This is a genomic window from Lentilactobacillus rapi DSM 19907 = JCM 15042, from assembly GCF_001436255.1.
Lineage (GTDB): Bacteria > Bacillota > Bacilli > Lactobacillales > Lactobacillaceae > Lentilactobacillus > Lentilactobacillus rapi.
Map to the genome: position 1 here is coordinate 57,672 of NZ_AZEI01000003.1, position 56,547 is coordinate 114,218.

A 56,547-nucleotide genomic window follows, 5' to 3' on the forward strand; every position below is an offset into this window, starting at 1 on the left:
TCGTACAGTAGGCGCCAATCAATTTTTTTACCGGCATTTTCTTCAACATCACCCAAAAATTGGGCGATTTCGGTTACTTTGAATGAGTGAGCGGCAACTGAATGCTGCTCAAATTTAAAATATCCCGGCGCTCGATTGATCAATTCCAATTCTGCCAAGCTCTCCAAATATTGATGCATCCCCATCTTCAACAACTCCCTTAATAATTTCTCTGGATATATCAAAGAGGCTGGAAGCAATCCAACCTCTTTATTCTCACTATTCATATTACATCAACCGCTATTAAAAGCGAATGATTTGGTTTGGTAAAATTAAACTTGAGCTTTACTGCTTGAACGATGAGCCTCAATATACTTAAAGGCTTGTTGGCCGGCAATCCCGCCCTCACCGACAGCAGTTGCAATTTGGCGAAGTTCTTTTTCACGAACATCTCCAATCGCATAGACACCAGGGATTGAAGTCTCCATTTGGTCATCAGTTTTAATCCAGCCATCGGCGTCGGTAATCTTCAAACTCTTGAAAGGTTCAGTCATTGGCAGTAAGCCAACGTAGATGAACACTCCTGACGTTTCAATGGTAGAATCTTCATCAGTCTGATTGTTATGAACCTTGACAGCAGTGACTTTTGTATCATCACCAACCACCTCAGTCACGTTAGTGTTCCAAACAAAATCAATCTTGTCATTGGCAAATGCCCGATCCTGAATCACTTGCTGAGCACGCAATTGACCACGGCGATGGATCACAGTGACATGATCAACGATCCCTGCAAGATAGGAAGCTTCTTCGATTGCAGAATCGCCACCACCCACAACAACGACGTGCTTATTCTTAAAGAAGGCACCATCACATACGGCACAGTACGAAACACCCTTGCCGCCATATTCTTTTTCGCCAGGAATACCGAGTTTCTTGTACTCAGAGCCAGTCGCAATAATCACAACTTTAGCTTCCAATTCATCGCTCTCAGTTTTAATGACCTTGGTGTCACCATGGTCTTCAATTGACTGCACGGCACCATAAACATATTCAGCCCCAAAATTGATCGAACTGTCATACATATTTTGCGCAAGGTCAGGTCCCATGATTGATTTAAAGCCGGGATAGTTTTCGATTGAAGCAGTATTGTTCATTTGGCCACCGTAAATCCCACGATCAATCATCGCAACGGATAGATTAGCCCGGGATGCATAGAGGGCAGCCGTCATACCACCGGGGCCGGCGCCGATAATAACGACATCATATTGTTTTGCCATTTAAATCCTCCTTTGTTGAAACATTGATACTCACGAAGTTAAAGTTACTATGAATTAGTAAGTCTGTCCAGCAATTAGCTCTTACTTGGCTTATCTTCGTCAGCAAGTTGTTTACCAAGATCTTTGAGATAAGCTCGCAAGCCATCCGCAATTTCCGGATGCCTGAGGCCAAAGATAATGTTGGTTTTGAGCCAACTTAATTTGTTACCCGTGTCAAAGCGGCTACCCATAAATTCATGAGCAAAAACCCGCTGTGTCTGGTTCAATTCATCAATTGCTGAGGTCAGTTGGATTTCACCAGAGTCATCTGGTTTGGCGTGTTCCAAAATCCCAAAAATTTCAGGGGTCAGCAAGTACCGGCCAATGATGGCCAAGTCACTTGGGGCCTTTTCTGGAGATGGCTTTTCAACGAATTTCTTAACGTTAAATAATCCTGGCCGAACTTCTTCAGACGGATCAATCACCCCATATTTTGAAATATCTTTATGGGCAACCCGCTTAACTGCCAAAGTGGAAGCCCCGGTCTCTTGGAAACTGTTCATGAGCTGCTTTGTCAATGGGACTTTGTCTTCCATCACATCATCACCCAGCATGACCACAAACGGCTCATTGCTGATGAAGCTGCGGGCAGTGTAAATGGCATCCCCTAATCCTCTTGGATGAGACTGGCGGATGAAGTAAATATTCATATCGTTAGTCTTGCGAATAGTCTCCAAAATTTGGTTCTTATGGCGTTCTTCCAAATTCATTTCCAATTCGGGGTTGGAGTCAAAATGGTCTTCAATTGACCGTTTCCCTTTGCCAATCACGATGACAATATCTTTAATGCCTGATTTTTTGGCTTCCTCAACAATAAATTGAATGGTTGGGGTGTCCACAATTGGTAACATTTCTTTTGGTAGCGCCTTGGTTTCAGGTAAAAAACGGGTTCCAAGTCCTGCTGCCGGAATGACTGCTTTGGTTACTTTTCTCTGCATTTTGTCTGTCTCACTTTCCTTACCAATCAAAAACTATTCGATTTCTGAACGCCCTTCACGGGTCATTAACTGGTTAATGGTTTCTTTGATATCAGCACCATCGTATAACACATGGTAGATAGCACTTGTGATTGGCATGTCAACGCCCCGTTGCTTAGATAGTTCATAAGCAGCTCGGGTTGTGGCAATTCCTTCAATCACCATGCCCATGTTCTTAACTACTTCGTCAAGGGACTTACCTTGACCCAGTTCATTACCAGCCCGCCAATTTCGTGAATTACGACTGGTAGCCGTCACAATAATATCACCAACTCCGGATAGCCCAATGAAGGTCAATGGATTGGCTCCAAACGAAGTCCCAAGACGAGAAATTTCTGCCAAGCCTCGAGTCATCAGAGCCGCTTTGGCATTATCTTTATAACCGAGGCCATATAAGGCACCAGCGCCCAGCGCGATAATGTTCTTCAATGCAGCGCCGGTTTCAACACCGATTACGTCATCACTTGTGTAAATTCGGAAGTAATTGTTCATGAACAATCCCTGAATATCTTTAGCTGCCTTTTGATCATCACTGGCAACGGTCACTAAGGTGATGTCTTTTCTCACAACATCTTCAGCTTGACTTGGTCCTGAAATGACAGAAATTGATTTGCGATTTTTAGGGTCAATTTCTTGTGAAAGAACTTGTGATAATCGCAGATAGGTTTTCTCTTCAATCCCCTTAGAGGCATGAATGATGTTCACGTGTTGATCCCGATCGGCCAAAATTTTGGCAACCTGTTTGGCTACTGATCGGGTGACCTGAGTCGGCACAACAAACAGTATGTAATCAACCCCGTCAATTGCTTCTGCCAAATCGTTGTAAGCAATAATGGAATCAGAAAAGGTGAAGTCTTTAATATACTTGGAATTTGTGTGATCTGTGTTGAATTCCTTAACCTGATCAGGATTATACGACCATAGTTTGACATCCGAGCCATTTTCATCCAACAAGCTGGCCAACACGCTGCCCCATGATCCGGCACCGAGTACTGCAATTTTTTTAGACATTATTTTTCTCCTTTATTGGCATTGTTTTACTTCTGAGGTTTGTCCCATCTAAATACCAAGGATTCACCTGATTTCTCCGGCGATAAATAATTAACGCAATTGCCCCGAAGAAAAGAATAATTGATAAAATTTGTGACACCCGCAAATTAAACAGCATCAAGCTATCCGTCCGCATTCCTTCGACGAAGAACCTACCGAACGAATACCACATGACGTAGGTAAGAAAAACCTCTCCTTGTTTGAACAAATGAGGATTGTGCCGCAACGTCATCAAAACGCAAAATCCCAGCAGGCTCCAAATTGATTCATATAAAAAGGTTGGCTGACGGTACGCACCTCCAATATTCATCTGAGTAATAATGAAGTCTGGTAGATGTAATGCCTGCAAATAATGCAGGGTGGTCACCTTTCCGAACGCTTCTTGATTCATAAAATTGCCCCAGCGACCAATTGATTGCGCCAGAATCACGGTTGGAGCGGCAACATCAAGCATCAGCCAAACTGGAATAAAACGCTTGCGACAAAACCAGATAACGACAATCATCGCTCCAATCAGCGAGCCATAAATGGCAATTCCACCATCCCAGATCTTGATAATTTCACCGGGATTGGCTTGGTAATACGGCCACTGAAAGATGACGTAATATAACCTGGCACAGATCAAGGCAGCCGGCAGCGCCCATAAAATCATATCATAAATATCATCGGGATTAATTCCACGTTTTTTACCCTCGGTAACGGCGAGGTAAACCGCTAAAATGACACCACTGGCAATAATAATTCCATACCAGTGGACTTTAATTGGCCCTAAATTAAAAGCAATTGGGTTGAGAGCCAAAGCCTTAAAATTCAACACTACATCTATCTCCCACTATCGTCGCTTTTTTTTGGATCTTCGCCAATCAGGTCTTTATTCTTTTCGGCAAGATTTTTTTCTTCTTTTTTATGCGTGGCGTCAGCCTTGCTGTTGACTTTGATCAAGTTATTCAAATTGCGATCAAAGGTTTCAGTGGCATCATAGCCCATGCTTTGCGCTCTAAAGTTCATTGCCGCCGCTTCAATAATGATTGCAAGATTTCGACCAGTTCGAACAGGAATTGTAATCTTGGGCACGTCAACGTCAAAAATATGAACGTTTTGGGTTCCATTACCTAAGCGATCAAACTTTGCTTCCTTAGAGTAATTCGCCAAGTGAATGATCAACGAAACATTGGTCTGACTTCTAACCGCACCGGTTCCAAACAGGGTCATGACATCGATAATCCCAATCCCACGAATTTCAAGCAAATGCCGCAGAATGGCCGGCGCAGTTCCAACCAAGGTCTGTTCATTTTGCTGGTACACTTCAACTCGGTCATCGGCGATCAAACGATGTCCTCGTTTCACCAGCTCCAAGGCAGTTTCACTCTTACCAATCCCGCTGTCTCCAGTGATCATGATTCCTAATCCGTAAACGTCCACGAGAACGCCATGGATCGACTTACGTTCCGCCAACTTATCTTCCAAATAGTTGGTCATGTTACTCAAAACCCGAGAAGTCGTCAATTTGGAACCTAAGACTGGAATATGCTCTTTCTTAGCAGCTTCTAGTAATTCTTCAGGTGGATCCAATTGAGTCGACACAACAAATGCCGGGGTCTGTGGTTGACACATCTGCTGCATGACATCCAGCAGCGCTTCATGAGTCATCCCTTTTGAGTAAGAGATTTCAGTAATTCCAAGTAATTGAATTCGTTTTGCAGGATAATAATTAAAAAATCCGGTTAATTCCAAGCCTGGTCGAGAAATATCACTCGTTGAGATCGTTCGCTCATCCAAATATTCCTTGCCATAGTACACATCCAGCCTGGCATTTTCAACCAAATCGGCAACGCTCACACTATCGGCCAAATTTATCACTCCTTAATAATCACTATAATTTTAGCACGTAGACGCCATTTAGTCTTTAAGGCCGGCGAAAATATTGGGCAATAATGGTGCTGATCAAAGACATCAGGATTGCCACCAGCATTGCCATCCAAAATGACGAAAACCGAAAGCCGGCACCAACAATTGCCGAGGTCATTTCCAACATCAAACCATTGATCACGATGGAAAACAGTCCCAGGGTTAAAAAGTTAATTGGAAGTGACAAAATGGTAATAATTGGCCTTACCACCCAATTTAAGACTGCCAGGACAAGCGCGGCGATGACTGCTATCCCAACACTGGTAACATAAAAGTTAGCCGGAAAAAAACCACTCAAGGCGACAAACACTAATGTGTCTACCAAAACCGTTGTTAAAAATCTCACTGTCAACCTCTTTTCTGATGATCGTCAACATTTTTCTCTTCAACATCATGGATTACTTTTCGTGATTTGCGGGAGGTTCCATTAGTCGACACACCAGACTGAAACTGATTCATGAACGAGTTGCCGGTTCCATCGCTCGGGATAATCGCAATCATGACAATGTACGACAAGATTGTCAGCAGGTTGATGCCTGGTGTAAAAGCTAACACAATAAATAAAATTCTAACCAAGCTTGAGTTCCAGCCAAAATATTCCGAAATTCCGCCGAGCACACCCGAAATGACTCGGTCTGTTGATGAGCGGGTTAATTTTTTACCTGTCTTCATAAGGATACCTCCAGTCAAATAATTCTAACTTAAGACTATCTAAAAAAGGCACTGCAATCAAGTCTGCAGTGCAAAAAACAACCATTCTTAATTTAATTCAATAATTTTACCAGTTGCCAGATAAACCGTCCACTCGCAAATGTTTGTACTATAATCGCTGATTCGACCAAGGTCTTTAGCGACGTTTAAGTAAATGATCGCCGAATTCACAATATCAGGGTGCTTGGCCATTGCTTGATAGCTGGGAGCAGCGATATCGTTATACAATTGATCAATCTTTTTATCAAACAATTGAGCAGTCTGCTTGGCCTTCTTTTCGTCGGCCTCGCCATATGAATCTATCGACTCGTTGTATTGCTGGCTGACTTCTTTGGTCATCGTTGCAATAATTGATTCAACCTCAGGGATCCGTTCCTCGCCCTTAATATCGAGCGTTGATCTGGCGATATTTCGGGCATGGTCGCCAGCCCGCTCCAAATCGGTTACTGCCTTTAAGATCCCGACAACTTCTCTTAAATCACCGGTCACTGGTTGATACAAAGCAATCATTTCAAAGGAACGTTTTTCAATATGGATCTGGAGATGGTTAATCTCATGGTCATTGGTAACCACCGTTTCAGCGGCTTTGGTATCGTGATCAATAAATGACTGTCCAGCGTTGGCAACCGCCTGGCTCACCAATGCCCCCAATTTCATAAAATCTGCTTTTAAAGTAATAATCTCTTCGTCAAAAACTTTCCCCATGGGCGTCTCTCCTATCCAAATCGTCCGCTGACGTAATCTTCTGTTTGCTTGTCATCGGGATTCACAAACATTTTGGTTGTATCATCATATTCAACGACCCGCCCTTCCATGAAGAACGCAGTCTTGTCCGAAATTCGGGAAGCCTGCTGTAGGTTATGGGTCACAATAATAATAGTATAATCCTTTTTTAGTTCCAAAAGGGTATTTTCAATTTTGGCACTGGAAATTGGATCCAAAGCACTGGTTGGCTCATCCATCAAAATAACGGAAGGTGACACCGCCAAAACTCTTGCAATACAGATTCTCTGCTGTTGCCCACCAGAAAACGAGAGGGCATTGTCATACAAATTATCTTTAACTTCGTCCCAAACAGCTGCCTGCTTGAGGCTTCGTTCAACAATGGCGTCCAGCTTCTGCTTGTCACGAATACCGGCGATCCGCAGGCCATAAGTAATGTTATCGTACACCGAGAACGGGAACGGGTTGGGTTGTTGAAATACCATTCCAATCGACTTTCTCAATTCTACCAAATTAACTTGTGAAGAATAAATATCTTGATCGTGAAAAGTGACTTTGCCATCAATTTTAACCCCATCGATCATGTCATTCATTCGATTAAGACAGCGCAGAAAGGTCGATTTTCCACAACCTGATGGCCCAATTAACGCTGAGATCTTATGTTCATCAAAGTCAAGGCTAATCCCGTGGAGGGCTTGAAAGTCTCCATAGAATAAATCAAGATCAGTCGCTGAAAGAATTGGTTCTGTCATTACTGACCCTCCTATCCAAAGTTTCCTGATACATAATCATCGGTCAATTCAATCTTGGGTCTGGTAAAGATTTTCCGAGTTTTGTTATACTCGATTGCCTCACCTAAATTGAAGAATACCGTGTAATCGCTCAGCCGGGCAGCCTGCTGCATGTTATGGGTGACAATAATAATCGTGTAGTCTTTTTTCAACTCACGCAAGGTCTGTTCAAGTTGTTGAGTAGAAACGGGGTCAAGCGCGCTGGCCGGCTCATCCAACAATAAAACGTCCGGCTCAACCGCCAAAGCCCTCGCAATACAGACTCGCTGGGCTTGCCCACCTGAAAGTGATTGCGCACTTTTATGCAGGTTATCTTTTACCTGATCCCAAACAGCCGCCTGCTTCAACGTCTTTTCAACGACTTCATCAAGAACGCGTTTATCATGAACGCCACGGCGCTCTAACGCAAAGGTAATGTTGCCGTAAATTGATTTGGCAAACGGATTCGGCCGTTGAAATACCATCCCAATCCGTCGTCTGACTTCGTACACGTCAATTTTGGGTTGGTTAATGTCGACTCCCTGATAAAGAATTTGTCCCTTAACGGTCGCAATGTCATCGTTCATTCGATTCAACGATCGCAAATAGGTGGATTTCCCAGAACCGGACGGGCCAATCAGTGCGGTGATCGTATTTTTCTGAAACTGAATGTCCGCGTTATGCATGGCCAGACTTTTGCCATAATACACTTCCAGATTTTTCGTCTGCATTGTAATCTCAGTTTCTTCTGGATTGAAATGATAAATAAATCGGTCGGACTTGTTTTTCGTATTTAACATTGACTCATCTCCCGCCTTAATTCATGGATGTCATCTTTTCGAATATCTTTCGGCCGACATATCTGGCTGATAAGTTAAATATGAGGATTGCGAGTACCAGTACCGCCGCAGATCCAGATGACACTTTAGTAAGATCCGGCATGATCCCCTCAGAATTAATCTTCCAAATGTGAACGGCTAAAGTTTCGGCTGGCCTTAATGGGCTTAAGGGGCTATCGATGTTAAATGGATTCCAGTCACCAAAATTAAGAGCTGGAGCACTTTGACCGGCGGTATAAATCAAAGCAGCCGCTTCACCAAATACCCGTCCAGAACAAAGAATCACGCCACTAATAATCCCAGGAAGCGCTGCGGGAACAACAATATGCACAATTGTTTCGTACTTGGACAATCCTAGTCCCAAGCCGCCTTGACGTTGATCATCGGAAACACTGGCTAATGATTCCTCAATATTTCGAGTGAGTAGTGGCAAGTTGAAAATCGTAAGCGTCAGGGCTCCCGAGATAATCGAGAAACCATAATTGAATTGAACGACGAATAGTAAGAAACCGAACAGCCCCACTACTACAGATGGGAGCGAACTGAGAATTTCAATTGCGGTGCGAATCATTGAGGTAAACCAATTATCTTTGGCATATTCACTTAGATAAATCGAAGCGCCCAAAGCAATTGGCAGTGAAATGATCATCGCTAAGATTAACAGATAAATAGAGTTAAAGAGTTGAACCCCAATTCCCCCACCAGCGGTAAATGCTTTGGCGGGTGATGTCAAAAATTTCCAACTGACATTTGGCAAGCCGGTGATGAAGATATAGCCAATTAGGAACGCGAGGATTAACACCACAAAAGCGGCAATTAACCTCAATATCAAGATTGCAATCTGACTTTGTTTTTGAGTTTGATTCATTTCTTAAACGCTCCTCTCCGGCCGATAAAGTGAACCATCAGGTTAAACAACAGCGACATGATCAGCAATACCAACGCCAAGGACCACAACGCATCATTTTGAAGGGATCCCATGACGGTATTACCCATCCCTGCTGTTAGCACGGAAGTTAACGTTGACGCGGGTGATACCAAGTTATGTGGCATCAAAGCCGCATTTCCAATGACCATTTGAACAGCCAAAGCTTCACCGAACGCCCGGGCCATCCCAAAAACAATTGCCGTCAGGATGCCAGGGGTGGCCGCTCGAAGAACGACTTTCCAAATTGTTTGCCACTTGGTTGCTCCAAGGGCGAGTGATGCCTGCCGGTAGTACTTGGGCACGGCTTTGAGTGAATCAACTGTCATGGAGACAATTGTTGGCAGGATCATCACAAACAGGACGAAGGTTCCGGATAGGATCCCGAAGCCACTGCCGCCAAACGTATTTCTGACAAACGGCACAACGACGGATAGACCGATGAATCCATAAACAACGGAGGGAATCCCAACCAATAGTTCAGTCACTGGCTGAAGGATTTTAGCCCCACGCTTTGGTGAAATTTCAGTCATGTAAACCGCGGTCCCAATGGCAAAAGGAGTTGAAACAATTGCAGCCAAAATGGTTACGAGAAATGACCCTACAATCATTGGTAACGCCCCAACTGCTTGTTGACCACTGGGCGTTTTGGTTCCCGGATTCCAGATAACACCGGTAAAGAAGTCTTTGAAGCTGATATTATCTCTAAAAAATGTCGATAGCCCTTTGGTTGCAATGAAGATGATAATACCAAGGACAATGGCCATGATCAAAAGCAATGCCGAGAGGCTGAGCAAGTGGCCGAACCGTTCATAGCGCGCGGTTTTTGATTTTTTCATTAACTGCTTAGCTAATTTTTGATTTTGCATTGTCATTCCCCCGATCCCTTGGAAACTTTACCCTGCCAAGTTCGTTGGTACTGCATATCCTTAACAGAGATGTAGCCAAGCTTATTGAACAAGGTCGTTTGGATATGATTATTTTTAAGATACTGTAAGAATTTTTTAGTGAGTCCCGTTGGTGCTCCCCGGGTATAAATGTGCTCGTATGACCAAATCTTCCATCGATTATGCATGACGTTGGTTTCAGTTGGCCGAACGCCGTCAATGCTGACTGGTTGAACGGATTTGTTCACATAACCGAATGAAACATAGCTAATCGCACCTGGAGTTGACGAAACAATCTGGCGCACAGTCCCAGAAGAATCCTGTTCCTGAGCAACCGCGCTTTCATGACCCTTCAGACCATATTTTTCAAAAGTGACTCGGGTCCCACTTCCCTGCGAGCGATTAATGAGGGTAATCGGGATATGAGGGCCGCCCAATTGATGCCAGTTGGTAATCTTACCGGTGAAAATGGCGATAAGCTGACGTGTCGATAGGTTCTTAATATGCACATCGTCATTGACAATCGGTGTCACCCCAACGACAGCAATCTTATGGTCAACTAATCCTTTCGGGTTAATGCCTTCTTTTTCTTGCGCAAATAAATCCGAATTTCCCATCTGAACTGCCCCAGATTCGATTTGGCTGAGGCCGGTTCCAGACCCACCACCTTGGACATTAATAAAAATGCCCGCGTGTTCTGCAGAATATTCTTCACTGGCGGCCTCAACTAAGGGTTGAAGAGCAGTCGAACCAACTGCCGTGATTGATTGCTGATTGGTGGCCGTTTTACTTCTGGCTTCGTAAGCGCCAAATCCCGCAATCACCACGACAATCACAATGATCCATTTTACCAACGTTCGTCTTCGCATTCCAATACCTCCTGGTAAGATCTCCAAATATCATTGTATTAAATCAATGTAAATATTTGACCAGTCGAATGTAAAGATTGTGTAAAAGGAACATGGGGGTAACGGTTCTTTATCGAGAGAGACAAAAAGATTCAGCCTTCAGTAAGCTGAATCTCGGTAAATAGTTTGTAAAATTATTTAGTTGAGTCATCATCTTCAGTGACAATCGGAAACTCAATCGTAAAGGTCGAGCCAACCCCACGTTGACTTTTGACGTCAATCAGGCCACCGACGGCATCTACCAATTCTTTCACAATTGAAAGGCCCAGACCGGTCCCACTCACTCTCTGTTTCGTTCTGGAATCATCAGCCCGATAAAAGCGTTCAAACAACCTGGAAACATCTTTTTGGGCAATTCCAATCCCAGTATCAGCCACTTGAAGTTGCCAGAAACTATCGTTAGCCGAATAATCAATATTAATTTCCCCACCTGGCCGATTGTATTTAATCGCATTACTGACCAAATTGCGCAGGATCCTGGTTAACATGTTTGAATCAGCGGTTACCCGGACCCCATCGTCAACATTGTTTTTAATGGTGACGTGTTGCCCAGCAGCCATCGATTTGTAGGAAGTTAATTCTGAATCAATAAATGCCTGTAAATTGAGAACTTTATAATCGTAATTGTTTCCATTTTGAATATGGGAAATAGTCAGCACATCCTGAACCAGTGACGCTAGTTGTTCACTTTGCTGATCAATGATTTTTAAAAATTCAACCAGACTCTTTTTGTCATTCATTGCCCCATCGAGTAACGTCTTGGTAAATCCAGAAATTGCGGTAATCGGGGTCTTCAGTTCATGACTGGCATTTCGGAGAAAATCAATTTGCATCTGTTTAACGTTGATGAGGTCGGAAATGTCGTAAATAATGACTAAGACATGGAAGTCATTTTCCAGTTGGTTATACAAAACGCTGGTATCCCAAGTCACGGACGTGTCACTCACGTTCCGAACTTCAGTTTGACGAGACTTGTGGCTATCAAAGACGTCGTCAATCAAGGACAATAACTCGTAATTACGGATGTCCTGCGTGTATGGATGCACTTGAGTGAGCACATTTTTCCCAAGCATGGTCGCCATCTTATGATTCGAAAAAATCACGTCGTGGGTGGAATCGATCACCATGATCCCCACTGGCAGACTGGATAGGATGGTAATTAACTCAGTGTTACTGTTCTCGATACTTTTACTCTCATCCTGCTGGCGGGATTGAAGTTCATTTAATTGATCGGCCAAGCCTTTATAGGGATTGCTCGGTTCAACAAATAGTGGCGCAGCAGGTTGATGATTGACAATACTGGTTGTCATGGATTCAAGTTGCTGCAAGATTTTAACGTGCTGATGGTACCGAGTGGCAACCGATATCAAAATTCCGACTATCACAGCCATCACAATCAGGCTGAACACCACTAGATCACGATCATTCTTCGAAACAGCATAAAAGAGCATGACCAAAACGGCAATGCTCAAAATTAAAATCGTTAAAAGTTGGCGAAAAATCTTATTCAGCGTCATCATCCCCAGTTGAGAACTCATATCCAAAGCCGCGAACGGTCTTTAAATATTTAGGTGACTTGGGATCAGGCTCAATCTTTTCGCGCAAATGAGCAATTTGAATGTCCACCATCCGGCTCTGACCACTATAATCAAAGCCCCAGACACCTTGAAGCAATTGATCACGACTCAAAACTTGATTCTCATGACCAACCAAATATTGCATCAATTCAAATTCCTTGGGGGTTAATTTAAGATTCTTATCATTCACACTCACCCGATACTTTTTATGATCAATTGTAAATGGACCTGTGGTTTCAACATCCCCACTTGGTTTTCCGGCTGGTTGATTATCAGCAGGAGCAGCTTTCTCGTATCGACGGAGCACTGCATTAATTCGGGCAATGACCTCCCGTGGACTAAATGGTTTGGGGATGTAATCGTCGGCTCCCATTTCAAGGCCAAACACCTTGTCAAATTCGGTATCCTTGGCTGTTAATAAGATAACAGGCGTATCATTTCGATCCATTCGTAACTGCTTAAGCACTTGTTCGCCACTCATTTCCGGCAGCATCAAGTCAAGCAAAACAATGTCAAAAGTCCCATGTTCTGCCATCGAAAGGGCATCAACACCATTTGTAGCGCTCTCAACCTCAAAATTTGCCTGCTTCAAATTATATTCAAGCAAGGTTACGATTGCTGGCTCATCATCAACCACCAAAACTTTTTTCACGATAGTCCTCCTACTTTATGACCTGGGAATATGTTTTGACCCCAATTTCATGGGGTGAATTCTTGAAGATTGCTGATTCTGTAATTTTAAGCTGATCATTGCGGTCCCGGACTTTGAATCGGCAGTACGTCGAATTCGTGGACAAGGCCCGATAAAACTCATCCTCATTATTCACTGTGATATTATTAACCGATAAGATCACATCACCAAGCTTAAGATCCATTTTTGCAGCTGGAGTTCCTGGCTGGATGCCAATGACCCGAATACCATCCATCACTTCACTGTATTCAAAATTAACTTGATGATCCTGATGCTTTGCAATCCCAATTATAAGATAATAGCCTAGCAGCAAAATTGCAACAGCGGGTGCGATGACCACTTGGTAAAAAATCCCAGCAATGGTCAGAAGAATCCCCAACAAACTTAAAACGAGTATTCGCTTGCTTAACTTAACGAAGAATTCACGTGGGACACTCTTTCTAACGGTTAACTTTAACCCAATCAACATCGGTAAAATCAAAAATGCATATGAATGACCGTTGATTTGGAAGAATGGTAAGAATGAAAATCGACTGGTAAACCAATCTCCAGGGACTAGCAATAGGAAAGGAAAGATGGTTAATTCGTTGAATTTGTATATGGCAACTTTAGTATTCCGCTTATTCCGAGAGATGGTCGGCGAATCAAATTTACCAGCGTTCATCCCTATAAAGGCACTTGTCAATAACAAAGCCACAACCGTTAAAATCAGAAAATTAATGGAGTTTACAGGCCGCGTACTGAATCCAAAACGACTCATCATGTTTTCAAGGGGCTGCAGCTGAGAAATCATTGGGACATACGTCACGAGTAACCCAACTAAGGATACGATCGTGATTGAAAGGATCTGTCCAGGAATGAATAACAGACAAACCAGACTGATCAGTTCATACATCATGACCCAAGTGATCGAAACACTTAAAAAACCGCCAAACACAATCGATGCGAGAATTCCAAACAGAAGACCACTCCGAACAAAATGTCGCCCTTCATAGAAGTCTTCATAAATAGCAGAGCTAAACAGACTTCGTTCCTGCTTAACCCGCCTGTTATGTATCAAATAGGCACGGATCACCCCAATCCACAGTGCCGGTTGTAAAATGTAAAATGCAGTTGCAATTATTATTTTCATTATGTTTAGGCCCTCATCAATGTTATACAGCTAGTATATCATTGATCTATCCTTGAATAAAAGCCGTAATCAAAATAGACGGCTAGGAACCGACAAACAGTTAGATGATATTTGGAAAGAGGCGCTAACAGTAGTCGGCGAATTATTTATCGATACAAGTGAGGTTAGTCGTTTTGATATTGTGAGGGCTTGCTATCAACGGCTAATTCTAGCTATTAAGCAAAAACGGCACTACATTTCAAAATCAGAATGCACTGCCGTTCTTGCTTAAATTCTGGACTTAAATCGTCTTTCGACCTAATCTCCATCTATTCAATTTGATTAATCTGGATTTTTCTGGCTCAACTGCCACTGCAAATAGGCATTGATGAATGGATCCAGATCGCCGTCCATCACACCGTTGACGTTAGCCGTTTCATAATTTGTTCGATGATCTTTGACCATGGAATAAGGATGGAATACGTAGGAGCGAATTTGGGAGCCCCAACCGATGTCCTTTTGTTCACCTTCGATTTTGGCTTTTTCTTCCTGTTTCTTCTCTTGCTCTCGTTCATACAACTTGGATTTCAACATATTCATGGCCGTTTGCCGATTCTGCAGTTGAGACCGTTGAGCTTGGCTGGCTACCACAATTCCGGTTGGAAGATGGGTGATTCGGACCGCAGACGATGTCTTATTAATATGTTGCCCACCAGCACCACTAGAGCGATAAACATCAACTCTTAAATCATCGGGATTAATTTTGATATTGACATCATCATTCAGTTCGGGCATCACATCAACGGAAGCAAATGACGTGTGTCGCCGGCCGGCTGAATCAAATGGTGAAATTCGAACCAGCCGATGGACACCCTTTTCGGAACGCAAGTAACCATAGGCATCGGCCCCACTTATCAAAAGAGACACGCTATTGATCCCAGCAACATCCCCCACTTGGTAATCGAGGGTTTCAACGTTGAATCCATGTCCCTCTGCCCAGCGGGTGTACATCCGAAGCAACATCGATCCCCAATCTTGGGATTCAGTTCCACCAGCCCCAGGGTGAATTTCTAATATAGCATTATTATGGTCATATTGGCCATTCAGCAGCAATCCTAACTGATAACGTTGAAGTTTAGTTTGTAAGTCGCTTGCTTCAGTTTGAAACTCATCCTGCATCCCTGAATCAGGATCTTCAGAAATCAATTCCAAGGTGACCTTTAAATCATCAAGTTTATCGGACAACGCTTTGTAGCTGTCCCGTTTGGTTTTCATCTGATTGGTCTCATCGATGAGCTTTTGGGCACTTTCCTGATCATCCCAAAATCCAGGTTCGGCCATCTTGGCTTCGTTGATGGCAATGCTTTCACTCAAAGCATCAAAGTCAAAGAGACCCCCTAAAGCCGTCGATGGCTTTTTGCATGTCAGCGATTTGTTTTTTTGCGTCACTTAATTCAAATGTCATATTCAGTCTTCTTTCTTATAATCATTATAACTGCCTAATTCAAATAAAGAACCCAAACAAAGGTGTTCGGATTCTTCAATGATTTATTAACGTTGCATATTTTGACGAATTTCAGCTTTCATGAAGAGACGAGTTGCATCATAATCAATATCAGCAATCATTTCCTCAAACATCTTGTAACCTTCTCGTTGGTATTCAACTAGTGGGTTTTGTTGACCATAACCACGGAGGCCAATTGATTGACGCAATTGATCCATGATATCGATATGATCAGTCCAATGAGAATCAACAACCCGCAAAATAACAACCTTTTCAAATTCAAGCATTTGAGAAGCATCGTACAGTTGCTCTTGTTTTTCGTTGTAAACTTTATTCGCAATATCCATCAAGAACTTCTTGATTTCATCAGCGGATTTGTTTTGGAAATCTTCAAGAGAAACCTTGTCAGGGCTAACCATTGCGCTAATGGCAAAGTCTAAGATCGTTTGGAGATCCCAATCAGATTGGTCGCCTTGTGTATGCAAATCGACAATTCGGTTGACAGTCCGTTCGATCATTGGCATGATCACCCATTTGAGTGATTTGTTTTCTTCGATGACTTGTTGACGTTCACCGTAAATCACTTCACGTTGTTGTCTCATAACATCATCGTACTGGAGAACGTTCTTACGAGAATCATAGTTATTACCTTCAACTCGCTTCTGAGCTGATTCAACTTGATTAGTAATCATCCGAGAACGAATAACCGCATCTTCTCCTTGAACGTTCATGTGTTCCAAGAAGTTCTTGATCTTTTCAGAACCGAAACGGCGCATCAAGTCATCTTCGAGTGACAGGTAAAATTGTGACAAACCTGGATCACCTTGACGACCAGAACGGCCACGAAGCTGGTTATCGATTCGTCGAGACTCATGTCGTTCAGTCCCAATAACGGCTAACCCGCCTAACTCAACCACTCCGGGTCCTAATTTAATATCAGTTCCCCGGCCGGCCATGTTGGTCGCAATCGTAACAGCACCCTTTTGACCAGCGTTGGTGACAATTTCAGCTTCCTTTGCGTGGTTCTTAGCGTTCAAAACAACGTGCGGAATTTTTTCTTCATCCAACCGGTGTGACAGATACTCGGAAGTTTCAACCGCAACGGTACCAACCAACATTGGTTGACCCTTCTTGTGAAGTTCCTTAATCTTATTGATAACAGCATCGAATTTGGCTTCCAAACTTGGGTAAAGAATATCTGGATGGTCGACCCGGATCACTGGCTTGTTGGTTGGAACCGAAATAACCTCCATGTTATAAATCTCACGGAATTCTTCAGCTTCAGTCTTAGCCGTACCAGTCATTCCGGCAAGCTTCTTATACATCCGGAACATGTTCTGATAGGTGATTGTTGCCATGGTCTTACTTTCCTCTTGGATTGTAACCCCTTCTTTGGCTTCAATCGCCTGATGCAGGCCATCTGAGAATCGACGACCCTGCATAATCCGACCGGTAAATGAATCAACGATCATAACTTCATCATCTTGAACCACGTAATCCTTATCACGTAGCATGATAAAGTTAGCTCGCAAAGCCTGATCCAAATGGTGGGTCAAAGCAGTATTATCAGTATCATAAAGGTTCTTCAAATTGAAGTACTTTTCAGCCTTTTCAATTCCTTGGTCAGTCAGTGAAACTGTCTTAGTTTCAAGGTCAACCTTGAAGTCATCACCTTCATGTAAAGTCTTGGCAAAGCGATCAGTTCGTTGATATAATTCTGAAGTTCCAGTTGCTTGTCCTGAAATGATCAGAGGGGTTCTGGCTTCATCAATCAAGATGGAGTCAACTTCATCGACAATCGCAAAGTTAAGTGGTCGTTGAACCATTTCTTCCTTGTAAGCAACCATGTTATCCCGCAAATAATCGAAACCAATTTCAGCATTGGTTGAATAAGTAATATCGGCTGCATAGGCTTTCCGCTTTTCATCGGGGCCCATTTCTGTCAAGTTAACGCCAACAGAAAGTCCCAACCAATTGTACAACTCACCCATTTCAGTGGCATCCCGTTGTGATAGGTACTCGTTAACCGTAACAACGTGAACCCCTTCGCCTGCAAGGGCATTTAAATAAACTGGCATGGTGGCTGTCAAAGTTTTACCTTCACCAGTCTTCATTTCGGCAATATTACCTTCATGTAAAACGATCCCACCCATGATCTGGACGTGGAATGGATAAAGCCCTAAGACCCGCTTAGCACCCTCTCGAGCAACCGCAAAGGCTTCAGGAAGCAAATCATCGAGTGATTCGCCCTTTTTGTAACGCTCTTTGAATTCTGGCGTTTTAGCTTGTAATTCTTCATCACTGAGTTGACGATACTCTTCAGCGTAAGCACCCACCTTATCAGCAATCTTGCTGAGGCGCTTTTGCTCACGCTTATCACTTTCAACCCATTTCTTTAAAACGTTAGTTGCCATTAGTAAATTCCCTTCTAAAAACAAAGCATTATGATTAAACTTATTAGTAAAATGTGGACTACATACTTTTTAATTGTACCATTTCATTCTGTCAATGAAAACAATAAATCAAATCAAATGGCATTAATCCATGATAGTACATTTTGGCTGGGGTTAAAAGGAATAAATCTATTGATTTTAAAAAAGATCTTTAACTGAAAATCCGGAGCTTAGATATTGAGCCGAGGTACCTTTGAAAGACGCTCCGAAAAGCTGCCGCTCAACTATATAAGGACTCCCACCCGATAATCCAAAACCAGGATTATCGGGTGGGAGTCCTTATATAGACGCGGCAAAGCGCTTTTCTCCGCGCTCTGCTCTTTTTATTCTTCTCCCGTCTCAATCAAGCCGTAGCGGCCATCATTACGACGATAGACAATGTTAATACCCGATGTTTCTGCATCTTCATAGATGAAGAAATCATGGCCTAACATATCCATTTGGAGAATTGCCTCTTCATTGTCCATTGGCTTTAAAGCTAATTGCTTTGTACGAACAACTTGGAACTTCGATTCGTTATCTGAATCTGCGTCAGTTTGTTCTTGGGTAGGTGCAAACTCAAGGTTCTTGAAGCCCTTTTCACGGGACTTGCGGTTAACCTTGGTCTTGTACTTACGAATTTGACGCTCGAGCTTGTCCGTTACCAAATCAATGCTTGCGTACAAGTCATTAGACATTTCTTCGGCTCTCAAGGTTAAGTATGGCAAAGGAATAGTTACCTCAACTTTAGCTTGTTTATCTGAATAGACCTTCAAATTCACATGAGCTGTATTTTTCAAATCCTTTTCGAAGTATTTCTCCAGCTTACTGATTCGTTTCTCAACATAATCCCGAATCGCTTGAGTTACCTCAATATTTTCACCACGAATGTTAAACACTAGCATAACAATCTCTCCCTTCACCATTAAAGGCTTAATGGTCCAGTTATGAAATCACTTTCATTACTGGCTACACTTTAAGTATAATTGAAAGTTCGCGTTTTAACAATCATTGACTCTGGATTTCTTCACCTTGCGAGAGTTATTCCAATGACTGATGCCGCTCCTGCTTGATATAGCAGACTTGCTGCATGACGGATTGTTGTCCCCGTTGTGTATACATCATCAATAATTGTGACATTTTTTCCGCTAATTCGCTCGATTTGGGGTTCGACAAGTTCGAATGGCTGAATTAAACGTAATCGATCAGCCCGATCTTTTTCAGACTGTCGTTTATCTTTAACAGTTTGAGAGGTTTTCAATGCTTCAACCAATGAGCAACCTTTAAGTAATCCAGTCACTTGATTAAAGCCTCTAGTAGCCATTGTACCGGCATTGACAGGAATAGGAACCAATAATCGTTTTTGCCGTGTCACTGCTTTTTTGACCTCTTTTGCAAAAATAAAGCGCAGTTGGTAATCCCCTAAAAATTTATAGCGTTTCATATAGTCCTTCATTGCCGAATTGTATTCATATAGGGCCCTATTTTGAAAGTCAAAACTAATTTGTTGCTGCCATCGTTCACAGTCATAACACGGATTGCTCATCTCCGCTTTCAAACGTCTACCACACTGATCACAAGTTGCAACTGAATCTAATCTAAAAAATTTAGCGGCACATTCTTCACAAAGCTGGCGGGCTTGGGTTGGTGCCAATGACATAATCTCATCGAATGACGTTGTATTCCGCAATGATGACTGGCACAATAAACAATTGGTCATATTTCAGCCGCCTTTCGGTTCATTTTTCTGATTTGTCGTTGGCATGAACGGATATTTGCGGCCCGGGTTTCGGCGTAAAATAGGACCCTGCCAGTTGGGCGGTCACTGCTACGCCCCACTCTACCCGCAATTTGGATCAGCGCTGCCGCTGAAAAGATATCATCATCGGCTTTCAGCACCAAAACGTCAATCCCAGGAAAAGTGACGCCGCGTTCTAAAATCGTCGTTGTAATGATAAAATCCAGCTCATGATGACGCATTGCGCCTACTTTCTCGAGTCGTTCTGGATCGGCGGCGAAAACCGTGTCATACTTGGCAATAATGCCAGCATCTTTGATAGCAGTTGCCACGGTCGCCAAATCTTTGATGTGGGGAACAAAAAGTAAAAACCGCTGCTGTTGGCTCATTAGTTGTCGAATCATTTTTAAGATCCGTTTGTCTAATCGATTATTATCAATTCCCTGAGATAATCCTTTGATCTTGATAACCGTTGGCTCTGGCAATAAATGACCATGATAGCGAATGGGTAAATAACTAATGGAAAGGTGCCCTTTTCTCACCTGAGTTAGCAAATGTTTATCCGGGGTAGCCGTTAAATAAAGCATCGCACCAGCTGTCTTGATCGCATTATTAACCCCAAAGTGAAGCATCGGGTTACCAGAAAATGGGAAGACGTCCACTTCATCAATAATGAGGACATCAAAGGCGTGGTAAAATCGAAGCAGTTGATGGGTGGTACAAATTGTAATTTGACTATATTTGTACGGCTGGTCGCTTTTACCATGAAGCAGTACAATCGACGTTTTGGCAAAGGCCGCCTGAATTCGCGGAAACAATTCAATACAAACATCGACTCGCGGAGAGGCAATACAAATCCGTTTTCCATAACGAACTGCCCACTCAATCCCTTTAAACAACATCTCTGTTTTCCCTGCTCCGGTCACTGCCCACAAAAGGTGATGCTGACGCTTTTTAAAAATACGCACGACTTGTTCCGCACATTCTGCCTGCAAAGGCGTTAATTGGCCTTCCCAAGACAATGCATTGGAAACTTTGTTAAATTGATTCGGCTCATCAATAAACGCCAAATCATGCAACGTATCCATTCGCTTCATTTGGATGCAGACATAGCAATAATATTGACCGTTTGGCAGGTTAGCCTGACTTCGTTTGAGTCGGGAACCACACCTTGAGCACATCAAGCTAGGCTTTAATTGAATTGCAGGCCGTCGTTTGACTTCCGGTAATTCCAAGATTGCTGCCGGCAGTTCAGCAGAACTTATTTGGCGTCCGTACAAGTCTGATATATGATTGATCATAGAACTTCACCTCACTATATTAAATACGAATTATTCAGGAGGATTTTTTTGACAGCAACTTATTTAACAATTAAAACATCGGGATCTCATGAAATTGATATCAAAAAGTCTCGATTCATCTGCTCGATGGAACGGATTACGTCCGAAGACCAAGCCAAACACTTTATTCAAACGATCACCAAAGCAAACGAAAAAGCCAACCACAATTGCTTCGCCTACATGCTGGGTGATACCGATCAAACTCAGCGGGAAAGTGATAATGGCGAACCTTCCGGAACCGCTGGAGTGCCAATTTTAGAAGTGCTCAAAAAAAACGAGCTTCACAATGTGATTGCTGTGGTTACTCGCTATTTTGGTGGCATTAAATTGGGTGCCGGCGGTATAATTCGGGCATATAGTAACGCGACGTCAACCACAATTGATCAATTGGGCATCGTTAATTTAGTGACGAAAAAAGAACTATTCTTGACGATCGATTATAATCAATTTGATAAATTAAAGTATTTCCTTTCCACGCATGACGTTCCTATTGAAGACGTGGGCTACACAGATAAAATCAAGGTCACTATTGCGGTTGAAGAAGTAAACATACCACCCTTTATTCAAAAATTAAAAGACCTGTTAAGTGATCAATTTGATTATTCCAGCGGTCAAAATAAAATCTTTGAAGTACCATTCTCACGAGAAGAACGGCAACAAGAAGAAAATGAATCATGAATTGACAATAATCTGAGGCCTTAGCCGATTTGAGTCAAAGCGTAGGAATAAGGGCCGGGACAAAACTTACCGTTTTGCTCCGACCCTTTTGTGTTCTAAATATCATTTAATTGATTAGTGAACCCGTGGCGTTTTGCCGAATATGTAATGATCTTAACGATTATCCTTACTCGTCGTGTCCTTCACTAATTTCTTGATTCCATTCAATAACGGCTGACGGTCTTCACCCACCAAACCAATCGTTTCGACGAAAAGCTCCAGTCCAATCAACACGGCAATCGTCAAAAGAATTGATCCCCATAGTGGTGAGATTGGATAAAGTAATGAGATGAACGAAAAAATCAACGCAATCCCATAAATAACCAGAACCGTTTGTCGGTGCGTTAACCCGATTTGCATCAATCGATGGTGCAAGTGGCGTTTATCAGCGTGAGAAATGGGTTCCTTATTAAGCAGTCGTCTAAAGATCGCAAATACAGTATCGGTAATGGGGACTCCTAAAATCATTACAGGGATTAATAACGTGATAAAGGTGGCATTTTTCAACCCAAATAATGAGAAGACGGACATCATAAAACCAATAAATAAAGCCCCGGTATCACCAAGATAGATTCGAGCCGGGAAAAAGTTGTATGGCAAGAAGCCAACGCACGAAGCCACCAACGCAAAAATCATGATCGACACGAAAATGTTACCAACGTTCAAGAAGAACATCCCGGTAATTCCCATCGTTGTCAATGCAATGATTGCAACCCCAGTAGCCAAACCATCCAAGCCATCAATCAAATTGACAGCATTGGTAATTGCCAAAATCCAGATCCAAGTGATTGGCAAGCTCATCCAACCTAAATGAATCGTAAAGAATGGCAAAGTAATCGTTGTCATTTTGACTCCCGCAGCAAAATAAACCCACAGTGCCGCAAGCGAAATGCCCAAGACTTTTTGACGTGGCTTTAATTCAAAGATATCATCGATAATTCCGGTTAAAATAATAATCGTTTCGCCGCCATAAACTCCCCACAAGATTTTAGTTGGAAACTGATTTCTTAACAGAAACATCGTGCAAAATGTGTACGAAATAAAAATGGCCAACCCACCAATTGTTGGCATTGGAATTTTATTGACTCGGCGTTTGTTTGGTCGATCCTCAGCACCAACAGCAAACGCCAATTTGCGAATAAATGGGGTTAATATCGCAGAAAGAATCATGGTAGCGAACAATGACACAATGATTTCGAATTTCAAATTTGTAACCTCACTTAATTCCTAACATGGATTATTAAATCAATTATACAAACGCCAATTGATAAAAACAAGCCATCATTGCCTGTTCAGCCAATCACATTATAAAATCTGTTCATATTGAACATTGTTTCCGTTCACAAGTTAAACTACATTTAAATTGTAGATGTTAACGCTTTCACGAGCTTAAATTCACAAGTAAAGGAGACATTTCTATGAAAAGCAGAATCAGAAACACACAACCATCTCTTGGGCCTCAAAAAGACGCACCCCTTTTAGTTCAAATGGGCATTTTTGCGGCAATTTTGTTTGTTTCAAGCTTAATATCGCCACTTTTTCCACCTGAATTTCCCGTTCCGACACCAGTGATTGGTTTAATTATTTTATACACGTTACTCACGCTGCATATCATCAAATTGGAATGGGTAGAAAAATTTGCGACTTCAATGATTGGCTTTATCTCTTTTTTATTTGTCCCATCGGGTATTCAGCTAGCCGCATCATTAGATATCATGAAAGAACAGGGGCTGCAGTTAATCCTGGTAATTATCCTCTCAACCATCCTCCTATTAGTCGTCGTTGCTTACACCGCCTCTTTCTTCATTTGGCTCAAGCAAGTGATTTTTCATACCGACGTTTCCGTGGAAGAAATTTGATGGGTGGTGAGCAGGATGACGGCAGTTCAACTTAACATCATGGATTTTTTTGGAACTCCAGTTTTTGGCATTAGCTTATCCATTTTTGTGTATCTAATTGGCATGTGGTTATTCAAGATTACTAATGGTTTTTTCTTATTCCAGCCGTTATTTGTTGGGATGGTTCTCGGCATCTTCAGTCTGTGGCTGATGGCCAAAGTATTTTCAGTTGACGTCGCCTGGTTATACAGACATGCCTATAAACCAGGCGGCGACATCCTGTTTTGGTTTTTAACGCCGGCAACGATCGCGTTTGCGGTACCCTTATACAAACGAAATGATATTATTAAACGATTTTGGTTAGAAATTGGCCTTTCACTCACAATTGGCCTGGTCATTGCCCTCTTTGGCATTTATTGGGTCTGTAAGCTCTTCGGTTTAAACGATGCTGGAATTGCGTCACTCCTTCCCCAAGCGGCTACTACGGCTATTGCAATGCCGATTGCCGAAGCGATTGGCGGCAACTCCGCAATCACCGCGATGGCCTGCATCGTCAACGCAGTGATTATTTACGCTTTGGCTAACTTTCTCCTGAAAGCATTTCGACTGACCGAACCAATTAGTCAAGGCCTCAGCCTAGGTTCAGCCGGTCATGCCGTGGGTTCCGCCAAAGCGCTACAACTCGGATCCGTGACCGGATCAATGGCTTCAGTGGCGTTTGTGTTAATCTCAATTGTGGTGGATCTGATTGTTCCAGTGTTTACCAACTTGATGGGGATCACCCCATAATGAATTAAAAGGTTAACGAAAAAATGAGCACTTCTTCAATCACGGAGAGGCGCTCATTTTTAATTGGTACTAACTATTTTTATCGTGTCATGGTCAAAAGATGTTTCACCAAACAACCAGCTACCCACAAGACGATTCGCCACAGTCCCAAAATAAGGTTATGAGACAAATCGGCAATTTGTGTTTCGGCTGCCAACTGTTTGATTCCACCCTCTGACACTACTCACGCAAATGATAGTTATAGGTCGAAATAATAATATTTTGCCGTGAATTCAAAATGGTTCGCAGGCGCAGACTGGTTTGGTTATGCAAAATGTTTTCCCAGCGGTGACGGGGCACAAATTGTGGGACCAAAACAGTTGTCGAATAATTTCGATCTGCCGCCCGTTTAGCAATCACATCGCAAAATCGTAATGTTGGTTGGGCGATCGAACGGTAGGATGAATGGATATCAACGAACCGGACATCTGGGAATTCTTTCTTAAATTCCTCGGACGTCTTATGTTCCTTCTCAGGATTAGAATCAAAGGAAACATGCATAGCAATCACGTAGTCCCCGATTGACTGGGCATAGCTAATTGCATTGGCAGTTACTCGGGTAACGCCACCAACCAATACAACCACTGTTGAACCATCAAAGTGATGGGTTGCGGTAATTTCGGTATTATCCTCAATCACGCGCAACTGTTCGGCCACTCGTTTGTAATGCCGATTAATCTTGTAAAAAATGTGAATCAAAATCGGCATCACGATCAGATACGGCCAGACGTTTGGAAACCTTAATAAGAATAAACACGTTACTAAGGCTAATGAAATGAAGGCCCCAACAAAGTTAATGACCGACTTAAGTTGCCAATTTTTCCCGCGATTATGATACCAGTGAATAATCATTCCGGATTGAGATAACGTGAACGGAATGAACACACCGACAGCATACAGTGGAATCAATGAGTTGGTTCGGCCACCAAAGATTTGAATTAACACAATGGCACCAACGGCCAACGAAATGATCCCGTTGGAATAACCGAGCCGGTCCCCCTTATCCAGATATGCGTGGGGTAAAAACTTATCTTTAGCTAAATTATAAGCAAGAATTGGGAATGCTGAAAAACCAGTATTTGCGGCAACAGCCAAAATCATCGCAGTTGATAACTGTAGCAGGTAGTAGACAATGCCATGGCCGAAGACGTTAACGCCGATCTGGGAAAGCACCGTTTCATGGCTATTAGGAATAACGCCCATGTAGTAACTCATATAGGTAATACCGCCAAAGAAGCACGCCAAGATGGTTGCCATGATGGCTAATGTTGCGGAAGCATTTTTACTCTTTGGTGACTTGAAATTCGGAACAGCATTACTAATGGCTTCAACACCAGTCAAGGAAGATGAACCAGATGAGAAAGCTCTGAAAAACAGAATCAGGGTCATACCTTCAACCGGTGCGCCAATATGAGCAGCGGCATGATACTGGATGTTTCCAGTGGCAATATTGTAACCACCATAAATAACCATCCCGATAATCATCACAATGAAAAGATAAACGGGCAAAGTCAGAAATGAAGCTGATTCACGAATCCCTCTCAAATTAAGCAGCATAATTGCAACCACAATCAAGCAAGAAATCAATACTTGATGAGAATAAAGAGACGGGATTGCTGAAGTAATCGCTTCAGTCGCAGATGTTGTGGATACGGCCACAGTCAGCATGTAATCAACCAACAGTGAACCACCGGCAATGAGCCCTGCTCGTTCACCCCAGTTTGTGCTGGCAACAACGTACGCCCCACCACCAGACGGATATGCGTGAATAATCTGTTGGTAAGAAAGCGTAATGGCAGCTAAGAGTACCAAAACAAGTGCAGCAACCCAGATTTGATACATCAGGGCTGCAGCTGATAAAGTGATCAGAATTGTTGTGATCTGTTCGGTACCATAAGCCACTGACGAAAGGGCATCGGAAGATAATAATGCCAGTGCCTTAAACTTTGTCAGGGATTGACCACCCTCATCAGTGGTTTTTAGCGGTTTCCCAATTAAAAACCGTTTTAAATATCGCCACATAAATAGTTACTCCTTTTAATATAAATCTACCACTCGTAGTGAACCATAAAATAATAGTCCTTCTTGGTAGCAAAAACAAGTCTTGTTATGCAGTAGTAAGATAACACGTAAATACACCATACAACACAAAAATGACTGCGACAACCTCGTTAGTTAATGTTTTTCGAAACAACCGTTATATTAGGTTAACCGGGTATATTTTATAACCCTTGAAATGGTTAGCTTTCCAGTCACTTAACGACTAATCGTTAGCCATACAAAAAGCCGGCCGACAAACTGAATTCATTCGTCGTCCGACTCCGTTAAGTTATTTTTAATACTTAATCTGTCTGAATGCCTAAATTACATTCCCATTCCTGGAGTTGGCATTGGAGCAGCTGGTGCATCCTTCTTTGGTTCGTCAGCAACAACAGCTTCAGTCGTCAACAACAAGGCTGAAACAGATGCAGCGTTTTGAAGGGCTGAACGGGTAACTTTGGTAGGATCAACGATACCGTCTTTGATCATATCTTCAAATTTACCATTGGCAGCGTTGTAACCAATTCCGGATTTCTCATCTTTGAGTTGTTCAACGATTACTGAACCTTCAACACCGGCATTTTCAGCAATTTGACGAACAGGTTCTTCAAGTGCCCGGCGAACAATGTTAATACCAGTTTGCTCGTCACCATCGGCTGATTCGTCCAATTTTTCGATGTCTGGAATGACATTGATCAAAGCAGTTCCACCACCAGGGACGAAGCCTTCTTCAACAGCGGCACGAGTTGCATTCAAAGCATCTTCAATTCGGTACTTCTTTTCTTTCAATTCAGTTTCGGTAGCGGCACCAACCCGAACAACGGCAACCCCACCTGACAACTTAGCCAAACGTTCCTTTAACTTGTCACGGTCAAAGTCAGAAGTAGTCTTTTCAATCTGAGTCTTAATTTCTGAAACTCGTTGACTGATTGCATCCTTGGCACCTGAACCGTCAACGATCGTGGTTGAATCCTTCGTAACGTTAATCTTGTTTGCTTGGCCTAATTGTTCAAGCGTTGCATCCTTCAAGTTCAAGCCAAGATCGTCAGTGATAACCGTTGCACCAGTCAAAATGGCGATATCTTGGAGTTGTTCCTTACGACGATCACCAAATCCTGGGGCCTTAACGGCAACAACATTGAAGGTTCCCCGCATCTTGTTCAATACAAGTGTTGGTAATGCTTCACCACCAATATCATCGGCAATAATCAAAAGTGAACGACCTTGTTCAACAATCTTTTGCAACAATGGCAAAATATCTTGAATATTGGTAATCTTCTTGTCAGTAACCAAAATGTATGGATTGTCGAGATCGGCTTCCATCTTGTCGTTATCGGTTACCATGTATTGTGACATGTAGCCACGATCAAATTGCATTCCTTCAACAACATCCAAGCTGGTTTCAACACCACGCGATTCTTCAATGGTAATAACACCATCATGACCAACTTTTTCCATTGCGTCGGCAATCAAACTACCAACTTCGGTGTTAGCTGATGAAATTGAAGCAATCTGAGCAATATCATCTTTTGTCTTTACGTCATGTGACATCTTGTGAAGGCCATCAACGGCAGCCTTGGTTGCTTTTTCGATTCCACGGCGAATACCAACAGGGTTAGCTCCGGCAGTGACGTTCTTCATACCTTCATTCACAATTGCTTGTGTCAAAACAGTTGCAGTAGTGGTACCATCACCGGCAACATCATTGGTCTTTGAAGCAACTTCAGAAACTAATTTGGCACCCATGTTTTCAAAATGATCTGGTAATTCGATTGCCTTGGCAATTGTAACACCATCATTTGTGATCGTTGGATTGCCTGCTGATTGTTCCAAAACAACGTTGCGGCCTTTTGGTCCTAATGTTGCTTTAACTGTGTCTGCTAATTTATCAACACCCTTGAGCATTGCGCCACGGGCATCTTCAGAAAACTTAACTTGTTTAGCCATTACAAATTTCACCTCAAAAATGTATTTTTGATTTATTATATAAATTAATGATGCTGATTATTTCGCAAAAAGTTTATTCAACAATTGCGACAATATCTTTTTCATGTAAAACTAGATAGGATTTATCGTTGTCCTCGATCTCAGTACCTGCGTACTTATCGAACATTACCTTGTCGCCCTTTTTGACAACTGGCGCAACCTTTTGACCATTGTCCAAAACTCGGCCATCACCTACGGTAACAACTGTACCGGCTTGTGGCTTCTTCTTAGCATTATCTGCTAATACGATACCGCCTACCGACTTTTCTTCTTCTTTTTCTGTTTCGATAATTACACGATCGCCTAATGGTTTTAACACGTTAGTCCCTCCATTTACAACTATTTTTAGCATCATTAGCACTTGAATGACAGAAGTGCTAATCACTGTTTATAATATATTATTTTTTTGATCTAATTGCAAGGATTTCTTAGAAAATGTTCAGGATATCATGCCTGGATTGGGATTATACCAAGGTTTGTGGTGGGGATTTAAATCATCGCCTAATTGAACAAAGTGGAACAATTGTGGCTCTATGTTTGAATCATCCCCTACTTTAAATAAGCCAATGCCCATATTTAGACACACCTCGCACTCTTACATATCAAATAAAGCGCCTCGCCATGAACAAGAAACGTTCATCGCGAAGCGCTTTATTTAAATTCGACCTGAACTTTAACTTCAACTCTTCCACACATTAACGGTGTTTTCAATTGAGCTAAAGTCGCAGGCAACTACTTTCCAAAGTTATCGATAAAGTAAATCAACGTCTGGAGTTCATTAGTCAAATCGACATTTTGAACCAGTACATTATCAGGTACTGAGATTCGGATTGGGGTGAAATTCAAGATCCCCTTCACGCCCCCAGCTACCGCATCCGCTGCAACTTCTTGGGCTGCTGATGATGGCACTGTCAGGATCACAACCTGAATTTGTTGTTCATGTAGCTGATTGGCAAGTTCTGAGATTGGATAGACTGGCACGCCATCCTCAATGGTATTAATGATCGTTTCATTCGTATCAAATGCCGCAGAAATCCGTACGTTGCTATCTTTGTGGAAATTAAAGTTTAACAGCGCGTGACCCAAGTTACCAACACCAATCAAAGCAACGTTGGTCAGATGTTCCTGGTTCAAAATCTGCTTAAAGAAGTTCAGTAGGCTATCAACATCATAACCATAACCCCGTTTGCCCAACGCACCAAAATATGAAAAGTCTCGGCGAATGGTGGCAGAATCTACCTGAACCGCTTCTGCCAACTCGGTAGAAGAGATCCGTTGTTTTCCGGTATCGTGTAAAATATTTAAATATCGATAATAAATCGGCAATCGTTTTGCGGTCGCCTTTGGAATGTTTTCGGCTGTCAAAATTTCCTCCTGTAAAACCTATTTTAAAAATTCAAAACTTTGTGAACCCATCTTTATTTATTATTCTATCATAGAATGCCACCTTGTGAAATGTATTTCAAGTAATACTTACAAACTATTATTGTAAAATCAGATAATATGATAAAATTATATACTGTTAACTACAGAAAGGTGGCCGCTGAATTGATAATTTTACAAGCCCAGGATTTAACCAAACGATTTAACGGGGAAGAAATCTTTTCGAATGTGAATATGGCCGTCCAAGAAAAAAGTCGAATTGCTTTAGTGGGCCGAAACGGTGCCGGAAAATCCACCTTAGTCAAAATGATAATCGGTGAACAATCGCTCGATGGCGGCCAAATTGTGACCAAAAAGAATCTGAGCATTGGTTACTTGGCACAAGACACTGGCCTAGATTCCGATAAATCAATTTATGATGAAATGGCCGCCGTCTTCGCCAAACTTAAACAACAAGAACGAAAGATTCACGAATTAGAAGCGCAGATGAGTGATCCCTCGATTGACCCAGCGTCCGAAGAATATGCCCAAATTTCATCACAATATGATAATATTCGGGCGGATTTTGAACAGCACAACGGTTATGGTTACGATGCTGAAATCAGAGGCGTCCTTCACGGCTTTGGATTTGGCCAAGCTGATTATGATCGGCCAATCAACGAATTGTCCGGCGGTCAAAAGACCCAACTTGCCCTGGCAAAGCTCCTCTTGGAAAAGCCAGAATTACTGATACTCGATGAGCCGACCAACCATTTGGACGTTGAAACCATTACTTGGTTGGAAGGGTACATCCAGAATTATAGTGGCGCGCTCTTAATCATTTCACATGACCGTTACTTCCTGGATCGTATCGTCAATGAAGTCTATGAATTGGCTAATGGCACCTTATTGCACTTTACAGGCAATTACACAGATTATACAAAGAAGAAGGAAGAACGGGTTTCCCAACAGTGGAAAGAATATGAAAAGCAGCAGGCCCAAATTGAGAAGCTACAGACTTTCGTTGACAAAAATATCGTTCGGGCGTCAACCACCAAGCAAGCTCAAGCACGACGAAAACAATTGGAAAAAATGAAGCGGATTGACAAACCAACCGCTGATTCAAAAACGGCTCGGTTCCAATTCACTCCAAAATCCAAAAGTGGCAATAACGTTTTGAATGTCACAAACGCTGCGGTTGGATACACGACCATCCTGTCGGAACCCATTAATTTGGATATCAAACGCCACCAAGCAATTGCGATTGTTGGTCCAAACGGCGTTGGTAAATCTACCCTGCTCAAAAGTATTTTGGGAATCATTCCATTCATTAAAGGCCAAGCGTATTTTGGTACAGGTGTCGACACTGGGTATTATGACCAAGAGCAGGCATCCTTACATGGTAATAAAACAGTGTTAAGCGAGTTATGGGATGATCACCCAACGACCCCCGAAGGCGATATCAGAAGCATTTTAGGAAGCTTCTTGTTTTCCGGTGATGACGTTGCCAAGATGGTCCATGACCTTTCAGGTGGTGAAAAAGCCCGTCTTTTGCTCACAAAGTTGGCAATGCAACACAATAACTTTCTCATTTTAGATGAACCAACTAACCATTTGGATATCGATAGTCGAGAAGTATTGGAAAAGGCCCTCAACCAATTTGACGGCACAATTCTATTTGTTTCTCATGATCGTTATTTTATTAATAAAATTGCCACGTCTGTTGTTGAATTATCCAAAAAAGGCACCGAAACTTACTTGGGCAATTACGATTACTATGTCAACAAGAAGGATGAAATGATCGCCATTAAAGAGCACGAGGCTCAAAAACAGGCAGAAGAACATCCAACTGAGACACGAACCGCCCCTGTTACCAACGATAAAAAGAATTACCAAATTAATAAGGAAGAACAGAAGCAGCAACGCAAGCTATCAAGAGAAGTTGCTGATCTAGAAAATCACTTGGATAGCTTAACGCAACAAAAAGATCAAATTGAGGCCAAAATGACCGAACCAGATGTCTTTAATGATGTTGGCAAACTGCAAGATCTACAAAAAGAGCTTGAATCTGTTAACCACCAAATGGAAGTTACCGAAACAAGCTGGGAAGAAAAAAGTATTCAGTTAGAGGATATGAAATCATCATAGTCAGCCTTAGCTGATTGTCATTTGAAATACATGGTTACAATAAAAGAACACGAGATTCGAGACGACGCATTGCCGCTGTCTTTGACCCCGTGTTTTTTAGCCACAGAATTATTTGACCGGCTCTTTAATCCAATCAAACTCCAACCCCGGATCTGCATTCAGCGTTGCGTCTGCTCGGACACCATGCTGATACAGCATTTCTCCGGCAGCACCAATCATTGCGGCATTATCCCCACATAATGAAAGTGGTACCAGCTCCAACTTCGTATTCGGAAACTGCTCCATGTCAGCTGTCAGCCGATCACGAAGGCCGCGATTGGCCGCCACCCCACCTGCAAGAATCAACTGTTTGACGGGATATTCATGCAGCGCCCGGACAGTCTTATCTGATAATACATCGACGACAGCTTGTTGGAAACTAGCTGCCAGATCCGCTTTATTCAATTCTTCGTGAATTTGATCTGCATGATGAACGGTGTTAATAAACGCGCTTTTCAGCCCGCTAAAGCTAAAATCAAAATTGTCATCGGTATCCATTGCTCTTGGAAAGTCAAATGTATTGTGACCACGATGGGCCATTTCATCAACCGGTTTCCCGGCTGGATAATTAATGCCAAGAACCCGACCAATTTTGTCGTAAGCTTCGCCGGCCGCATCATCCCGAGTTTCACCTATGATTTCAAATTTATTTTCTTCGGGCATGTAAACCAGCTCTGTATGACCGCCTGAAACAACCAATGCCATGGCTGGAAATTCAATGGGTTCAACTAAATGAGCAGCATAAATATGGCCCGCCAAATGGTTAACGGGAATAAGTGGTAAGTGATGGGCCCAGGCAACTGCTTTAGCAGCAGTGACACCGATCAAAAGAGCGCCGACTAAACCCGGCCCATATGTAACAGCAACCGCAGTCAGATCATCATAGCTCACTTTAGCCTGCTTTAGGGCGTCTTTAATACAACCAGTAATTTGCTCAATGTGATGACGACTGGCAACTTCCGGCACCACTCCACCGAACCGCTGATGACTTTTTATTTGAGTGGCCACAATATTGGAAAGAATGGTGTCACCATTTTCAATTACCGCAACGGAGGTCTCATCGCAGCTGCTTTCAAAGGAGAGAATTAAATCTCGAGTCAATAAGTTCATCTCATTTCTTTATTCATTAACCAATTTTTGTAATATCCAAAATCATATTAAGGGCATCTTCTCGATCGTTATAATAGTAATCTTTCTTAAGCCCATTATCCACAAAACCGATGTCTCGGTACAGCTTCTGGGCACGCGTATTACTAACCCGTACTTCGAGAGTAACCTTATCATATTCCATCTGGCGGGCTTTTTTAATAATGGTTGTGACCAAAAAGTACCCCAATCCATGATTCTGAAAATTGGGGGCAACCGCCACGTTCGTGATATGACAATCTTTTGTGTGGTCATTTAGAGAACAACCGATAAATGCAACCAACCAGTCATTTCTGCGCAAAACCAAGTAAAGGCGATCGTTTTTTCGCATCAGTTCACTTCGAAAAGCCCGGTCGTCCCAAGGTGTTTGACCACCATACACAGATCGCTCAATTCCCAATATTTCCGGAATATCGGGAATCATTGCTTTGGCCAAAAAATACTTAATTCCGTTAATTTCAACATCGTGATTTTTAATGTCAAGATATCGTTCGCGGAGTTGAGCATCTTTATTATAAAAATTTTTGTTAAACCAATTTTTAAATTTTTTCAACATAATTGTGCGTATCCTCGTTGGGATGAAGCTTTTTCCAATCGGCTTCAGCTTTAGTTAATCGTAAATAGCGTGGTACGACAGCATCAACATTCGTAACAGGATCAACCTGTCTGCCATAAAGTCCCAAACGAGCTGCATCAGGAAGATCGGCCAACTTGTCTGCAACAATGAGTCGGTCTCCTAATGCCTGACGCATCCCCTCCTCGAAAGCATCGGTATCCCCAATAATCATAACCCTCTGATTATAAGGTTCAAGTAATTCTAACCACTGGTCCAAATTAATATGTTGATCCTCAATCAATTCGATTGGATTACCATCATCACCAATCTGATATAAGCCAGTGAACATATTCTGATTGCGCCCATCAAAAATTGGATTAACTAAAACATCTGGTTGAGACACATTGAGGCAAAGGGTTAACAAGCTGGAAACCATCGTTAACTGAATTCCCAAAGTCGCAGCGATCGTCTTGGCTGCCGTCACGGCCATTCGAATACCTGTATAAGATCCAGGACCAGCAGCAACGACGACCCGATCCAAATCGCTCGGCTTGAGATCAGATTTGTTGACTAAATCCTCAATAATTGGCATCAAAAATTCAGCATGTTTTCGATGAGTTGTAATGGTTGTTTGTGCTAATAAATGGTCATCATCCAAAACCGCCACCGAAAGTGGTCGATTGGACGTATCAATTGCTAAAATTTTCATTGTTTTTATTTACCCTTGCCTTACTATCTATCATTCCAAACAAACGTTGCACTTGCAGAAATGGCATCGTTTGAAGTCACTTCATGGATTGTTTTAATTTTATCATTATCTTCAGAATCGACAACTACTGAACTCGTGACAATATTGCCGTATTTGACTTCATTATCAAAGCGAATATCGATTTGGGCTGGCGTGTGACTGTCCAAGAATGCCATCGGTAAAGAATCCAACATCCACTCCAGATAATGGGCATTATTCACGTGACCGTTAAAATCAATATCACTGCAGCGAACCTGGTATTTTTTAGAATCCGCCTCGGCTAAATCCTTAATAATTTTTGGTCGAGGTAGTCGAGGCACTCGTTTAACTTTTTCAGATTGATATGGGGCAATAATTTCGGGGGTCATGGGCGTAATCTTCCGCTTTTCTTCGTCCATTAATACCCAAATGCTTTCAACCTTAACCAGTTCATTGCCTTGCTCATCATGTAGCCAGAATTCTCGATAGGCAAAGTAACGATTATAAGAAGTGCCCCGGGTGGTCATTTTGACCGTATCCCTATTTTTAGGTAACTGATTAATTTTAATCGAGTATGAAATCACGACCCAACCAATGCCATACTTAGAAATAAGTGCGGCTTGATCGACTCCCAACGACTCATTTTGATGCTCGGAAGCTAAAATTAGCACATTGATGAGCATGGGAATGGTAATGTTATTATTAACATCGCATTCATAGAATGGAATGGTATGGAACTCGCTAAATTGTTTGGCAGCCATGGGCACTTCTTCTTTCCGTTTACTTGATGTCGTGATATTCGTTATAAATTACTTGCTTTTTTAAGTTATGATCTTTGGCAACCCGTTTGATCGCCTCGTTAACCGATAAGCCATTTTTGATGTGGAAATCAACTTGCTGATTAACGCTCATTCCTTCAAGTGGATCATCATGTTCAATCTCAGGATTTGCATTACCCGCTACTATAATAACAAATTCCCCACGAATTTCAGTAGAATCTGCCCATTCGTACAAGGCAGCCAAATCACCACGAATAAATTCTTCGTGTTTCTTCGTCAATTCACGGCAAAGTGCAGCCTTCCGTTGTTCACCAAGTTGTGTTAATAACGACTTTAGCGTCTTTTTTAGTCGATGAGGCGCTTCGTAGAAAATCAGGGTTTCCGGTCGATTTTGTAATTCCATGAGTTCTTCTCGTTGTTCCTTGGGCTTGCGAGACAAAAAACCATAAAAGTAAAAGGGTTGCGGAGAAACGCCAGAGGCAATTAAAGCCGTTATTCCGGCATTGGCACCAGGTAATGGAACCACATTGATTGATTGTTTGATACATTCAACTACCAACTCATGACCTGGATCGCTGATCGAAGGCATCCCGGCATCACTCACTTGGGCAATCGTTATCCCCTGTTTTAACTTAGCGATCAATTCAGGAATTCTCTGGGCAGTATTGTGTTCATGAAAACTGATTTGCTTGGTTTCAATGTCAAAATGACTGAGTAACTTTTGGGTATTCCGAGTGTCTTCGGACGCAATCAAATCCGCCTCTTTGAGAATTTCAACTGCCCGGAAAGTCATATCAGACAAATTGCCAATTGGCGTTGGCACTAAATATAAGATGCCATATTGAGTTGACGTATCAAAACTTTTTTGTGTTTCCACGATTATCCCCTAATCTCTGCGGCCATAGATAATATCAGTACAAAAAATACAGTCTTCATCATTTTCGCGACGCTTACCATAGTACTCGTTGCAAACATGGAATCCTTCATTATATAACTTCTCAAGGTTTTTACGTGATTTCGATAATTGTGGAGAATTTTGCCCTACTTTTTCGGTAATCTCAGTTACTCGTTCCCTTAAATGTTGGTTTTCAATCTCCAATTCGGCATTTTTCTCCATCAATTCAATTAACGATTCATGCAAATGTGAGAAATTAACCGCTGTGGCGTTAAGTCGGGTATCCATCTCTTTTAATGCATCATATAAACTTTGAGATTCCACGATTTTATCACCTTTCAATAAACGACGACTTGGCAATTTTTAGGATATTCAAGGTAGTCGATTCAATAATATTCTGGAAATTCACGTTCACCATCATCTGGTCATTCATTGACAACAATTCATCCAGCATCTTCATGAGCTGCCCGGAAGTCCATTCGGTTGCGGCTTGATGCATCTGCTCGTTGACCGACGGAAATTTCGATTGATCGTCACTGAGCGTCCCGTACTTCATTTCCAAAACATCATCAAAAATGTTGATCATCATGGTTAGAACCACTCGCTGCCGATCCTTATTACCAACAATTGGCATGATCGACATTTGGATGAACGGCATTGCCATCAAATTTCCCTTCACCAAATAACCAAACCACTTTGAAATCAGCCGTTGCATCTCACCAAACCAATTATCTTTGAGTAAGTCATCAATTTCACGACGACTATTTGTAATCGCCATTAATAGATTAACCTGGCTAGGCAAAACGCCACTTTGTTTTAATTCCGTAACCATTTGCGGCTTGCTTAAACTCGGAAACTCAACCACTTGGGTTCGAGAAATGATCGTTGGTAAGACGAGATTGCGATTTTGACTGATCAAAAAGCTGACAACATTACCTGTCGGCTCTTCAATGAATTTTAACAAACTGTTTGCTGCTCCGGTTGTCATCTTTTCGGCGTCCGAAATAATGAAGACCTTTTTGGAGCCTTCCATCGCACTTTTGGTGAATTCGCTTTTAACGTGACGAATTTGGTCGACCTTAATACTCTGACCATCGGGCTTAGTCACGACAACATCCGGATGATCATAATGCATAATTCGGATACATTCAGGACATTTTCCACACGGAACGCCATTCGTGACGTTTGTGCAGAATAACCGCATAGCGACTCCCATCGCGACGGCAAACTGCCCCGCCCCCTCTTCGCCTGTGAAGAGATACGCGTGGGACAGCTCATCTTGATTAACTAAATTCATAAATTGCTTAAATAGTTGTGGCTGTTTTTCCTTGGCAGCCTGGACAATATTTTCTGCCATGAATTTCCCTTCTAGAACTGGTGAAATTGGTCAATCGGCAGCACCATCACGGTCGCCCCACCAACTTGAACCTCAATCGGAAATGTATGCTCTGCAGTATCGCCATTCAGGCTCACTGGTGGCGTCATAAATTGCTGACGGGCTGAGCATGTTTCCTTGATGAGCTCAAGTGTTAGGTCGACTTTGTCATCATCGATTGCAATCAAGTAGGTTGTGTTCCCTGAACGCAAGAAGCTTCCAGTGGTGGAGAAACGGGTAGCAATAATATCATGGGCAACAAAGACTGACCGTAGCTTGTTAGCATCTTTATCTTGAACGATCGCGATTACTAATTTCATAAATCAACTCTCCTTAAAATACTCGGCTGCAATTTGATGAATTGTCTTAATAGTGTCTGTCACAACTTGTTGAAATGGCTGGGTAGCGTCAATTGTTACAAACCGATTGGGATTAGCCTCCCTAATTGCTGTATAACCTTTATGAACCCGTTTATGAAAAGCAGTGGTTTCGACATCTAAGCGATCAATTTTACTACTGTCCCGGTGCTTCTCAATTCGTTTCAGCCCAACCTCTACAGGAATATCAAAATAAATTGTCTTATAAGGAAGTAATTGTTCAGTGGCGAATTCATTCATTTTGGCAACTTGCGCCATTCCAATTTGGCGACCAGATCCTTGATAGGCAACCGAGCTGTCCACGTAACGATCACAAAGGACTAATTTACCGGCAGCTAACGCCGGCAGAATTGTTTCAATTAAATGTTGCCTTCGAGCAGCAGCGTATAGTAACGCTTCGGTTCGATAATCCATTTCGGTGTTATCCCGATCTAGGATCACGCGTCGGATTTCCTCGGAGATCTTGTTGCCGCCAGGCTCTCTGGTCACTAACAATTGATCGCCAATCTCTTGATCAAATTGTTCAACCACCTTGTTCATAACGGAAGTTTTGCCAGCGCCATCGGGTCCTTCAAATGTTATAAACTTACCCTTCAAAACAATTCCCTCACTTCTTAATTTAATTCAATTGTACGATATGTTGTTTTACCTGTCTATTTCAAAAGAAAAGAGCGATCCTTCATTTAACTGTGCATTTCATTCTTGGTCGCTCAATCCACGATTAAATATCAGTCACTCCTTGATATTGAAGACCCAAGCTCAACGGGTTCTCCTAACCACATCCAGCTTACCCGCTAAGATTCAAAATCATTCCGGTCATAGCTAATAACGGACGGTTGAATTTGGTTGTTTTTAATTTTTCTGATTCGAGCCTCTTTATATATGAAGAAATATTTTTGTCTTGCTAACGCAGTTTCCTGCTCCATCTCAATATCGCTGTCAGCAACAGCATTTTGAGTCTGGGCAGCATGATCCCACTCTTCTTTGAGGTTGTTAATGAGTTCGAGAAGCCGTTGGTCGTATTCAGTTTTAACATCACGCCGCTTTAACCGGTTAAAAAACATCGTTTCGACCTCCTACTAAATTTCCGTTCGTCCTTCAACTGCCTTAAATAGTGTTACCTCGTCGGCATACTCAATGTCAGACCCAACCGACAATCCATGGGCGAGGCGGGTCACTTTGATGCCCGCCGGTTTGATTAATTTACTCAAATACATCGCGGTTGCTTCGCCTTCAGGAGTCGCATTAGTGGCAACGATCACTTCTTTAACGGCTTTATTTTTTTGTAGCCGTTTAATGAGTGAACTGATGTTAAGATCTTCTGGGCCTTTACCTTCAATCGGTGATAAAACGCCATGGAGCACGTGGTACAAGCCGTGATATTCTTGAACCCGTTCCATCACCATCACATCTTTAGGTTCCTCAACCACTAAAATGGTCGATTGATCGCGATTTTTATCACGACAAATTTCACATGGATCTTCATCGGTCAAATTCCCACAGATTGAACAGTAATGGAGATCTTTTTTGGTTGCCATGAGTGCTTTAGAAAAATCGGCAACGTCATCCTCATTCATATCAACGGTATAAAAGGCCAGTCGGGTAGCGGTTTTGCTTCCGATTCCCGGCAGTTTCATGTAACTCTCAATTAATTTTGCGATTGGTTCAGGATATTGCATAGTTTTCCCTTCTAAAACAGGATTACATTCCAGGAAGTCCCTTTGTGTATTTACCTAAAGTTTGCTGTGTCGTTTTTTCAACGGCAGCCAAGCCATCATTCACAGCTGCCAGCACTAGATCAGCGAGCATTTCCGGGTCATCCGGGTCAATTGCTTCTGGCTTGATTTGAATGTCAGTCATTTTTCGTTCGCCATTAAAGGTGACCTTAACCATATCATCTGGGGCAACCCCAGTGAATTCTTGCTCCTTTAAGTTTTCTTGTTCCTCCGCTAATTGTTTTTGCATTTTTTTCATTTGCTTCATCATTTTATTTCTGTTCATACCATTCATCATAAGTCATTTTCCTCCACTTTAATCGTTTTTAATATCTAAAATTTCTTTGCCAAACAACTCTTCAGCTTTCTTAACGACGGGTTTCTTGTTCTCATCATCGTTAGGATGGGCTTTGGGGTCTGGATCATCTACTTCCTGCTTGCCGCCACCGGCAATTTGATCCTTGTGATTCTTCAAATACTCACTTCGAATATCTGGCCATTGATTTTCAGGCACAAACACAATCTGAGGCGCTTTGCCGACGATCCGATCCAGGTTATTGCCCAGGGCATCCTTTAGCTCTGTATCCCCTTGAGCCTTTTGATACAAGAACGAATAGTCAAATGCCACAATCACCCCATCGGCACTCGCTGCAACCGGTTTGGAAACGTGCATGACAGCTCGTTGCGTAACTGATAGTGAGTTCATTAAATCTGGCCAAACTTCTTTGAATTGGTTTAATTGCTGACGGGTAGCCGATCCTAAGATAGGATAAATTTTGGCAATCTCAACATGCGCGTTAACCGGCTTAGCCTCAATCGACTTGGGAGCTGCCACAGCCGGAGCCGAAGGACTCTCTGATCCAGTTGTCGGTGCCTTTCGTAATTGCTCAATTTCCTGTTGCAACTGAGCAACCTGGCTGGTCAACTTTTCAATTCTGCTGTCAACTTCTGGTGAAGTCTGGACCGGCTGTGGCGCAGGTCGAGAAGCAACCGCTGTCTGCTCGTCTAAATGCGTAATCTTAACTGTCAACACTTCCAAATACACGTCCGGATGGGCTGTGTATCTGAGTGAATTGGAGATGTCATTGAGTTCATTAATCATTTGATAAATATCTTGATCACTGATTTCAGTACTCAGTGTCTTAAATTTCTCATCGACGACCCCCAGCTCCATTTGTTCGACCATTTGTGGATCCTGCTGGTAAAGAAGAATGTCTTGGCAGTAACTGGTCAAATCTTCAACAAACCGACTGGCATCCTTGCCGCCATCCAGGATCTTCTGAATGGTTATCAACGCGCTTTTGGTATCTTTTTGATGAACCTGATCCATGTAAGTTGTTAACAAACCATTAGTGACACTGCCAGTTACTAACAGGGCATTTTCGTAGGTAATTTGATTGTCCCCGTAAGACATTGCCTGATCCAAAATACTAAGGGCATCGCGCATCCCACCTTCAGCTGCTTTGGCAATCAACTTCAGTGCCTTGTCATCATAGTCAACTTTCTTCTGTTGCAGGATGTATTCCATTCGTTCCAGAATATCTTTGGGTTTGATTCGCTTAAAATCAAACTTCTGGGTTCGCGAAATAATGGTTGCCGGAATCTTGTGGGGCTCCGTCGTCGCCAAAATAAAAATTACATTAGCAGGCGGTTCTTCCAACGTTTTCAGCAGCGCATTAAACGCGCCTGTTGAAAGCATATGAACTTCATCAATAATGTAAACCTTGTAATCAGCCTGAGTGGGCGCATATTTTGCTTTATCTCTAATATCACGGATTTCTTCAACCCCATTGTTAGATGCCGCATCAATCTCAATAACATCGTTGAGACTTCCATCATTAATTGCCTTACAAGTTTCACACTCATTACAAGGCTCACCGTCCTTTAAATAATGGCAGTTCACAGCTTTGGAAAAAATTTTAGCTGCTGAAGTCTTCCCAGTTCCTCTCGGGCCGGTGAATAGATATGCATGACTAATTTGTTTAGTAATCAAGGCGTTTTTTAACGTACGTGTAATGATTGCCTGACCGACGATTTCATCGAATCGCTGTGGTCGCCATACCCGGTATAAAGCTTGATAGCTCATTACTAAACCCTCCAAAAAAGATAGCCAACTTTTAAAAACATCTAATAAAAACGTCTCAATAATTATATGATGAAATGAAGAATAATGCCAATACAAATGTGGCTGAAGAAGTTGATCATTCTGAACTCGGTTGCCTTCTCACCTAATTGTTGAAATTTAACAAATTAATTTGCTTGGCTTCACAAATTAACATTGCCCCTCCGGTTATTCCTGCTTGAATCGGCACACTTCACAAAAAAATCTCCCAGCATCTCTGCTGGGAGTCTAAAGTTCATAATCAAGAGACACAAGGTCGATGATACTTAGTGCTGCTTCCTTCCGGATCTGACACAGTTCGTAACCCGACCCTTGTCTCAGGGCCTTGCGGCAATATCTATCATAACTTACTATGAGAAAAATTTCCAGTCAGTTTTTCTTTTTTCTTTTTCGAGCTGCTTTAAAGAAGTCTTTCATGATCTGTGAACACTGCTTGCTGAGGATTCCTTCGGTCACGTTTACCTGATGATTCATTCGATTATCTTCTAACACCTGATATAAGCTTCGCACTGCACCGGCCTTAGGATCCCTTGAGCCAAAATAAACTGAACAGATACGTGAATTGACAATTGCCCCCGAACACATGAGACACGGCTCAATCGTTACATATAAATCACAATCGATTAATCGCCAGCTCTGGAGCATCCCACAAGCTTCCTGGATCGCCATAATTTCCGCATGGGCAACCCCATCGTTTAAATGCTCCCTCAAGTTGTGGCCACGGCCGATAATCACACCGTCGTGCACCACAACCGCCCCAATTGGAACCTCACCAATCACATATGCCTTTTGTGCTTCAACAAGTGCAGCCCGCATATATTGTTCATTAATCGAAGTTGTCATCAATCAACCTCACTGTTTGACGCTTTGCAAAATGTAGTAACCCTTATCCCGCTTTACAATTGTGCAGTTACCAAAGATTTGAGTCATCAATTTTTTGGCGGATGGGGCACCCTGTTTCTTTTGCAGTACAACGGTCAACGTCCCGTTTGGAACCAAGTGGTCACTGGCCCCTGTGATCATTGCATCAACAACTTTTTTACCGGCACGGACAGGTGGGTTGGTAACAACCGCGGCATACTGATCGGTCACCTGGTCATAAACATCACTGGTAAAAATATGAACGTTGTCGACTCGATTATCCCTGGCATTTTTCTGAGCCAACGATAAGGCTAGCTCGTTGACGTCAACCATATCAACTTCTCGTTTAGGAAAGGCTTTGGCAATTGCGATGCCGATTGGCCCGTAGCCGGTTCCCAGATCAAGGATTTTACCAGCGGGAATCAGATCATAGTTCACATTTTTAACAAGCACCCGACTTCCATAATCAACCGTGTGCTTAGAAAACACTCCGTTGTCTGAAGTGAACGTTAAGTTGTTCCCTAACAACGAAAAGTTCCATGTCAACGGATTTGAGACAACATCCGGATTCTTGGAATAATAAAATTGGTTATCACTCATAAAATAGCTCCTGTTCTCTTTTTTGGGAGAGATCCCATATTTGGTGGATACAAGTTTTAAAATCACAATATATTGTGTTCTTATCGTTGATTTTTCTCCCAGTTAGTGTAAACTGTAAGCATAAATCAAAAACGAGTTGAAGGGGAAGATGATTCAAATGTCAAAAATTACTTTATATTCAAAAAACAACTGTATGCAGTGCAAAATGACTAAGCGTTACCTGACTGAACACAATGTTGACTTCGAAGAACACAATATCAACGAACAACCACAATATGTCGACTACCTTAAAAAACGCGGCTTCATGGCCGTTCCCGTTGTCGATGTTGACGGCAAACAAGCATTCAGTGGGTTCCGACCAGATCAACTTCAATCAATCGCCGGATAAGAAGTCTTTATCCATTCTACCATATCCATTTAATCACTCACGGGCGAAACCACATTTGGTCTCGCTTATTTTATTCGCAAATTTAAGAAAGCGTGGTTCAAACTATGTCACTCCACAACTTAACTGACACATCCTATTTCGACTTAAATAACGAGATCAACATCCCAGTTAACGGCCAAATTCCACTGCAAAAAGATCAAGAGGCCCTGCAAGCCTTTTTAGACAAAAACGTTGGCCCAAACTTGGTTAAATTTGACAGCCTCAAGGATCGTTTTGATTACTTGATTAGTCACAATTATTATGAAAAAGACTTTATCAGCCAGTATGACTTCAGCTTTATTGAAAAATTGTACGCCTACCTTAAGGAACAGGGCTTTCATTTTAAATCATTCATGGCGGCTTACAAGTTTTATGCCCAATATGCTTTGAAGACAAATGATAATGATTCATATCTGGAAACATTTCTGGATCGGGTTGCAGTGAATGCCCTCTATTTCGCTGACGGCGATGAAAATTTGGCAATGAATTTAGCCGATGAAATTATTCATCAGCGATACCAGCCGGCGACCCCATCCTTCTTAAATGCTGGCCGGGAAAACCGGGGCGAATTTGTTTCGTGTTTCCTGATTCAAACAACCGACGATATGAACACAATCGGTCGAACGATTAATTCTGCCTTACAATTGTCCAGAATTGGCGGCGGAGTTGGCATCAACCTTTCAAATTTACGAGCTGCCGGCGATCCCATCAAGCACATCGAAGGCGCCGCATCAGGCGTTGTTCCGGTTATGAAATTATTGGAAGACAGTTTCTCCTATTCTAACCAATTAGGTCAGCGCCAAGGGGCCGGAGTCGTTTATTTATCAGTCTTTCACCCAGATATTATTTCGTTTTTGGGTGCTAAGAAAGAAAACGCGGACGAAAAAATTCGTTTGAAGACCCTATCACTTGGGGTGACGGTTCCAGATAAATTCTATGAGCTCATCAAGGCGGACGCCGACATGTATTTATTTAGCCCATACGACGTGGAACGTGAGTATGGTCAACCATTTTCATACGTTGACATCACAAAAGAGTATGACAACATGGTTGCTAATGACAATATCAAGAAAACAAAGATTAAAGCGCGGGACCTTGAAACTGAAATCAGCAAGCTCCAACAAGAATCCGGCTACCCATATATCATCAATATTGATACAGCCAACCGGGTTAACCCGATTGATGGGACAATCGTCATGAGCAATCTCTGTTCTGAAATTTTACAAGTTCAAACACCCTCAACCGTTGATAATGAGCAGCACTATATCAAACTGGGTAAAGACATTTCTTGTAATTTAGGTTCAACTAATATCAACAACATGATGAACGCCAGTGACTTTGGGCATTCAATCGAGACCATGGTTCGGGCGTTAACCTATGTCACTGATCATTCCAACATCGACGTTGTCCCTTCCATTCAAAAGGGCAACCATGAATCTCACTCAATCGGTTTAGGCGCAATGGGGCTTCACAGTTTCTTTGCCAAGCATCATATGCACTACGGTTCTCCAGAATCAATTGAATTCACCAGCACTTACTTTATGCTACTGAATTATTGGAGCTTGGTTGCCTCCAACAAAATTGCCAAAGAACGCGGCAAAACTTTTGACAACTTTGATAAGAGCAAATATGCTGACGGTAGCTATTTTGATAAATATTTTGCAAAATCTTTCGCCCCAACCTCTGACAAAGTAAAAGCATTGTTTGCCGATGATATGATCCCAACTAAAGAAGATTGGGAAGCCTTAAAGGAATCCGTCATGAAGTACGGCTTATATCATCAAAACCGTTTGGCAGTTGCCCCAAATGGTTCAATTTCATATATTAATGACACCACCGCGAGCCTACATCCCATTATTAACCGAATTGAGGAGCGGCAGGAATCTAAGATTGGCAAGATTTATTATCCAGCACCCTATCTCTCTAATGACACGATGCCCTACTACACCTCAGCTTATGATATGGATATGCGAAAAGTGATCGACATTTATGCCGCTGCTCAAGAACATATTGATCAGGGAATGGCGTTGACGTTATTTATGCGTTCAACTATCCCAGCCGGCTTGTATGAATGGAAGGAAGGCCGAACAGACAAGATGACGACTCGTGATCTTAACATTCTTCGTAACTATGCCCACAAAAAAGGTGTAAAATCAATTTATTACATCCGAACGTTCACAGATGACCAGCAAGAAGTTGGTTCCAATCAATGTGAAAGTTGTGTTATCTAGGGGGAAATTATGACTGAAAATTATAAAGCAATTAACTGGAACGCCATCGATGATCAAATCGACAAAGCAACTTGGGAAAAGCTGACCGAACAATTTTGGCTGGATACTCGAATTCCGCTATCCAATGATTTGTCTGACTGGCGAACATTAGATGAAGATCACCAATGGGTCGTTGGTCACGTTTTTGGCGGCCTGACGCTGCTGGATACGCTTCAATCTCAAGAAGGCATGGCATCTTTGCGAAAAGACGTCCAAACTCAGCATGAAACGGCCGTATTGAATAACATTCAATTCATGGAATCAGTTCATGCCAAGAGTTATTCATCAATTTTTTCAACATTGAACACGCCTGAACAAATTGATGAAATCTTCGACTGGAGTGATACTGAAGAATTTCTCCAGAATAAGGCACTCAAGATCCATGGCATTTACGTCAGCGAACCGGATCCACTTAAGAAGAAGATTGCCAGCGTCTTCCTAGAAACTTTCCTCTTCTATTCTGGTTTCTACACCCCACTCTGGTATCTTGGTCATAACAAGATTCCTAACGTTGCCGAAATCATCAAATTGATTTTACGGGACGAGTCTGTTCATGGAACCTACATTGGCTACAAGTTCCAAATTGGCTACAACCAATTGCCAAAGGACAAGCAGGAAGATTTGAAGAATTGGTTATATGATTTACTTTACAAGCTCTATGCCAACGAAGAGAAATACACGCACTTATTGTACGACCAGATCGGTTGGACTGAGGACGTGCTAACCTTTATCCGTTATAACGCTAACAAAGCCTTAATGAACTTGGGCCAAGATCCACTCTTCCCTGACACTGCTGAGGATGTGAATCCAATCGTGATGAACGGGATTTCAACTTCGACAGCGAACCACGATTTCTTCTCGCAAGTTGGAAATGGTTACCTGCTTGGAAACGTAGAATCAATGAATGATAGCGACTACGATATTTAACAAGGGTAATATTAAACCATCGTTAGAAATAGGAGGCTTCAAAATCAAGCAGCATGCTGCTTGATCTTGAAGCCTCCTATTTCTTGCTTGATTGGTCTTAAATCTTTCCACCGTGTCTACTAGTTACTTCACAATATCGGCAACCGTCTCACCCGCGTAAAGATCTTTTAAATTATTCATTGAAATATTTACCATATTCATGACAGAGCGAGTCGTATGGAATGCAGAATGTGGCGTGATGAGAACATTGGGCATCATCGATAATTTGATAACGTCAGCGTTATTCACCTGCTTAGTGGAACGAGAATCTTGCAGGTCAGCCGATTCATTCTCAATGGTATCAATTCCTGCACCGGCTATTTCACCACTTTGCAGCGCATAAATCAAATCATTGGTATCAACAATTGATCCACGGGCCGTATTAATCAGCAAGGCCGTATCTTTCATTGCTTCAAAAGTTTCATGATTAAATTCATGGTAATTATCTTTGGTTGCCGGCATGTGAATGCTAATAATATCACTTTGGGCAACCAGCTCCTGTAAATTATTTGTATAATGAAATTTATTTTTTACTGGATACTTGTCATAGGCAATAACTTTTGCACCAAGGCCTTCAAATAATTGAATAGCATGCCGGCCAATTCGACCAGTGCCGACAATTCCGACGGTTTGTTCACTCATGAGCCGACCCATAAAATCTGGTGAAAAATGAAATTGCTGTTTCTGGCGTAACTGCTGTTGCATATAACCCACTTTTCGTGATAAGTAAAGGGCCATCGTCACCGCAAACTCAGCGATACTTTCCGGGCTATATGCTGGTACGTTGGTGACAGTCACCCCATTATCGGCTGCAGCTTGTAAGTCGACATTGTCAGTTCCAACATTTCGCAATGACAGATATCTGATCCCCAACTTTTTGAAATCCTCGAATAAGGATCGGGAATAGTCGATTGTTTGCAAGCCCGAGATGCCATCGAATCCACGGGCTTCTTCAATGGTTTCCTGCGTTAAAGTCGTCGTAGTATAACTCACTTCGGTTTGATTATCTTTCCCCCATTTCTCGATAAACGGGATTTCGTCGTCCCTGACGTTATACGCAATAAATTTCATGATGCTCCTCCTAAACGAACAGAAATATGAAACGATTACATTAATTTTACCACAAAAAAAGGAAGGGTTCCCCAGCCACCCATTTGAGTGTATCTGGCTGGAGTCCTTCCGCTGTTAGTTATTTAATCGCCTTTACAAACCGGTCAAAGGCGGCTTGACCTTTATCATTCCATTTATACACACCAGCATCTTCGAGAACTCTGGCGAATACCAGACCAACTTCTTTATTCACTAACTCCTCAGTATTTTTCTGAGTGAAGTGATCCTTTTGCTTCAATTGATCCGCCCAAGGTTTATGATAATCTGCAATCTGATTATCTTCACCCAAAACGTACTTTTCGACTTCCTTCATCTCAGTTTTTAGCCGGGCAGGCAAGATTGCCCTGCCCATCACTTCAATGAGACCAATGTTTTCCTTCTTGATGTGTTGAACATCCTTGTGGGGATGAAAAATGCCATCTGGATACTCATCAGAAGTCTGGTTATCCCGAAGAACGATATTCATTTCAAATTGATCACCGTTCATTCGGGCAATTGGCGTAACTGTGTGATGCCGGGTGCCGTTGGTGTAGGCGCGAATATCCACAGATTCGTCGGAATAATTCTTCCAAGTTTCTGCAATTCGAGTAGCGGCGTCGACAACCTTATCAGCATCCTGACTCATCAACCGGATAGTTGCCATTGGCCATTTGACAATGCCGGCTTCCAAACCATCAATTCCCAAATCAATTGCGCGATCGATGGTGGCCTTCATCATTGGGAAGGTGTGCCGCCCTCCCTGATAATGATCTTGAGCCAGTAATGAGCCGCCAACAATCGGCAAATCGGCATTACTACCAACAAAGTAATGTGGTAGCTGCTTGAGAATATCGGTTAAATTAACAAACGTGCGTTGATTAATCGACATTGGCACATGTTTCTGATTTAAGAAGATGGCGTGTTCGCCAAAATAAGCATATGGCGAATACTGAAATCCCCATGGTTCCCCATTGATCATCATTCGGATCACTCGGTGATTGCTGCGAGCCGGATAACCCAAACGTCCAAGATACCCCTCGTTTTCGATAGCTAACGGGCCAACCGGATAACTGGTCGACTTTTTACGGCCAGCTGCCGCGATTGCCTTGGGATCCTTTTCAGGTTTAGAAAGATTGATGGTAATTTCCAGGTCACCGTATTCAGTTTCAGTGGTGTACGAAATATTTTTGGCAATTGCCCGTGTCTTAATATAATCGTTACTCTGGCTTAAATGGTAAAAGTAATCGGTGGCTTTTTCAGGAGATTCCTGATATTTTGTCCAAAAAATGTCATTCAATTTTGAGGGAATCGGGGTTAACAAATCCATTAATTGATCTTCCAGTATCTCCCGATTCGTAATCGAATCCTCGATTTTGCCGTGAGTCACAGCTAGGTTAACCAACTCATTAGCCAAATCAACAGCAGAGTCTTCATCAGTTGGCGAACCAAAGCCATCTCCGATCAACCGAAAGACCAAATTGGTGACATAGATCCGGTCAACGTTTGTAAAAGGAGAATCCGATTTGATAATTAAATCAACGAACTTTTCAACAACTGTTCGGCTCATACTAATTTCCTTTCCGGTCATCATAACCCTTTGGGTGGGTCTGCTTCCAATTCCAAGCAGTCTTGATAATCTCATGAACATCATCAAACTGTGGCTTCCAGCCAAGAACCTTGCGGGCTTTATCACTAGCGGCAATTAACGTGCTTGGATCACCAGCACGCCGAGGGCCCATTTTAGCTGGAATTGGCTTCCCAGTCACTTCTCTGGCGGCATCCAACATCTGCTTGTTGGAGAAACCAGTTGAAGATCCCAAATTAAAGGCATCGGAATCATGACCAGCTTGCAGATACTTGAGGGCAAGAATGTGGGCATCTGCCAAATCGACAACGTGGACATAATCTCGGACATTGGTACCATCTGGGGTGTCATAGTCATCCCCAAAAATCGTTAATTCATCACGTTCGCCTGAAGCAACTTGAAGAATAATTGGAACCAAATGCGTTTCTGGATGGTGATCCTCACCAATTGACCCATCAGCCTTGGCACCAGCAACGTTGAAGTAACGAAGAGCAACAAACTTAATGCCATAAGCAACGTCGCTCCAGTGCATAATCTTCTCCATGGCTAGTTTACTTTCCCCATAGGGGTTAGTTGGCACTTGCGGATCAGTTTCCTTAATTGGAATTTGTTTTGGTTCGCCATAAGTGGCTGCAGTTGATGAGAAAACAATCTTCTTCACGTCATGTTCATGCATCACTTCAAGCAAACTAATCATGCCACCGGTATTGTTGTCAAAATACTTCAAAGGTTTAGCCATTGATTCTGGAACAACCGAAAAGGCTGCAAAATGAATGACCCCTTCAATGTTCTCTTTATCAAAGACGCCGCTCAAAAATTGCTTGTCACGAACGTCGCCTTCATAAAAACGGGCTTTCGGATTAACCGCTGCTCTATGGCCAGTAACCAAATTGTCAACAACAGCGACGTCATACCCATTTGCGATCAATCGATCAACGGTATGGGAACCAATGTAGCCAGCACCACCTAATACTAAAATTGCCATCTTAATATCCTCCTTCAACTTAAAAACTATTTAATTTCTCTGGGACCATCAGAAATTTCTGCGATATAGAATTCTGCTGGACGACCAACTTCTTGCTCGTAGACTTTACCGACGTTTTCCTTGAAAGCAGCCACCTTGTCGCGTTCCACAATGGCGATTGCACAGCCACCAAAGCCGGCACCGGTCATTCGGGCACCAATCACCCCAGGCTGTTTCCAGGCGGTCTCAGCCAGTGTATCCAATTCCTTACCAGTTACTTCAAAATCGTAATGTAACGAAACATGAGAAGCATTAATCAATTTGCCAAATTGTTGGAGATCATTGTCTACCAACGCTTTTTTGGCCTGCAAAGTACGTTGATTCTCAAATACCGCGTGACGAGCGCGTCGAATGAGAACGTCATCGTTAATCAGATAACTATTTTCATCGAATTCAGTTTCGGTAAGGTCACCCAAACTATGAATATCAAGTTTAGTCTGTAATCGTTTCAAGGCTTCCTCACATTGGGCTCGGCGTTCATTATACTTGGAATCCTGTAATTGACGGTGCTTCTTAGTGTTCATAATGACGATCACGTTATGCCCCAACTTAACCGGGACATATTCATAATCTAAAGTGTTGGTATCGAGGAGGACCGCTTGATCCTTTTTCCCCATCCCAATCGCAAATTGATCCATAATTCCAGAATTAACGCCAATGAAATTATTTTCAACTAATTTACCATATTTGACAAGGTCCAGCTCTTTGATGTTAAGTGAAAAGACATCGTTAATAATCTCGCCAGTCAACAATTCAATAGCCGCTGAAGAAGACAAACCAGCTGCGTCAGGCAGATTACCGTTAATTGCCAGATCAAACCCATGGGTAATCTGGTGACCTTGGTTAATAATTTCTGCCATCATGCCTTTGGGATAATTAGCCCAGCCATTGGCTTTATTGTAAGTTAAATCTGCCAGTGAAAATTCGACAATCCCTTGGTCAGGGACGTTGGCCGAGTACATCCGAACCTGATCATCGTCACGTTCCCCATAAGCTGCATATATACCCATGCTAATTGCACAAGGGAAAACGTGGCCGCCATTGAAGTCCGTATACTCACCAATTAAATTGATCCGTCCAGGTGAAAAGAATACCCGACTAGCGTCATAACCAAATTTTTGTTTAAATTCAGTTTGTACATCTTCAGAAATCATAGTTTCATCCCTCTACATAATTTTAGTAAACTTTACTCAAATAGAATTTACCTCATTTTTGAAGCGTTGTCAACTATCATTAATTGATTCAAAGCTCCCATTCCATCAGTTCTTCAGCTTTATTAGCAGTGATCCACCACAATTTCTTAAAAATTCTAAACGATTCATCGCCTCCTAATGAAAGCGCTTGACCAAATCAATGCTGATTTGTATACTAATGTAGTAAAGTTCAGTAAATTTTACAATGAGAAAGATTATTAATTAGGGGATGTTTTTAGTTGGCTAAAGAAAATAATAACCAAACCCACTGGGGCTTTGTCACATTGATTGCCCTGGCTGCTGGAATGGCTGGGCTTTTATATGGATACGATACCTCCTGTATTTCAGGAGCAATCGGCTTTTTGAAGGATTTGTACCACCTGTCACCGGCAATGGAAGGCTTAATTACTTCCAGTATCATGATTGGTGGGGTCGTCGGGGTTGGTTTCTCCGGGTTCCTAAGTGATCGCTTTGGGCGCCGGAAGATCCTAATGATCGGCGCAATTCTCTTTTTCTTTGCGGCATTGCTTTCAGCATTTACCCGCACACCTGGAGAATTAATCACGGCTCGAATTGTTGGTGGTTTAGGAATTGGTTTGTCTTCCGCACTTGCCGTTACTTATATTTCAGAGGTCGCTCCGGCAAATATTCGGGGAACATTGTCATCACTTTATCAATTACTAACGACCATTGGAATTTGTGTGACCTACTTTGTAAACCTGACAATTGTTAATTTACACTCCTATAATTGGACATTATTCCATGGCTGGCGGTGGATGCTTGGAATTGGCTCACTACCTGCCCTCCTATTTTTCATCGCATTATTATTTGCACCAGAGAGTCCCCGTTGGCTGATTTCAAAGGAGAAAGTTGAACAAGGCTTTAATATTTTGGTCAAAATTAACGGCGTCAAAGGAGCCCAAGACGAGATGACCACGATCGCCACCGCAATCCGACGTGATCGAAATTCCACGTTGGCCAAATTATTTCAACCAGGCTTACGACGAGCTTTGTTCATCGGCATCTTTTTAGCCTTTTGTAACCAATCAGCTGGGATGAACGTGATTATGTACTATGGGCCGACAATCTTCAAGATGGCTGGCTTCGGTGGTAACTCCGAATTCATGGCCACGGCTGGCGTGGGTGTCGTGAACATGTTGGCAACAATCATTGCCACTACATTGATTGATAAAGCTGGCCGGAAACCATTAATGATGACTGGATCAGTTTTAATGACGCTTTTTAGTTTAGCGATTGCCCTCATGTTTGGTGGTAACAGTGGCCTCATTCTCTTGTTCTGTGTCTTTGGTTTTGTCATCTCATTTGCTTTTTCAATGGGCCCAATTCCTTGGATCATGATTCCAGAGCTCTTCCCGACTTACTTACGAGCAAGAGCTTCAGGAATTTGTACCGTGATTCTGTGGGGCGCTAACTTTGCGGTTGGCCAATTCACGCCGATGATGCTAAGCGCCTGGGGTGGTAAAATGACCTTTATTTTCTTCATGATAATGAATATTATCGGTTTCTTAGGCGTTTGGAAATTTGTTCCAGAAACCAAAGATAAGCCACTTGAGGAAATCGAATCCTACTTTATGCCAAAAGCAAAATAAGAATAGAATTTTGAAATCGTCAGTATTCAAAAAAATCGTAAGCCTGAGTTCCGTTCTGGCTTACGATTTTTTTAATCCCATTATTTAATTAGATGTTTAGTTTGTTTTCAGCCCCAGAGATAAAATCAAGTAGCTTCGGAATGCGAGTCGGCGTTTGATTCCGTGGCCGATTAACGATTAACAGCACTTGAAGGACAGAAAATACAAGTGAACTGCCCCGATAGTAGGCAATATATTTTGATTCCCATTTATCAACATACTTCTCTTTGTATGAACGCAGGCCCTCAAAGCTATAAAATCTGTATCCGTATTGATAGATCAGATGAACGATTCGTTCCTGAGTAAAACTAAATCGAGACGTGCCAACATTTGAAAGTGGTGACATGCCAAGATCAAAATACTTAAAGCCTTTTTTGGCTGATTCCTCGTACAAATTGATTAAAATGCCATCCATAATTCCAGATGGCGCTTTTGATGATGAACGCATCAAGTCAATCGATGTCGTCACCTGATTGCCATCTGGCATGATGTTGGCAAATGCGACAATTTCATCATCTGAATTTTTCATGACGGCGATCGGCGCTTGGTTTAAATAATAGTCGTCAAAGAACCCTAACGAAAAACCCTTCTCGACTTTACCACCAAGCCATTCATTGGAAATGTTCTTGATCGTCTTCATAAAGGCTTGACTAAATGGCGGCTCTATGACTTCAAATTTAAATCCTTCGCGATCAAATTTGTGCATGAGTGCCCGTTCACCACGATGCCGTTTCCCGCTCAGGGTGAATTGGTTTAAGTCCACCAAACCATCTTCACCTGTCTTGATAAAGTCAAAGCCGCTCTCATGAAGCTGCATGGTTAAATCCTGGTCAATCTCATAAAACAATGGCTTTAGTCCTTGTTTATCAGCAGTTTTCATGAAATCTTCAATCGCCGCGCCAATTTTTTCCGAGTTGCCGACCGGTTCACCCATAATAATGAGCTTGTCAGCAATTGGTTTGTACATGAAGAAGACTTGGTCAACCCCTCCTTCTTGGTAGAAGTAGATCTGTTTATCCCGTAAAAATGCAAGATGACTATCTTCATTGCCACCGAATTGATCGATGACTGCCTTCACCCGCTCTGCATCAAATGGTTGCGTCAACCACGCCGGCCGGTTAGCTGTTAAATAAATGTTGGTCACAAATAAGACCAACATTGCGATCAGCAACCCAATGAAGCCAACCAGCCAAATTGCCTCAGATGGAAATAGGTAGGCCGCGTCAAAATGAAGCGGTGAATGGCGATTAGCGGCAATTCCGACCAATGTATACACTGTGAAAGTAATGATAAAAATCGATCCATTGATGATCAGAGCACCCCATGAATTTGCCATCCGATCCCGATAGAGAACCCCTCTTGAAAGCCACAAAGTGATGAGAATGATGACAAACAGCATAATCATTCGCCACGTGAATGCTTCATTGAACCAAGTGTTCACAATCGATAAGATCACGACGGCAACTGTCGGCCAAAAAGCGCGCTTAGTTCGTGCCCAAATGCCACTCCCAAGGCCGATCAACAGAAACGCCACAATAATATTCATCAAATGACTCACAAAAAATATTGAATAAGGTACCAATCGAATGTAGAGGCGGTTCATGATAACGACATTCGGAACTGTCGCAAATAAGAGCATCATTACCCCAGAGAAGTACATGAACCCGGTTAAGAAGACCTGAGCGATCCGTTGGATGATGATCCGGGGTAATTCATCCAGAAATTCGTTAAGCTTGTGGCCGGTATCATGAGCGAATAAACCGGTTCCCACAATAAATGGCAGTAAATAATAAAATAGTCGATATAATAAAATCCAAACTAGTGCGTCACTTCTGGCAACGCCAATAAATCCTAAACCGATAATGACGAAAATATCGAATGACCCTAACCCACCAGGAATCATTGAAACAACTCCAGCAACGTTAGCGACAACAAAGATCGGAATAACTAACGCAAAATCAATCGGCAGATGCATCAAATACCCAATTAAAATGAAAAAGCCCAGGGCACTTCCCCACTCCATAAATGAGCCAAGAGTCATCGTCAACTCCTGTTTGAGGGTTAAATCTTTAAAAAAGCTGGAATTATTCATCCTTGTAAAAATAAACATAGTTGGAAAATAAGCAGCCCCACCAACGAGCCAAATCCAGTAGTGGGCAAACACGGTTCCAATCCTAAAACCGAAGATCATAATTAAGGAAACAAGGCAGAGCAATGACAGCCCCGAAATGAGGAAGAGAGCAACTTTTGAAATGGCGTACAATATTTGCTTTTTGGTCGCCCCTTTACCATAAAAATGGGCTCTTAAACTGGCACCAAGCAAGCCCCCGAACCCTAATAAATTGGTAAAAGTATTCACCACCCAGCCACTACGGACGACGTACCCCGGAGCGAATTTAGTAGGTAAAAACTTCACGATCGAAAAATCATATATGAGCATCGGCATGATTGAAACAAAGCCCAAAACCAGCATTATCAATAATGATCCCTTTGACTGACTGGCAAGCACATTTTGGAACTGTTGACCATTTACTTCACGAATAATTTTTGCAAGTTGACGAACCACGAAGATCAAGACTGAAAAAACAAATATCAGCTTGATCACCGTCATTCGTTTATCTATGAATTTCTTAAATCGATTGAATGCGTTTGCCACTCTTCTCACCTCTCAAATGTAATCCTGTTCCATTATGCCAATTAAATGGATCCGGAACAACAATTATGTACAAAAAAACTGCGCATCGACAATGTAGATTGCCAACACACAGTATGATGAAGAGTTTTAGCCTATTTAAGGGTAGTAACCACACTTGTTAGTACCAGTACTGTCCAGCTCCAATCAGCCAT

The 56,547-nt window shown here is 42.3% G+C and carries 54 protein-coding genes, 1 other RNA gene and 1 pseudogene (1 of these 56 cut by a window edge); 8 read left to right on the plus strand and 48 right to left on the minus strand.

Annotated features, from left to right (window positions below):
• From FD12_RS00670 to FD12_RS00775, 22 genes and pseudogenes are all read right to left on the minus strand, one after another.
• Positions 1-185, minus strand: a pseudogene (locus FD12_RS00670) (YfbR-like 5'-deoxynucleotidase); it reaches 465 nt to the left of the window's first position.
• A gap of 126 nt (positions 186-311) precedes the next feature.
• Positions 312-1,256, minus strand: a complete 945-nt coding sequence (gene trxB / locus FD12_RS00675) for a thioredoxin-disulfide reductase (RefSeq protein ID WP_054746748.1) — start codon at positions 1,254-1,256, stop codon at positions 312-314.
• A 74-nt stretch (positions 1,257-1,330) separates the two neighbouring features.
• Positions 1,331-2,233, minus strand: a complete 903-nt coding sequence (galU, locus tag FD12_RS00680) for a UTP--glucose-1-phosphate uridylyltransferase GalU (protein WP_056981109.1) — start codon at positions 2,231-2,233, stop codon at positions 1,331-1,333.
• A gap of 33 nt (positions 2,234-2,266) precedes the next feature.
• The gene (locus FD12_RS00685) at positions 2,267-3,283 is read right to left on the minus strand and encodes an NAD(P)H-dependent glycerol-3-phosphate dehydrogenase (protein WP_056981111.1); all 1,017 of its coding nucleotides are present in this window, start codon (positions 3,281-3,283) and stop codon (positions 2,267-2,269) included.
• A complete protein-coding gene (lgt, locus tag FD12_RS00690; protein WP_371862792.1) occupies positions 3,276-4,136 on the minus strand; it encodes a prolipoprotein diacylglyceryl transferase in 861 nt (286 codons plus the stop codon). Before lgt ends, FD12_RS00685 begins: the two co-directional genes overlap by 8 nt.
• A gap of 8 nt (positions 4,137-4,144) precedes the next feature.
• Positions 4,145-5,173 carry an HPr(Ser) kinase/phosphatase gene (gene hprK / locus FD12_RS00695; RefSeq protein ID WP_186825931.1) on the minus strand — a complete coding sequence of 343 codons (1,029 nt, stop codon included), beginning with the start codon at positions 5,171-5,173 and terminating at the stop codon, positions 4,145-4,147.
• 55 nt (positions 5,174-5,228) lie between these two features.
• The gene (locus tag FD12_RS00700) at positions 5,229-5,576 is read right to left on the minus strand and encodes a phage holin family protein (protein ID WP_056981115.1); all 348 of its coding nucleotides are present in this window, start codon (positions 5,574-5,576) and stop codon (positions 5,229-5,231) included.
• 2 nt (positions 5,577-5,578) lie between these two features.
• Positions 5,579-5,902 carry a PspC domain-containing protein gene (locus FD12_RS00705; RefSeq protein WP_056981116.1) on the minus strand — a complete coding sequence of 108 codons (324 nt, stop codon included), beginning with the start codon at positions 5,900-5,902 and terminating at the stop codon, positions 5,579-5,581.
• Positions 5,903-5,989: 87 nt separating this feature from the next.
• Positions 5,990-6,646, minus strand: coding sequence for a phosphate signaling complex protein PhoU (phoU, locus tag FD12_RS00710; RefSeq protein WP_054746751.1), 657 nt, complete (start codon positions 6,644-6,646; stop codon positions 5,990-5,992).
• 11 nt (positions 6,647-6,657) lie between these two features.
• The gene (gene pstB, locus FD12_RS00715) at positions 6,658-7,416 is read right to left on the minus strand and encodes a phosphate ABC transporter ATP-binding protein PstB (RefSeq protein ID WP_056981118.1); all 759 of its coding nucleotides are present in this window, start codon (positions 7,414-7,416) and stop codon (positions 6,658-6,660) included.
• Between the two features lie 11 nt (positions 7,417-7,427).
• Entirely contained in the window at positions 7,428-8,234 is an 807-nt protein-coding gene (gene pstB, locus FD12_RS00720) for a phosphate ABC transporter ATP-binding protein PstB (RefSeq protein WP_054746752.1), read from the minus strand.
• A 16-nt stretch (positions 8,235-8,250) separates the two neighbouring features.
• Positions 8,251-9,141, minus strand: a complete 891-nt coding sequence (pstA, locus tag FD12_RS00725) for a phosphate ABC transporter permease PstA (RefSeq protein ID WP_054746753.1) — start codon at positions 9,139-9,141, stop codon at positions 8,251-8,253.
• The gene (gene pstC / locus FD12_RS00730; protein ID WP_054746754.1) at positions 9,138-10,067 is read right to left on the minus strand and encodes a phosphate ABC transporter permease subunit PstC; all 930 of its coding nucleotides are present in this window, start codon (positions 10,065-10,067) and stop codon (positions 9,138-9,140) included. Before pstC ends, pstA begins: the two co-directional genes overlap by 4 nt.
• Before the next feature lie 2 nt (positions 10,068-10,069).
• Positions 10,070-10,954, minus strand: a complete 885-nt coding sequence (locus FD12_RS00735) for a phosphate ABC transporter substrate-binding protein PstS family protein (RefSeq protein ID WP_056981120.1) — start codon at positions 10,952-10,954, stop codon at positions 10,070-10,072.
• Positions 10,955-11,127: 173 nt separating this feature from the next.
• Positions 11,128-12,531: a sensor histidine kinase gene (locus FD12_RS00740; RefSeq protein WP_225427254.1), complete on the minus strand. Its 1,404-nt coding sequence runs from the start codon at positions 12,529-12,531 to the stop codon at positions 11,128-11,130.
• Positions 12,497-13,222, minus strand: a complete 726-nt coding sequence (locus FD12_RS00745; protein WP_056981122.1) for a response regulator transcription factor — start codon at positions 13,220-13,222, stop codon at positions 12,497-12,499. The genes FD12_RS00740 and FD12_RS00745 overlap by 35 nt, the downstream gene beginning before the upstream one ends.
• A gap of 10 nt (positions 13,223-13,232) precedes the next feature.
• Positions 13,233-14,393 carry a PDZ domain-containing protein gene (locus FD12_RS00750; protein WP_056981124.1) on the minus strand — a complete coding sequence of 387 codons (1,161 nt, stop codon included), beginning with the start codon at positions 14,391-14,393 and terminating at the stop codon, positions 13,233-13,235.
• A gap of 321 nt (positions 14,394-14,714) precedes the next feature.
• Positions 14,715-15,837, minus strand: a protein-coding gene (prfB, locus tag FD12_RS00755; RefSeq protein WP_186825932.1) for a peptide chain release factor 2 whose coding sequence is annotated in 2 segments (ribosomal slippage) — positions 14,715-15,758 and positions 15,760-15,837 — 1,122 coding nt in all. Because the reading frame shifts where the segments join, the coding sequence is not laid out codon by codon here.
• 86 nt (positions 15,838-15,923) lie between these two features.
• Positions 15,924-18,290 carry a preprotein translocase subunit SecA gene (gene secA / locus FD12_RS00760; RefSeq protein ID WP_056981126.1) on the minus strand — a complete coding sequence of 789 codons (2,367 nt, stop codon included), beginning with the start codon at positions 18,288-18,290 and terminating at the stop codon, positions 15,924-15,926.
• A 362-nt stretch (positions 18,291-18,652) separates the two neighbouring features.
• Positions 18,653-19,213 (minus strand): ribosome hibernation-promoting factor, HPF/YfiA family, encoded by a 561-nt coding sequence (gene hpf, locus FD12_RS00765; protein ID WP_054746758.1) that lies wholly within the window; start codon positions 19,211-19,213, stop codon positions 18,653-18,655.
• Positions 19,214-19,335: 122 nt separating this feature from the next.
• Positions 19,336-19,968: a ComF family protein gene (locus FD12_RS00770; protein ID WP_225427256.1), complete on the minus strand. Its 633-nt coding sequence runs from the start codon at positions 19,966-19,968 to the stop codon at positions 19,336-19,338.
• A 56-nt stretch (positions 19,969-20,024) separates the two neighbouring features.
• Positions 20,025-21,347 carry an ATP-dependent helicase ComFA gene (locus FD12_RS00775; protein WP_054746759.1) on the minus strand — a complete coding sequence of 441 codons (1,323 nt, stop codon included), beginning with the start codon at positions 21,345-21,347 and terminating at the stop codon, positions 20,025-20,027.
• 48 nt (positions 21,348-21,395) lie between these two features.
• Between FD12_RS00775 and FD12_RS00780 the strand changes: the two genes are divergently transcribed.
• Positions 21,396-22,064, plus strand: coding sequence for a YigZ family protein (locus FD12_RS00780; RefSeq protein WP_056981130.1), 669 nt, complete (start codon positions 21,396-21,398; stop codon positions 22,062-22,064).
• A gap of 153 nt (positions 22,065-22,217) precedes the next feature.
• On the opposite strand, the gene FD12_RS00785 is transcribed toward FD12_RS00780, so the two are convergent.
• Positions 22,218-23,309 (minus strand): glycosyltransferase family 4 protein, encoded by a 1,092-nt coding sequence (locus FD12_RS00785; RefSeq protein WP_056981132.1) that lies wholly within the window; start codon positions 23,307-23,309, stop codon positions 22,218-22,220.
• Between the two features lie 212 nt (positions 23,310-23,521).
• Between FD12_RS00785 and FD12_RS00790 the strand changes: the two genes are divergently transcribed.
• Together FD12_RS00790 and FD12_RS00795 are read left to right on the plus strand one after the other, a co-directional pair.
• Positions 23,522-23,962 carry a CidA/LrgA family protein gene (locus FD12_RS00790; protein ID WP_056981135.1) on the plus strand — a complete coding sequence of 147 codons (441 nt, stop codon included), beginning with the start codon at positions 23,522-23,524 and terminating at the stop codon, positions 23,960-23,962.
• Positions 23,963-23,977: 15 nt separating this feature from the next.
• The gene (locus tag FD12_RS00795) at positions 23,978-24,730 is read left to right on the plus strand and encodes an LrgB family protein (RefSeq protein WP_056981137.1); all 753 of its coding nucleotides are present in this window, start codon (positions 23,978-23,980) and stop codon (positions 24,728-24,730) included.
• Between the two features lie 219 nt (positions 24,731-24,949).
• Here FD12_RS00795 and FD12_RS00800 read toward each other — a convergent pair whose 3' ends face one another.
• The 4 genes from FD12_RS00800 to FD12_RS00815 all read right to left on the minus strand — a co-directional run bounded on the left by FD12_RS00800 (position 24,950) and on the right by FD12_RS00815 (position 30,160).
• The gene (locus FD12_RS00800) at positions 24,950-26,791 is read right to left on the minus strand and encodes an APC family permease (protein WP_056981139.1); all 1,842 of its coding nucleotides are present in this window, start codon (positions 26,789-26,791) and stop codon (positions 24,950-24,952) included.
• 342 nt (positions 26,792-27,133) lie between these two features.
• Positions 27,134-28,756: a chaperonin GroEL gene (gene groL, locus FD12_RS00805; RefSeq protein ID WP_056981141.1), complete on the minus strand. Its 1,623-nt coding sequence runs from the start codon at positions 28,754-28,756 to the stop codon at positions 27,134-27,136.
• Between the two features lie 73 nt (positions 28,757-28,829).
• Positions 28,830-29,114: a co-chaperone GroES gene (gene groES / locus FD12_RS00810; RefSeq protein WP_186825933.1), complete on the minus strand. Its 285-nt coding sequence runs from the start codon at positions 29,112-29,114 to the stop codon at positions 28,830-28,832.
• A 413-nt stretch (positions 29,115-29,527) separates the two neighbouring features.
• Complete coding sequence (locus FD12_RS00815) at positions 29,528-30,160, minus strand: redox-sensing transcriptional repressor Rex (protein ID WP_056981143.1); 633 nt, start codon at positions 30,158-30,160, stop codon at positions 29,528-29,530.
• Positions 30,161-30,343: 183 nt separating this feature from the next.
• Between FD12_RS00815 and FD12_RS00820 the strand changes: the two genes are divergently transcribed.
• Complete coding sequence (locus FD12_RS00820) at positions 30,344-32,305, plus strand: ABC-F family ATP-binding cassette domain-containing protein (protein ID WP_056981145.1); 1,962 nt, start codon at positions 30,344-30,346, stop codon at positions 32,303-32,305.
• Between the two features lie 108 nt (positions 32,306-32,413).
• Here the strand turns inward: FD12_RS00820 and tsaD are convergent, their stop codons facing one another.
• From tsaD to FD12_RS00895, 16 genes are all read right to left on the minus strand, one after another.
• Positions 32,414-33,454, minus strand: a complete 1,041-nt coding sequence (gene tsaD / locus FD12_RS00825; RefSeq protein WP_054746761.1) for a tRNA (adenosine(37)-N6)-threonylcarbamoyltransferase complex transferase subunit TsaD — start codon at positions 33,452-33,454, stop codon at positions 32,414-32,416.
• 16 nt (positions 33,455-33,470) lie between these two features.
• Positions 33,471-34,046, minus strand: a complete 576-nt coding sequence (rimI, locus tag FD12_RS00830; protein WP_056981147.1) for a ribosomal protein S18-alanine N-acetyltransferase — start codon at positions 34,044-34,046, stop codon at positions 33,471-33,473.
• Positions 34,030-34,755 carry a tRNA (adenosine(37)-N6)-threonylcarbamoyltransferase complex dimerization subunit type 1 TsaB gene (gene tsaB / locus FD12_RS00835; protein ID WP_056981149.1) on the minus strand — a complete coding sequence of 242 codons (726 nt, stop codon included), beginning with the start codon at positions 34,753-34,755 and terminating at the stop codon, positions 34,030-34,032. Before tsaB ends, rimI begins: the two co-directional genes overlap by 17 nt.
• A gap of 23 nt (positions 34,756-34,778) precedes the next feature.
• On the minus strand, positions 34,779-35,534 hold the full coding sequence (locus FD12_RS00840; protein ID WP_056981151.1) for an acyl-[acyl-carrier-protein] thioesterase: 756 nt from the start codon (positions 35,532-35,534) through the stop codon (positions 34,779-34,781).
• 19 nt (positions 35,535-35,553) lie between these two features.
• Positions 35,554-36,429: a 16S rRNA (cytidine(1402)-2'-O)-methyltransferase gene (gene rsmI, locus FD12_RS00845; protein ID WP_056981153.1), complete on the minus strand. Its 876-nt coding sequence runs from the start codon at positions 36,427-36,429 to the stop codon at positions 35,554-35,556.
• A gap of 9 nt (positions 36,430-36,438) precedes the next feature.
• Positions 36,439-36,771, minus strand: a complete 333-nt coding sequence (locus tag FD12_RS00850; RefSeq protein ID WP_054746762.1) for a DNA replication initiation control protein YabA — start codon at positions 36,769-36,771, stop codon at positions 36,439-36,441.
• A 7-nt stretch (positions 36,772-36,778) separates the two neighbouring features.
• Positions 36,779-37,804: a DNA polymerase III subunit delta' gene (holB, locus tag FD12_RS00855; RefSeq protein WP_054746763.1), complete on the minus strand. Its 1,026-nt coding sequence runs from the start codon at positions 37,802-37,804 to the stop codon at positions 36,779-36,781.
• Between the two features lie 11 nt (positions 37,805-37,815).
• Positions 37,816-38,142, minus strand: a complete 327-nt coding sequence (locus FD12_RS00860; RefSeq protein ID WP_056981155.1) for a cyclic-di-AMP receptor — start codon at positions 38,140-38,142, stop codon at positions 37,816-37,818.
• 3 nt (positions 38,143-38,145) lie between these two features.
• Complete coding sequence (gene tmk / locus FD12_RS00865) at positions 38,146-38,796, minus strand: dTMP kinase (RefSeq protein ID WP_054746764.1); 651 nt, start codon at positions 38,794-38,796, stop codon at positions 38,146-38,148.
• A gap of 197 nt (positions 38,797-38,993) precedes the next feature.
• On the minus strand, positions 38,994-39,263 hold the full coding sequence (locus tag FD12_RS00870; protein WP_054746765.1) for a YaaL family protein: 270 nt from the start codon (positions 39,261-39,263) through the stop codon (positions 38,994-38,996).
• Positions 39,264-39,278: 15 nt separating this feature from the next.
• The gene (recR, locus tag FD12_RS00875; protein WP_056981157.1) at positions 39,279-39,878 is read right to left on the minus strand and encodes a recombination mediator RecR; all 600 of its coding nucleotides are present in this window, start codon (positions 39,876-39,878) and stop codon (positions 39,279-39,281) included.
• 22 nt (positions 39,879-39,900) lie between these two features.
• Entirely contained in the window at positions 39,901-40,212 is a 312-nt protein-coding gene (locus FD12_RS00880; RefSeq protein WP_054746766.1) for a YbaB/EbfC family nucleoid-associated protein, read from the minus strand.
• Positions 40,213-40,230: 18 nt separating this feature from the next.
• Positions 40,231-42,000 carry a DNA polymerase III subunit gamma/tau gene (dnaX, locus tag FD12_RS00885; protein WP_056981159.1) on the minus strand — a complete coding sequence of 590 codons (1,770 nt, stop codon included), beginning with the start codon at positions 41,998-42,000 and terminating at the stop codon, positions 40,231-40,233.
• A 273-nt stretch (positions 42,001-42,273) separates the two neighbouring features.
• An RNA gene (gene ffs, locus FD12_RS13340) (signal recognition particle sRNA small type) lies at positions 42,274-42,360 on the minus strand.
• Positions 42,361-42,405: 45 nt separating this feature from the next.
• A complete protein-coding gene (gene tadA / locus FD12_RS00890; protein WP_056981161.1) occupies positions 42,406-42,879 on the minus strand; it encodes a tRNA adenosine(34) deaminase TadA in 474 nt (157 codons plus the stop codon).
• Positions 42,880-42,888: 9 nt separating this feature from the next.
• Complete coding sequence (locus FD12_RS00895) at positions 42,889-43,497, minus strand: class I SAM-dependent methyltransferase (RefSeq protein WP_054746767.1); 609 nt, start codon at positions 43,495-43,497, stop codon at positions 42,889-42,891.
• Positions 43,498-43,654: 157 nt separating this feature from the next.
• Between FD12_RS00895 and nrdH the strand changes: the two genes are divergently transcribed.
• From nrdH to nrdF, 3 genes are all read left to right on the plus strand, one after another.
• A complete protein-coding gene (gene nrdH, locus FD12_RS00900; protein WP_056981188.1) occupies positions 43,655-43,885 on the plus strand; it encodes a glutaredoxin-like protein NrdH in 231 nt (76 codons plus the stop codon).
• A 104-nt stretch (positions 43,886-43,989) separates the two neighbouring features.
• Positions 43,990-46,155, plus strand: coding sequence for a class 1b ribonucleoside-diphosphate reductase subunit alpha (nrdE, locus tag FD12_RS00905; protein ID WP_056981163.1), 2,166 nt, complete (start codon positions 43,990-43,992; stop codon positions 46,153-46,155).
• Between the two features lie 9 nt (positions 46,156-46,164).
• Positions 46,165-47,121 carry a class 1b ribonucleoside-diphosphate reductase subunit beta gene (gene nrdF, locus FD12_RS00910; protein ID WP_054746768.1) on the plus strand — a complete coding sequence of 319 codons (957 nt, stop codon included), beginning with the start codon at positions 46,165-46,167 and terminating at the stop codon, positions 47,119-47,121.
• Positions 47,122-47,244: 123 nt separating this feature from the next.
• On the opposite strand, the gene FD12_RS00915 is transcribed toward nrdF, so the two are convergent.
• From FD12_RS00915 to FD12_RS00930, 4 genes are all read right to left on the minus strand, one after another.
• Positions 47,245-48,231, minus strand: coding sequence for a D-2-hydroxyacid dehydrogenase (locus tag FD12_RS00915; protein ID WP_056981165.1), 987 nt, complete (start codon positions 48,229-48,231; stop codon positions 47,245-47,247).
• 118 nt (positions 48,232-48,349) lie between these two features.
• Positions 48,350-49,816 (minus strand): UDP-glucose--hexose-1-phosphate uridylyltransferase, encoded by a 1,467-nt coding sequence (locus FD12_RS00920; RefSeq protein WP_056981167.1) that lies wholly within the window; start codon positions 49,814-49,816, stop codon positions 48,350-48,352.
• Between the two features lies 1 nt (position 49,817).
• On the minus strand, positions 49,818-50,819 hold the full coding sequence (gene galE, locus FD12_RS00925; protein WP_056981169.1) for a UDP-glucose 4-epimerase GalE: 1,002 nt from the start codon (positions 50,817-50,819) through the stop codon (positions 49,818-49,820).
• 26 nt (positions 50,820-50,845) lie between these two features.
• The gene (locus tag FD12_RS00930; protein ID WP_056981170.1) at positions 50,846-52,012 is read right to left on the minus strand and encodes a galactokinase; all 1,167 of its coding nucleotides are present in this window, start codon (positions 52,010-52,012) and stop codon (positions 50,846-50,848) included.
• A 278-nt stretch (positions 52,013-52,290) separates the two neighbouring features.
• Between FD12_RS00930 and FD12_RS00935 the strand changes: the two genes are divergently transcribed.
• The gene (locus FD12_RS00935) at positions 52,291-53,661 is read left to right on the plus strand and encodes a sugar porter family MFS transporter (RefSeq protein ID WP_054746769.1); all 1,371 of its coding nucleotides are present in this window, start codon (positions 52,291-52,293) and stop codon (positions 53,659-53,661) included.
• Between the two features lie 88 nt (positions 53,662-53,749).
• On the opposite strand, the gene mprF is transcribed toward FD12_RS00935, so the two are convergent.
• Positions 53,750-56,311, minus strand: coding sequence for a bifunctional lysylphosphatidylglycerol flippase/synthetase MprF (gene mprF, locus FD12_RS00940; RefSeq protein WP_056981191.1), 2,562 nt, complete (start codon positions 56,309-56,311; stop codon positions 53,750-53,752).
• Positions 56,312-56,547 lie beyond the last annotated feature (236 nt).

Bases quoted from the DNA above. Each gene is read 5' to 3' on its own strand.
- trxB (WP_054746748.1), bottom strand. From the start codon at position 1,256: ATGGCAAAACAATATGATGTCGTTATTATCGGCGCCGGCCCCGGTGGT.
- galU (WP_056981109.1), bottom strand. From the start codon at position 2,233: ATGCAGAGAAAAGTAACCAAAGCAGTCATTCCGGCAGCAGGACTTGGA.
- FD12_RS00685 (WP_056981111.1), bottom strand. From the start codon at position 3,283: ATGTCTAAAAAAATTGCAGTACTCGGTGCCGGATCATGGGGCAGCGTG.
- FD12_RS00705 (WP_056981116.1), bottom strand. From the start codon at position 5,902: ATGAAGACAGGTAAAAAATTAACCCGCTCATCAACAGACCGAGTCATT.
- phoU (WP_054746751.1), bottom strand. From the start codon at position 6,646: ATGGGGAAAGTTTTTGACGAAGAGATTATTACTTTAAAAGCAGATTTT.
- pstB (WP_056981118.1), bottom strand. From the start codon at position 7,416: ATGACAGAACCAATTCTTTCAGCGACTGATCTTGATTTATTCTATGGA.
- pstB (WP_054746752.1), bottom strand. From the start codon at position 8,234: ATGTTAAATACGAAAAACAAGTCCGACCGATTTATTTATCATTTCAAT.
- pstA (WP_054746753.1), bottom strand. From the start codon at position 9,141: ATGAATCAAACTCAAAAACAAAGTCAGATTGCAATCTTGATATTGAGG.
- pstC (WP_054746754.1), bottom strand. From the start codon at position 10,067: ATGCAAAATCAAAAATTAGCTAAGCAGTTAATGAAAAAATCAAAAACC.
- FD12_RS00735 (WP_056981120.1), bottom strand. From the start codon at position 10,954: ATGCGAAGACGAACGTTGGTAAAATGGATCATTGTGATTGTCGTGGTG.
- FD12_RS00740 (WP_225427254.1), bottom strand. From the start codon at position 12,531: ATGAGTTCTCAACTGGGGATGATGACGCTGAATAAGATTTTTCGCCAA.
- FD12_RS00750 (WP_056981124.1), bottom strand. From the start codon at position 14,393: ATGAAAATAATAATTGCAACTGCATTTTACATTTTACAACCGGCACTG.
- secA (WP_056981126.1), bottom strand. From the start codon at position 18,290: ATGGCAACTAACGTTTTAAAGAAATGGGTTGAAAGTGATAAGCGTGAG.
- hpf (WP_054746758.1), bottom strand. From the start codon at position 19,213: ATGCTAGTGTTTAACATTCGTGGTGAAAATATTGAGGTAACTCAAGCG.
- FD12_RS00770 (WP_225427256.1), bottom strand. From the start codon at position 19,968: ATGTCATTGGCACCAACCCAAGCCCGCCAGCTTTGTGAAGAATGTGCC.
- FD12_RS00775 (WP_054746759.1), bottom strand. From the start codon at position 21,347: ATGATCAATCATATATCAGACTTGTACGGACGCCAAATAAGTTCTGCT.
- FD12_RS00790 (WP_056981135.1), top strand. From the start codon at position 23,522: ATGAAAAGCAGAATCAGAAACACACAACCATCTCTTGGGCCTCAAAAA.
- FD12_RS00795 (WP_056981137.1), top strand. From the start codon at position 23,978: ATGACGGCAGTTCAACTTAACATCATGGATTTTTTTGGAACTCCAGTT.
- FD12_RS00800 (WP_056981139.1), bottom strand. From the start codon at position 26,791: ATGTGGCGATATTTAAAACGGTTTTTAATTGGGAAACCGCTAAAAACC.
- groL (WP_056981141.1), bottom strand. From the start codon at position 28,756: ATGGCTAAACAAGTTAAGTTTTCTGAAGATGCCCGTGGCGCAATGCTC.
- tsaD (WP_054746761.1), bottom strand. From the start codon at position 33,454: ATGAACTTATTGACTCGAGATTTAATTCTCTCCTTTGAAAGCAGCTGC.
- rimI (WP_056981147.1), bottom strand. From the start codon at position 34,046: ATGTTGAAAAAATTTAAAAATTGGTTTAACAAAAATTTTTATAATAAA.
- tsaB (WP_056981149.1), bottom strand. From the start codon at position 34,755: ATGAAAATTTTAGCAATTGATACGTCCAATCGACCACTTTCGGTGGCG.
- FD12_RS00840 (WP_056981151.1), bottom strand. From the start codon at position 35,534: ATGGCTGCCAAACAATTTAGCGAGTTCCATACCATTCCATTCTATGAA.
- holB (WP_054746763.1), bottom strand. From the start codon at position 37,804: ATGGCAGAAAATATTGTCCAGGCTGCCAAGGAAAAACAGCCACAACTA.
- FD12_RS00860 (WP_056981155.1), bottom strand. From the start codon at position 38,142: ATGAAATTAGTAATCGCGATCGTTCAAGATAAAGATGCTAACAAGCTA.
- FD12_RS00870 (WP_054746765.1), bottom strand. From the start codon at position 39,263: ATGTTTTTTAACCGGTTAAAGCGGCGTGATGTTAAAACTGAATACGAC.
- recR (WP_056981157.1), bottom strand. From the start codon at position 39,878: ATGCAATATCCTGAACCAATCGCAAAATTAATTGAGAGTTACATGAAA.
- FD12_RS00880 (WP_054746766.1), bottom strand. From the start codon at position 40,212: ATGATGAATGGTATGAACAGAAATAAAATGATGAAGCAAATGAAAAAA.
- dnaX (WP_056981159.1), bottom strand. From the start codon at position 42,000: ATGAGCTATCAAGCTTTATACCGGGTATGGCGACCACAGCGATTCGAT.
- tadA (WP_056981161.1), bottom strand. From the start codon at position 42,879: ATGACAACTTCGATTAATGAACAATATATGCGGGCTGCACTTGTTGAA.
- FD12_RS00895 (WP_054746767.1), bottom strand. From the start codon at position 43,497: ATGAGTGATAACCAATTTTATTATTCCAAGAATCCGGATGTTGTCTCA.
- nrdH (WP_056981188.1), top strand. From the start codon at position 43,655: ATGTCAAAAATTACTTTATATTCAAAAAACAACTGTATGCAGTGCAAA.
- nrdE (WP_056981163.1), top strand. From the start codon at position 43,990: ATGTCACTCCACAACTTAACTGACACATCCTATTTCGACTTAAATAAC.
- nrdF (WP_054746768.1), top strand. From the start codon at position 46,165: ATGACTGAAAATTATAAAGCAATTAACTGGAACGCCATCGATGATCAA.
- FD12_RS00915 (WP_056981165.1), bottom strand. From the start codon at position 48,231: ATGAAATTTATTGCGTATAACGTCAGGGACGACGAAATCCCGTTTATC.
- FD12_RS00920 (WP_056981167.1), bottom strand. From the start codon at position 49,816: ATGAGCCGAACAGTTGTTGAAAAGTTCGTTGATTTAATTATCAAATCG.
- galE (WP_056981169.1), bottom strand. From the start codon at position 50,819: ATGGCAATTTTAGTATTAGGTGGTGCTGGCTACATTGGTTCCCATACC.
- FD12_RS00930 (WP_056981170.1), bottom strand. From the start codon at position 52,012: ATGATTTCTGAAGATGTACAAACTGAATTTAAACAAAAATTTGGTTAT.
- mprF (WP_056981191.1), bottom strand. From the start codon at position 56,311: ATGACGGTGATCAAGCTGATATTTGTTTTTTCAGTCTTGATCTTCGTG.